Genomic DNA, 57,296 nt, shown 5'->3' on the forward strand with positions numbered 1-57,296 from the left:
CCGCCAAGTTCGCCGAGTTGCTCAATGCGGATGGGACGGCGGACCTCGCCAATTTGCGGCTCGCCAAGGCGACCGACAGCTTCACCCTTGCGGGCACCGGCGCGCCCGAAGTCTTCGAACCGCATTTCACCTATCACGGCTTCCGCTATGTCGAGGTCGCGGGATATCCGGGCACGCCGACCGCCGATGATATCGAAGGCGTGATCATCCACAGCGCGTGCCGCGAAGTGGGCCAGATGACCTTCCCCGACGCGCCGTTGCTCCAGCAAATCTGGAGCAATGCGTTGTGGAGCCAGCGGTCGAACTTCTTCGCCGTGCCGACCGATTGCCCGCAACGCGACGAGCGCATGGGCTGGATGGGCGACATCCAGGTGTTCCTCGACGCCGCCGCGTTCAACATGGAGGTCGATCCCTTCATCCGCCGCTTCCTGCTCGAGGCGCGCGCGGCGCAACGCGACGACGGCGCCTATCCGATCGTGGTGCCGCAGCCCTTGTCGTTCCCCGATGTGGTGACCGCAGGATGGAGCGAGGCGGGAATCATCCTGCCCTGGCAGCTGTGGCAGCGTTACGGCGACACCGCGGTGATCGACGAGAACTGGGACGCGATGCAGGGCTGGATGGCCTATGTCGCGCGCACCAACCCCGATCATGTCTGGCGCAACGACCGCGGTCTCGACCTGGGCGACTGGCTGTCGGTCGATGCGATCAAGCCCGATGACGAGACCACGCCGCGCATCCTGTGCGCCACCGCATACTGGGCGTGGTCGGCCGAGCTGATGGCGGAGATGGCTGCCGCGACCGGGCGTGACGCCGATGCGGTCCGCTATCGCGCGCTGCACGAAGCGATCCGCGATGCCTATGCTGCCGAGTTCGTCGGCGCGGACGGCGTGTGCGGCAATGGCAGCCAGACCAGTCAGGTCCTTTCGCTCGCCTTCGGGCTGGTGCCGCAGGATCGGCGCGCGGCGGCGGCGCGGGTGCTCGCCAATGAAATCCGCGGGCGGGGGATGAAGCTGTCGACCGGCTTCCTCGGTACGCCATACCTGCTCGACGTGCTGGCCGATGCCGGATTGTGGGAGGAGGTTTCCGGCCTGCTGTTGCAGACCGGTTACCCCAGCTGGGGCTATATGCCGGAGCAGGGCGGGACCACGGTGTGGGAACGCTGGAACGGCGACACCGGCGATCTCAGCATGAACAGCTACAACCATTATGCCTTCGGTGCGGTGGTCGGCTTCTTCTACCGGCGGCTGGCCGGGATCGCCCCCGCAGCGCCGGGCTTCCGCCGGATCGCGGTGCGGCCGGTGTGGTTGCCGCAAGTCGGGCGTGTCGAAGCTCGGTTCGAGTCCCCGGTGGGGTTGATCGCAACCGAGACCGGCGGCGCTGCCGATGGCCTTGATCGCTTCGCGCTGACCGTTCCCGCCAACACCATTGCCGAGGTCGAACTGCCCGGCACCAGCTGGCGCGGCGTGCCGAAACCACGCGAGGATGATGGCCTGACCCGCTTCGAAGCGGGACCGGGCACGCACGAATACACAAGATAGAGAGAGGATTGCCGATGCCGACGCTGGGCCTCGTCCATAATTCGCCGATGCTGGCGGGGGTGTTCAACGAGATCGCGGCGCGGGTGATGCCCGATGTCCGCATCCTGCACTTCGTCGACGAAAGCACGATCAAGAACACGATCGCGGCGGGGCATTTGCAGAAATCGACGATGCGGCAGGTGATCCGGCTGGTTGGATCGACCTTCGACGCCGGATGCGATGTCGCGATGGTCACCTGCTCGTCGATCGGACGCGCGGTGGAGATGGCGGCGGAGCTGTACGATCAGCCCGTGCTGCGCGTCGATCGCGCGATGGCCGAACAGGCGGTAGCGAGTGCCAGGCGGATCGGCGTGGTCGCGACGCTTTCCACTACGCTCGATCCCACCGCCGATCTCGTCCGCCGCGTCGCCGCCGAGCAGGGCAAGGAGATCGAGCTCGTCCCGCATCTCTGCGAGGGCGCGTTCGACGCGGTGATGGCCGGCGACGGCGCGACGCACGATCGCATCGTCGGTGAGGCGCTGACGACCGCGCTGGCGGATGTCGATGCGATCGTGCTGGCGCAGGCGTCGATGGCGCGCGTCGTCGCAAGCCTGCCCGAGGGCGCGGTCAAGGCGCCGGTGCTGTCCAGCCCCGAGCTCGGCATGCTGCGTGCAGCCGAAGTTCTGAAGGGCCTTGGCAAGTGAAGAAGCGGCATGGCGTGCTTGGCCTGCTGGCCGCGCTGTCGGTCATCACCTTTATTGACCGGATGGCGATCGCGGTCACCGGCCCGGCGATCCAGAAGGATCTGGGCATCACCCCCGCGCAATGGGGCTGGGTACTGGGCGCCTATACCTTTGCCTATGCCGTATTCGAGGTGCCATCGGGCGCGATTGGCGACCGATTTGGCTATCGCAAGGAACTGACCCGGATCACAATCTGGTGGTCGTTCTTCACCGCGATTACCGCGGCGTGCCATAATTTCTGGCAGCTGGCGGTGGCGCGTTTCATGTTCGGCCTCGGCGCGGCGGGTGCCTACCCCAACATGTCGGGCGTGCTCTATCGCTGGTTTCCCAAGCGCGAGCGGGCGCGCGGGCAGGGTGTGATCTGGGCGGCGAGCCGGCTGGGCGGGGCATTGGCGCCGCTGCTGCTGGTGCCGCTCAACACCCATCTCGGCTGGCAGATGGTGTTCGTCATCCTCGGCCTGGTCGGCTTCCTCTGGGCGATCCTGTGGTGGCGCTGGTACCACGACCGCCCTGCCGACCAGCCGGGTATCACCGCAGAGGAAATCGCGGAAATCGGTGAAGACGAAGGGCCGGGCCATTCGGGCACGCCGTGGCGCAGGCTGCTTGGCCTGCCGCAGCTCTGGCTGATCGGTATCGCCTATTTCTTCTACGCCTTTGGCAGCTGGTTCTATTTCGGCTGGTTCTCGCAATGGCTCGTCAACGGCCGCGGCTTCAGCCAGAGCGAGATGGCCTTTTACGCCGCGATCCCGTTCCTGCTCGGCATCGTCAGCAACCTGATCGGCGGCGTGCTGAGCGACCGGCTGGGCGCACGGATCGGGTACAAGCTCGCCTATCGCCTGATCACCGGCATTTGCCTCGCCGTCACCGCGCTGCTGCTGCTGGCGATGAGCCTGACGCACGACAAGATCATGGTCGTCATCCTCGCCGCCACGAGCTTTGCCGTGATGGACCTGATGCTGCCGTCTGCCTGGGCGATGTGCATGTCGATCGGCGGGCGCTTCGGCGGCACCGCGACCGGCTTCATGAACATGCTCGGCAATCTCGGCGGCTTCGTCGGCGTCGTCGCGACCGGGTACATCATCGCTGGCACCGGCAGCTATGATCTGCCGGTACAGGGCGTTGCGCTCATGGTGCTGATTGCGGCGGGCCTGTTCGCGCTGATCGACAGTTCGAGGGGCTTCGATCAGAAGGCGGCGACGGCATGATGCGGGTGTTGGCGGCGGCGTTGCTTGCTGCCGCTTTGCCGGTGCTTCCCGCCGCTGCCCAGACCGATGCGCCGGCCGGGCAGCAGCAGTTCGAGCGACTATGGCTCGGTTCGGCCTGGTATCCCGAGCAATGGCCCGAGGATCGCTGGGAAGAAGACCTCAGGTTGATGAAGGCGCATGGCGCCAATGTCGTGCGGATCGGCGAATATGCCTGGAGCCGGATGGAACCGGAGGAAGGCAAGTACGACATGGACTGGCTGGTCCGTGCGGTGCGGCTCGCGGCGAAATACGACATCAAGGTCGTGGTCGGTACGCCGAGCGATACGCCGCCGGCGTGGCTGACCAGCAAATATCCCGACGTCGTCCAGATCCGCAGTGACGGGACGCCGGTGGCGCACGGGATGCGGCGGCATTTCTCGATCTCGTCGCGCCGCTATCGCGACTTTTGCCGTGAGATCGTGACGCGCATGGCGAAAGCGCTGGGCAAGGAGCCCAACGTCATCGGCTGGCAGATCGGCAACGAACCGAGCGACGAGAGCTACGATGCCGAGGCCAAGGCGGCATGGGTGGCGTGGCTCAAGGCGCGCTACGGCACGCTCGACAAGGTCAACGACGTGTGGACCACGCAATATTGGTCGCAGACCTATAACGCGTGGGAGCAGGTCCCGTTGAGCAGCGACAAGGCTAATCCCGGCTGGATGCTCGAGGTGAAGCGCTTTATCACGTCGCAATGGGTGGCGTTTCACCGCAACCAGCGCGACGCGATCCGCGCGCAGGTTGCGCCGTCGCAGTTCGTCACGGTCAATTTCGGCGGGCTCGGCTGGGCCAACCGTTTCGATCGCTACGCTGCCAATCGCGATCTCGATTTCACCTCGTGGGACAACTACGTCGGTTCGGGGCATTTGAAGCCCGATCGCAACGGTGCGACCCACGATCTGGTGCGCGGGTGGAAGCGCAAGAACTTCTGGGTGATGGAGATTCAGCCCGGCTATGTGAACTGGGCCGGGGTCAGCAACATGCTCCATCCCGGCGAGACCCGGCGCATGGCGTGGCAGGCGATCGGCCACGGCTCGGACGGGATCCTCTACTGGCAGTGGCGCAACGCCCGCAACGGTCAGGAAACGATGCACGGATCGCTGATCGGCCAGGATGGCGAGCCCCTGCCAATCTATGCCGAGGTCGCGCAGATCGGGCGCGAGATGGCGAAGGCGGCACCGTTGATCGCCGGCACGCATCCGGTGTCTCCGGTTGCGATCCTGCAGGATTATCCCAGCCGCTGGGCCGTCGATTTCCAGCCGCACCATCGTGACTATGACCAGATCGAGGTGCTGCTCGACTATTACCGGCCATTGAAGGACGCGCGCGGCGCGGTCGATATCGTCGAGGCGGAGGTGGCGCCGCTCGCCGGCTACAGACTGGTCGTCGCGCCGAGCCTCAACGTCATCAGCGCGGTGACGGCGAAGCGGCTGGCCGACTATGTCCATGGCGGCGGGCATCTGATCCTTGGGCCCCGTTCGGGGATGAAGGACGAATTCAACCGGCTGGAGCCGCAGCGCCAGCCCGGCCCGCTCGCAGAACTGCTCGGCGGGCGTGTCGAGCAATATTATGCGCTCGACGAGGCGATTGAGGTCGGAAGCGGCAAGGCGACGATCTGGGCCGAGGACTTGTCTACATCGGGACCGGATACGCAGGTGCTATTGCGCTACGGCAAGGCGAATGGTTGGCTCGACGGCAAGCCCGCGGTGATCAGCCGAAATGTCGGCAAGGGCCGCATCACCTATGTGGGGGCACTGGTCGACGACGCGGTGATGAAGACGCTGATCGATGATGCGCTGAAGGATGCGGGGGTGGCGCGCGACTTTGCGGTGCCGACCGATGTCGAACTGATGACGCGCGAGGGGGCGGGGCGGCGGATCGTCATCCTGATCAACCATGGCCGGACGGCGCAGACCGTGGTGTTGCCCGAGCCGATGACGAACCTTCTGGGCGGGGGCACGACGTCAAGCGTGGTGCTGCCGGTGGAAGGTGTCGTGGTGCTCCAGCGCGCGGCGCGGTGAGGGCGCGCTACTCGACTTTCACCCTATCGGCGAACACCACCCGCACCGGACCGAGCAGCCCGGAATCGAGCAGCGGCTCGTTCGGCTGGTAGAGGGTCCAGGGGGTGAAGGTGACGCGTCCGCCTGCGGGCTTAGCCTTACCGTCCTTGTACCAGTCGGGCAGCGCAATGATCCGGCGCGCCATCACGTCGCTCTTCTTGCCGTTTGCTGCGACACGCTGGCCGATCGGCCAGTCGCCCGCGCCGAACTCACCCTCCTCGGGTAGCGCAGCGTCGGCGATCATGCGGTTGGCCCAGAGATTGGTCACCGCGATCTCGATCGCGTTGCTTCCCGGCTTCACCGCATCGGTGATGTCGACATGGTAGGGCTCCTTCCAGGTGACGCCGAGATCCTTGCCGTTGACCTTAACCCCCGCCAGCACCTCGACCCGACCGAGATCGAGGAAGATGCGGCGGCCCTTGCGGATCGCATCCTCGGGGATGTCGATCGTGCGGGTATAGGTCGCGGTGCCGGAGAAATGGCGCACGCCGGCATCGGCATGGCGGCTCAGGGAATGGAGGCCGGGCAGAGTGATTCGCGCCGGCGCGCCGCGGCCGGGCTGAAAGGCGACCTCCCATGACCCCGTCACGGCGATCGGCTCGGGCACTTCAGCCTTGAACTTGCCGCCGTCGCTGGTGGAGTAGATCCCGCTTTCCCATACCAGCGCCTGCAGATCGCCATAGCGGTCGCGTGACACTTCGGCAGGAGCGGACGCGAGCCGCGGCGCGGGTGGTCCGGCGGCGGCTTCGGCGGCGATTTCCTGCGGGGACAGGACGCGCGCTTCGGTGCGGGCTGGGGTGAAATTACCCTCGAAGAAGTAGGTGATTCCGATGGGTACATCGCTGCCGCCCGCGAAGACCGTACGGCCGCTCTTCTTACCGGTGCGGACGTGCTTGCCGCACAGGTACAGCTTGGGTGTGCCCTTGTCATAGACGAGCGCGACATGGGTCCAGCCTGCGACCGGGGTGTGGCTCACCAGCACCGCGGGTGCGCTGTCGGCCGCGGCGCGCTCGATCACGAAGGCGCCGTTGCGGCCGAGCGCGAGGCCCGCGATTGCGGTCTTGGCACCATGGATGTCGCGGCCCGACCGCGCCGGGATCAGATAGTGCTTGCCGGTCTCGTCGATCCGGCCCTCCACGCTTTCGTCGGGCATCAGGCGCAGGTCGATGTCAGGCTTGGCCCAGAGCGAGACGGTGAAGCTGTTCGATGGGGCCGCTGGCGCGGGCGTTGCGGTCGTATCGACGAAGCGTACTCCGTCCTTCGCCACCCAATCGATCCGCCGCGCGCCTGCCGCGAAGTCGAGCGTGACGAAGGTCGATCCGGCGGGCGACAGGTCGAACGTCACCTCGGTCCAGTCGCGTTCGGTCTTGAACAATGTCGCGCGGGTGACGTTGCCGGTCTCGGCGTCCCATAGCGACGGCGCGGCGCTGCCGACGCGGAAGGTACAGGTGACGCGTTCGGCCCGCCGCTGACGGTTGGCGACGAAATAGATGTGGGTCGCGCCGGCCTTGCGGTGCAGCCACGCAACCTGTCCGTCGGGCGTCGCGGTGCGGCAGTCCGTATCTGGCGCGACCTTGAGCGCCGCCAGTGCGTCGCCGACCGATCCACTGGTGAACACACGCCCCGCGCCGACCTTGCGGGCTGCCTTGCCGTCGCCCCACACCGCGTCGACCGCGGTGCGGAACGTGGCGTCATTGTCCGCTTTGCCCACCAGCGTCATCGGGTGCGCCGGCTTCGGCCCCAGCACCGCCATCCCCGCTTCGACCAGTGCGCGTACCTTGACGGCGAGCTGCGGGGTCATGCCGGCGAGGCCTTGGGGGATGACGAGCAGGCGATAGCTCGCGCCGTTAGTCAGCACGATCCGTCCGTTCGCGACTCTGGCGCGGGTCAGTAGTACCTCGGCATTGACCAGATCATATTGATATCCGGCGGGCACCTGCGGATCGAAATACAGGCCGATCTTCGGATGTGTATCGGGCGACACTTGCGGGCGGACATATTCGGCCTGATTGGGGCTGTCCTCGCCGACGAAATACAGCACATCGGCGACAGGGATGCCCTGCCGCAGCATGTACTGGCTGCGTGACAGATACTCGATCCACGGCTTGGCCTGGGGCACCCAAGTGTTCGAAGACTCGAGGTTGATCCCCCATGGCCCCATCGTCATGCCGGGCAGTGCCCTGGGGTCGGGCTGGTGCGCCCAGCGATGGAAGAGAAACTGATTGATCCCCTGCGCGAACATCTGGTCGCCCAGTGTCTTCAGCGCATAGGGATAGTCCTGCCAGCGGCTGGTCTGCGCCTCGCCGGTGAATGCCTCGGCGGCGATCAAGTTCTTGCCATAGACGTGCCCGGCGGAGGCGACCATTCTGACCGTGCGATTATCGGTCCATGGCGTGCGCGACCAGAATTCGGCCATCGGCACCGTTGCACGACCCGACACCTGCAGTGCGTCGAACGCCCCGGGGCCATAGCCCTCGACATGGAGCTTGAGGCCAGCAGCGGCAGCGCGCTCTTGCATCCGGCCATAATAATTATCCGCCATCAGCCCGGCGAGCGTACGACGGAAATCGAACAGGAAGCGGTTGGAGGTATCGAGATCGCCGACGATCCGCCCGGTCAGCGCGGGGAGGTAAGAGGTGATCGCATAGCCGTTGCGTTTCTGGAAATCTGCCGGAAGCGTGGGCGTCCAGTTCTGCATCCCGGCTTCGAAGCTGTCGATCCCGACCATGTCGAACGCCTTGCCCGCCAGCGGCCCCGCGGCCTTTATCACCTTGCCGAGTGTGTGCTCGAATTGATGATCGACCGCCGCGATGCTAAGCTTGTCGACCTCCAGCCCGCGCCCCGCGTCCGATGCCGCGACATTGAACTTGCCGGTCGGGGTATGACCGAAGCGCAACACGGTCCATTCACCTGCGGGCGGGGTCCAGTTGAGCGTCCCAGCGGCATCGACCTGTGCACTGATGTCGAGCACCTGCGCGGGATCGATCGCGTAGCGCGCCTTAAGGTCGAGCGGCGGCTTCGCGCCCGGTTCCGCCATGGCGAGGTCATGCCCGGCCTTGGTGCCCCAATGGTCGATCCGCGGGGTCGCGTAGAGCAAAGCCTCGGCGAGCTGTACCCTGACGGAGGGCGTGATGCGAAACATCGATGCCTCGACGCTTGGGAAGTTCAGCGTGCCAGGTGATTCGATCCCGCGCTCGGTAGCGACCTCAACCTTGCCGATGCGCGACCAGGTGAGGCCGTCGGCCGAGGCTTCGACCATCGCGGAGAAGGCCGGCGCGTCTTTGGCCGCGTAGAGCGTGATCGCCTGCGCGGCGAAGGGGGCCTTCATCGTCACCACCAACGGGGCGGCGGGCGAGATCTCGACTGCGCTGTGCAGGTCGCGGTCAGTCAGCGTCGCGGGCACGATCGACATGTCCGCCTCCATCGCCTCGACCGCGTCGCGATACGCGGTCTCGTCGCCGGGCGAAGCGGGGAAGGCGATCGCCGCAGCGTCGCGATAATAGCCGTGCTTAGTATAGGGCTGCGCCAGCTGGAGGCTGACCGGCGTTTCGCCGTCGCCGGTCACGCGGTTTTCGGTCCATACGATCTGCTGCATCGCCTGTTCGGGCGCGATCCACGGTCCGCCCGAGGATGACCAGCCCGGCGCATTGTTCAGTCCGACCTTGAGTCCGAGTTGATCGGCCTTGCCCATCATATGCGTCGTCAGATCGAGCCATTGCGGGCTCAGAGTGTCGACCGGCCCCTTGGGTACATCGTTGCTGCCGTCGAACATCATCACACCGCCAAGCCCGATGTCGCGCATCGCCTGAAGATCGGCGTCGATCCCTTCCTTGGTGACGTTGCCGTTCATCCAGAAATAGAGCGTTTGCGGGCGCACTTCTGGCGGCGGGTTGCGGAACGCTTCGGGGTCGGGCGGAGTGTGCGGCGCCCGGTCCTGCGCCAGACCTGGGGTCACGCTTATGGTCGCCAGCGCCACCAAAGCCGTTCCCAATGCCCAGCACCGATTCATTCCGCTTCTCCGTCCGCGATCTGCGCCTCCTTAGCCGCCCTTGCGCACGGTTTCGAAGAAATCCTCGCCCCCCATCTGCCCGCCCTTGAGCACCAGCTCTAGTCCGTCGATTGCGGGATCGGTCGAATGGGCGCGGACCAGCGGTGCGCCGCGCTCGATGGGCGCGGCCCAGACGAGGGCGTCGATGCCGAGCTGGGCAACGCCATGGCTCGAGGTATCGCCGCCCGCGAACAGCACACGCTTGAGACTTGCGCGCCCCACGACGTCGCGGGTTACGCGACCAAGCGCCTGACCCAATTTCTCGCCCGCAGCGGGCGCGTCGGTGTCGAGTGGCCCTTGGGCGGAGGCGATCAACGCGCGGTTGGCCTGCGTCAGCGCGGAGAGCGCGGCATCAGCGAGACGTGCCTCTTCCGCGGATGATCCTTCGAGCAACGCCGGCACATCGGCGCGCGCTGCGACGAACCCGTTGGCGGCGCTGCGCGCGATCTGGCGGGCGGTGACGGGGGAACAGCTCCCACTTACCACCAGCAGCCGATCCACCTCGGTGGCGCGGGTAGCGGCGGGCTTGCCGGTAACGATTCCCTCAGTCTGCCACGCCGGCACCAATGCGCGCGTCACGCCCGAACTGCCCACGGCGAAGCGCACGCCACGCGAACGCAGGACCGCCCCGGTCGCGGCAAGATCGGCTAAGCTGGTGCCGTCGAACAGCAGCGCGTCATTGTCGCGCGCCGCGTCGAACGCGGCTCCGGCCTCGCCGGACTGGATGCGGTCGAGTGGGACATGGCCGATCTTCGCATTCGTCTGCGCAGCGAGGTGGCGGATCAAATCCGCCTCGTGCATCGGGGTGACCGGGTGGCGCGACATGGTCGGGTGGCGGTCGATGCGATGGACCAGTGTACCTGCCGCCGCGAACAGATTGGCGAAGGCGACGTAGCGGCCGAGATGCGGCGCCGCGACGACGATTGCCCCCGGTCCGCCGAACGTCCGCACGCCGATATCGAGCGCGCGCCCGATCGATCCGACATGCGGTGCGCTGTCGAAGGTCGAGCAGGTCTTGTAGTGGATCAGCCCTGCATCGCTGAGCGCCGCGAACATCGCGGGCAGCTGCGCGTCCATCCATTCGGGAGAGCGGCTGCGCGCATCACTGGCGATGCCGATCGCGCGGGCATCGGGAAACCGCGCGCGCAACGCCGCATCGGGTGCGCGCAGGAACAGCACCGCGGATACGCCGCCCTCGGCGAGCTGCTCGAGCACGTCGGTCGATCCGGTAAAATCGTCTCCGATAAAGGCATAGAGCGGCGCGGGCATATCAGCCATTTGGAGTCAGCCGCCGAATGCGCCGAGCGCCGCCTTCAGTTCGGGTGCGTCCTGTGCGGCCTGCTCAACCGACACGCCCGCGACCGCGGCTTCCCATGCCTGCTGCAATGCCCGAACGCCCGCCGCCGGGCCGCCCGGATGCGCCATGATCCCGCCGCCCGCCGCGAACATGCAGTCGACCGAACCGAGTGCCGCATAGGTGGGCGCAGCCTGTTTCGCCGACTGGCCCGAGGAGAAGACCGGCATGATCTCGCAGCCCTTGTGCGGGGCCGGGAACATCGGCGTCAGGCATTCGCGCGCCGACGCGATCACGCTTTCGTTGCTCTCGCAGAATTTGTTGTTGATGCCGTTGACGTGCGTGTGGTCGATGCCAGCGAGCCGCCAGAGCTTCTGGAAAGCGATATAGCTCATGCCGAGAGCGGGCGAGCGGCCGAGCATCCCCCAGCCATTGCGGTGACCGTGGATCGGCAGCCTGCTATGCGCACGCAGCATCCTCATGGCGGGCAGGCCGATTGAGTTCATGCTCGCCATGATGCAGGTGCCGCCTTGCGCCACGACATGATCGTGGCGGGCGAGCATCTCGTCGATCTCACCGGTCAGGTTCGCGGCGAACATCACCTTCTTGCCGGTCTTGTCGGCATGGTCGTTGATCACGCGCATGACGGCTGTGATGCGTTCGTCGAACGGGCAATGCGGGCCATCGGCCTGCAGCTCGTCGTCCTTGATGAAATCGATCCCTGCGTCGACCAGCGTCTTCACCTGTGCGGCAGTGGCTTGCGGAGACATGCCGACGCTCGGCTTGATGATCGTGCCGATGATCGGGCGGCCATGCACGCCCGCCAGCTCCCGCGTGCCTGCTACGCCGAATTGCGGCCCCTGATAGCGGGTCAGGAATTCGGGCGGCAGGCTCACATCGATCAGCCGCAGGCCGGAGAAGGCCTTGAGCTCGGAGAGGTTGCCGTTGATCGTCGCCAGCAGGTTGGGAAGCGACAACCCCATGTTCGACACCGGCCACGACAGCACGACCCGCGCTCGCCGCCGCCTTCCGTCCCAGTTTTTCGGCGTGCCCGATCCGGGGAGCGAAGGCTTCTTGACCTCGCCCAGCTCGACCAGTTGCTCGACGCGTGCGGCATGGGCCTCGCGCAGTTCGTCGGTCTCGCCCGGCACGCGCACGAAGGTGCCGGTCGACTGCTCGCCCGCCATCGTTTCCGCCGCCTGTTGCAGCGGGAACGCGGTCTCGATCTCATAGGTGGCGGTGACGCGGGTCATCACGCGGTCTTGAAATAGGTCGTCGTGCGCTCGGTATCGACCGCATAGTAAGGCACGAACACCAGGTTCCGCTGACCGACCTTTGCGCGATAGGATTCGGCATGACCCGGCATCGGTGTGAGCGCGCCGGGAAGCGGAATCGTCTCCTGATCGATCCCCTCCCACGGGTTGAGGCCGACATACATGACCGCGCCGCGCATCACCGCCTGCAGGTTCGGGTTCTCCGGATCGATCGCCAGCGTACGCAGCGGCTGCGGGATGTTCAGTTCGACGATGTCGCCCGCCTTCCACACGCGGCTGACCGTGGCGAGTTGGCCCGGCGTTGCCGCCTGCGCCTTGCCGTTGACCAGCAGTTTCGCACCTTTGGTCCAGTGCGGGATGCGCAGCTTGAGCGCGAAGCGGCCATTGCCGGCCTTACGGACGCGCAGCTTCACTGTGTCGGCGACCGGATAGTCGGTCTCCTGCACGACCTCCACCGCGCCGCCGGGGCGGTCCCACGTCACTTCGGACGGGGTGTAGAGGTTGACCAGCAGGCTGTCGTCGTCGTGGAAATAGGCGTTGAGCACATAGTCGGCGACGCCCTGAACCAGCGTGCCCGAGCAGCATGGCCATTTCTGATGGTAGTAGCGCTTCTGCCCCTGCGCGCCGTAATCCGAATAATAGGGATAGCCGCCATCGCTGTCGGGCAGGCGTGTCGCGAGCATCGTATTGTAGAGCGAGCGCTCGAGTCCGTCGCCATATTGCGCCTCGCCGGTGAAGCGGATCAGGTAGCGCGCAAGCTTCAGGTCGGCGAAGGCGCCGCATGGCGTCTCGTAATGTGCCTTCGAGGTCTTGAGGCTCCTGGCGAGGTTGCCCTGGCCGAGCACGACGAACTGCTCCTCCGGGCCCCAGCCGCCCGAGGCGAAGCGCTGCGGCTCCATGAACTTCCACGCATTGACCAGCGCCTTCTTGTACTTCTCGTCGCCGAGATGGAGGAAGGCCTGCGCGCCAGACGCATTACCGATGGTGTGGCTGTAGGCATGCTTGGTCGGCAGCACGTCCTCGCCCGCGGCAAGCGGGTCGAACCACTCCTTGTTGAGGAGATAGTGCACTGCCATGTCGTGATACTTCCGGTCCCCGGTGATCTCCGCGACGTGGAACAGGTTCTCGGAGATGACATAGGTCTCGTCGTAGGGCGGCTCGGTCTTGCCGATGCGGTCGCGCGAGACTGGCGAGATGTACGGGCGGCACTTCTCGATGATGATCGGCAGCAGCGTCCTGGCCTGCTCGGCCCCGCTGAGGCGATAGGCATCGACGAGGCCGACGACATATTTATCCATGACATAGGCGGCCCACTGTGCCTGCGCCTTGGGGCCGGCATAGGGGTTGGTCGCGGTGACCATCGCCTTGCCCCATTCGCTGACGAGCAGGCGGACCTTCTCATGCGCGGCCTGATCCCCGGTCGCCGCGCCATAGCGCGCAAGGCCGGAGATATACTGGCCCAGTGTCAGCCCGGCGACGAAGCCGTCCTTGTCGTACCAGCCGCCCATGTCGGGTCCGGGGGCGGGAAGGCCGGCATTCTGGCGGAACACCTTGAGGATGCGGTCATTGTCGAGCGCGAGGAAATGCGCGTGGATATGGTCGAACTGGCGCTTGATGCGGCCGCCGGTGAGCCTGACCTTGCCATAGGCGAATTCGTGCATCACTTCCTTGCCCTTCAGGGTTCCCGAAGCTTCGGTAGCGGCCAGCGCGCTCGCGGGCAGGGCGCCCATTCCGGCAGCCGTCGTCGCGCAGGCGGCGCAGTGCATGAAGTGTCGCCGTGACAGGCTGCCAGTCATTGGGCCGTCAGTCATCCAATCCCTCCCTAGGCGTTCGCCCCCTTTCGAACTCTTTCGGATTCGCGGGGAATTGAAAATATAATAGTATTATTATGACTCGGGCGCAACCGATCGAAGCCGACGCATCGATGCTCCGATTGTCATTCGTCACCTTCACATCCAGCCGTCGCCCCGCCATGTGCCGGGGTGACGGGGAGACGAGGACAGCATTAGACGCTTCAGGACCGTCAGCGGGGACAGGTGGACCCCGGCACAGGGCCGGGGTGACGAACGAAGAATCGCCGGAAGAGCGCTTCGGAAAAGGCGAAGGAACGGTGTTCCTAACGATGCCTATTTGCGGCGCCGGGTCGTGCTCTTCTCGATTCGCGAGACGCCATGCCCGATGATGTCGCGCATGGCGCGGGCGGCGCGCTCGCCGTCGCGCGCTTCGATCGCATCGACGATCTGGCCATGGCCGCGTACGCTGGTCTGGTGCTCCTCGGCTTCGTTGACCGGCGAGCTCATCCGGAACGACGCCATCAGCGCGGTCTCGATCACCGCGGAGAGCGAGCGCATCAGCGCATTGTCCGACGCGTTGCCGATCGCCTTGTGGAACTGGAGGTCGGCCTCGGCAAAGTCGCGTGCGCTGTCGGTCGCGTCGCGCATGCCGGCGAGGTGATGGCGCATCTCGGCCAGATCTGCATCGGTACGGCGTTCGGCGGCGGCGCGCGCCGCGGCGGATTCGATCGCGACGCGGATCTCGGCGAGGTCGCGCAGGAAGGTCATGTCGAACCCCTGGCTGGCCTTCCACGCGAGGATATCGGCGTCGAAATAATTCCAGTGTGCGCTGTCGAGCACCGTGGTCCCGACACGTGTTTTGGAGACGATCAGCCCCTTGGCGGTCAGCGTCTTGAACACCTCTCGCAGCACCGTGCGCGAAATGCCGAAGCGCGCGAGGATCTCGGCTTCCTGCGGGAGTTTCTCGCCCGGGACGATGACGCCCGAGAGGATTTCATGACCCAGAATCTGCGCCACCTGGTCATGGCTGGAGCGGATGTTACGCGCAAACCGGCCGAAGCGGGGTTCGTCCTTTTCGTTCGCCGCCTGATCCTTCACCCGTAGCACCCGTTCCTGCCCCCCGTTTTCGGCTGCTGCATTCCCCGGCTCAGGAGCAAGGCGCGCGGCCGATTCCCCCTGTATGGGGCGAAGCGCGGCGTATTTCCATCCGCCATTTGTCAGGCGATTTCGCTCCGAAAAGAAGCGGGGCGCTCCGTCGGGTCGAGTGGACCGCGACGGAGCGCCCCTGGGCCGTGCCGGGGAGGGGTGGCAGGCGGCTGTCAGAAGCGGACCCGGACACCCGCGGAAACGCGGCGGCCGGTCTTGCGATACTCCTTGGTGCGATCCTCGCTCACCGAGTAGATGAACTCTTTGGCGTTGTTGAGGTTGATCGCGTCGGCGAAGACGGTGAAGTGCTTGCCGACATCGTAGGACAGACTCACGTCGAGCTGGCCATAGGCGTCGAAATATTCCGGTTCGCCGTTACGGCCCGACGCGACCTGCAGGAAATTGTCGCGATAGGTATAGGCGACACGCGCCTGCACCCCGTATTTCTCGTAGAAGCCGACCAGGCTGTACGAGTTCTTCGACAGCCCCTCGAGCCCGAAGCTCACATTGGCGACCGCGTTGCGATACTCTGCGTTCGAGTCGGTGTAATTGTAGCTTGCCTGGATGCCGAAGCCGTCGAACGGGGCGGGCAGCCAGTTGTCGAACGACTGGCGATAGCCGATTTCGAAGCCCTTGACCGTCGCGCCCTTGCCATTGTCCGGCACGGTGACCTGGAAGGTCACCTGATCGACGAGCTGCGGCGTGGTGGTCAGCGTCACGAAGGACTGGATGTCCTTGTAGAACGCCGCTGCCGAAATCAGCGATCCGGGCGCGAAATACCATTCGGCGCCGGCTTCGACCTGCTTGGCGCGGAACGGCTGCAGATCGGGGTTGCCGCGGCGGATCGTCTCGTTGCCGGGGTTGGTCTGGATCGTCTGGCGCGGTGACAGGTCCGACAAAGTCGGGCGCGTCAGCACCTTCGACGCGGCGAAGCGCAGGATGAAGTCTTCGGTGACGTTCAGGCGGGCATTAATCGACGGCAGCCAGTCATGGTACTTGCCGCGGAAGCTGATCGGCTGCACCGGCGAGACGACGATGGTATTCTGTCCGCCGCCGGTCGGCCGTGCGCTCAGCACCTGCCGCGATGCGCCCGACGACGTATAGTCGGTATCCTCGTAGCGCAGGCCGACATTGACCGCGAGGTCCATGCCGCCGAGCTGGCCCTGCCACGCCGCCATGGCGTAAGCGGCCTTGACCTTCTCGTTCACAACCGACGATGCGGAGGGCGAGAAGACGCCGGGGTTGAACGTCTTGCCGTCCTGCGCCGCGAACTGGTCGATCGTGCGGATCATCTCCTGCGGGCTATAGATCAGCCAGTCGCGGATGATGTTACCGCCACCGCCGGAGAAGAAATAGCGGTCGGTGGGCGCGAACAGAGACTGCGGCAGCACGCGGTTCGAGTCGCAATAGGTGCACTGCTCGCCGAACGGAGTCTCGTCGGCAGTGATCGTCTTGATACGGCTCTGCGCAAGCGCGCCGACATAGAGCGTCAGATTGCCGTTGCCCGGCTTCCACTCGATGTCGGCCTTGTACTCCTCGATCTCGTCGTCGATGTTCGAGCCGCCGCCCCAGATATAATAGTGCGCGGTGACGCCCTGCGGGTTGGTCGCGGCATTGGCGTAGTTGGGGCTGGTGAAGCCGTAATCGTAGATCGGGCTGCCGCTGCGCCGGTCGAACGACATGTCGACGCCCTTGCGGCGGATCGTCGTGAAGAGGTTGTTCTCCTTGCCGCGGCGGCGCGCGTCGGAGAGCGAGCCGTCGAGGCGGACGCGCAGCGTATCGGTGGGCTGCCAGTCGACATTGATGCCGAACTGGTCGGTGGTGACGTCGCGGTCGTCATACTGGATGATCTGATCGACGAAGCCGCCGGTGTAGCGCTGGTAGACTGCCTCGCCGCCGGTCTGCACACCGTTGACGACGCTGCCGCCCTGCACGACCTGTTCGGCGAGAATGCCGCCGGCAAAGTCATAGGCGAGGCCGGTCTGCTGCTCGCGGAAGCGTGCCTTGGAGTAGAGTGTGTCGACCGTCACGGTGAGCGTGTCGCTCGGGCGCATCTGCACCGAACCGTTGACCGCCCAGCGCTTGAGGTTGCGCTCGAAGAAGAAGGGCGAAAGGTTCGACGGCATCGAGACGCCGCTGAAATTCTGCACCCCCGCGCCGATGCGGCCACGCGAGACACCCGCGAGGTTGTAATAGGAGTCGCCCGCCGAACGCTTCACATGGCCGGCGCCGATGGTGAACTCGTCGATCCGGTTGTCCTGCTCCGAATAGACGCCTGCCAGCGCGACGCCGAAGGTGCCGGCATCGTTCTTCCAGCTCGCCACGCCCGAGAATTCGGGGTTCCAGCTGTCGGCGATTTCCGACCACATGCCGGTCGCCGACGCGGCGACCTTGAAGCCCTGCTTCTGATCGAGCGGGCGCAGCGTCTTGACGTTGATCGTCGCGCCGATCGACGATCCGTTGAAGTTTGCCTGGGGCGACTTGTAGACGTCCGCGCCCGAGATGACTTCCGACGGGATCACGTCGAACGAGAATTCGCGGCCGTTATTGTCGGTCGCGAGCGTGCGGCCGTTGACGGTGACCGCGTTGAACTTGGGACCGAAGCCGCGGACGGTAACGTAGCGGCCCTCACCGCGGTTGCGCTCGATCGTGACGCCGGTGACGCGCTGGAGCGACTCGGCGACATTCTGGTCGGGCAGCTTGCCCAGATCCTCGGCGACGATCGAATCGACCACGCTGACCGCGTTGCGCTTGATGTCGATCGCGGCGCGCTCCGAAGCGCGGATGCCCGTGACGAGAATTTCCTCTCCGGCCGGGGCAGCGTCGTCGGCCTGCGCGGCCGGCGCGTCCTGCGCAAGGACGGGCTGGGCCAGCGTCAGCGCGCTTCCGGCGACAGCAGACAGCAACAGGGCACGGCGCAACTTCATCTTCCCCTCCTCGGGCATCATTATTTGACGTCAGAATGGAACAAGCCAATCCGTATGTCAAATTATCATCATACATATTATAAATAGCGGCGTTCAGCGCACTCCGCGGATCGGCAGAACGCACAGCGCCGAGCCGAACACGAAGATCACGGCGGCCCAGAAGATCGCGCGATAATCGTTGGCAAACAGGTGCAGCAGCCCGGCCGCCATCACTGGACTGATGATTTGTGGGATGTTGACCGCGGTGGTGAGGATGCCGAGATCCTTGCCCTCGTCGCCGAGCGCGCTCTTGGGCAGCACCTGAGTCATCAGCGCCATGTCGATCGACATGAACATGCCGTATCCGACGCCGATGATCGCGGCATAGGCCCACATGCCGTGCATGTTCGGCGCGGCGAGCGGCGCGACCATCGCACACCCCATGATCAGACTGCCCATGATCACGAACGGCTTGCGCGCCTGATACCGGTCCGAAAGCCAGCCCGAGATGAGCGATGAGGCGACAAGGCAGATCAGCGTGACGATCGCCATATTGGCGATGGCGATGTTCGACGCGTCGTTGGCAAGGCCGATATAGTCGCGCAGGATATAGAGCAGATACGCCGCGACCGCCTGATAGCCCATATAGATGAAGAAGCGGCTGGCGAACGCCCAGGCGAAATCCGGGTGCTCGCGCGGAGAGATCCAGAAACCCTTGAGGAACTCGCCCCAGCGCATCTGCCGGCGCGGCATATGGTCGCTCGGCGGCTCGCGGTTGATCGCGACGAAGGCGATGCACGATGCGGCGACCGCGCCTGCGAACAGCCCATAGGCCAGCGCGCGCTCGCCCGCGAGATAGCCCGCGACGACGGTGCCCGCGGTCAGGCCCGCCGTCATGCCCGCGCCGACGATGCCGCTGACCGCGCCGCGCGTCTCGGGCGCGAAACGGTCGGCGATCAGCGTCGTCATCGCCGGCTGCATCGCGTTGTAGGCGACCGCCGCCATCACCCACAGCACCATCAGCGACCAGAAGCTGGTCATCCATGACACGCCGAACAGCGCTGCCGAACCGATCAGCGACGCGATCGCGATCCAGGGCGAGCGGCGTCCCCAGCGGCTGCGCGTGCGATCCGACAGTGCGCCCGCGATCGGCGTGGTCAGCGTCGAGAAGATCGAGGTAATGAAGAAGATCAACGCGAGGTTGTTGGCCTTCGACCCCTCATCCAGCTCTGCGACCTGGTTGGGCAGCAGCACCCCGAGCACGCCACTGTAGAGCGCCATCAGCAGGAAGAAATTGACCATCAGCGATAGCTGAAGCTTCGTCCGTTGCGGCCCGAGCACATAAGCGGGGTTGGGGTCGGCGGCGGTGGCCATGGTCTCTCCGGTGATCGCTTCTTGTGTCTGGTCTTATTCGGCCGCCTGCGGCCCGTCGGGCACCAGCCGCAGTCCCGCCTGCCGCGCGCGGCGATGCGGGCCGCCCGCACTGTTCCAGCCGGGCGCGGCGCCATTGGCAAGCGCCGCTTCGTCGATCGCGATGCCAAGGCCCGGTGCGTCGCCCAGCCGGATGCCGCCATCGGCAACCGTCTGATCGACCGTCAGGCCGTTGGGCGCCTTCCAGTCCTGCACCTCGATCCCGATCATATTGGGCATTGCGGCGGCGGCGTGCGCCACCGGATTCATATTATAGCCGACCGGTGAGACAGGAAGATTGCGCGCGTGCGCCGCGGTCGCGACGCGCAGGAAATGGGTGATGCCCCAGACGCTGCCGGTCTGGACGACGTCCACGGCCTTCGCATCGAACAGTGGGGTGAACTGGTCGAGCCCGGTCAAATTCTCGCCCGTCGCCACCGCGGCGCGGCAGGCGCGCGAGATGCGGGCATGGCCCTCGGCGTCCCAGCGGCGCACCGGCTCCTCGATCCAGGTCAGATCGAGATTGGCCTCGATCTCGGCGAGGTGACGCACCGCCTGCTTGACGTTCCACGTCTCGTTGACGTCGAGCATCATCGCCGGGCGGCTGGTATTGGCCGACAGGATGTCGCGTGCCGCCAGCAACCGGTCGATGTCACGCCGGATCTCGCGCCCGCCCTTGATTTTGGCGGAGGTGAAGCCGCGTGCTGCCCAATCGCGATAATGCGCGGCAAAGGCGTCGTCATCGAGTCCGTAGCACAGGCCCGAGGCATAGCCGGGGACGAACCGGTCGAGCGCGCCGAGCGTGCGCCACAGCGGCTCGTCCGCCATCTTGGCTTTGAGGTCCCACAGCGCCATGTCGACCGCGGCGATCGCGCCATAGGTCGCGCCGGCATGACCGGTCTTGAACACATGCGCGAGCATCGAATCGTAGAGCGCGGTGACGGCGCGCGGATCCTGCCCCTCGACCGCCGGGAACACGCGCGCGATGTCATGATGCTGGCCAAGTCCGATGCCGGTCAGCCCGCCATCGGTCTCGATCAGCAGGATCGGCACTTCGGTCACACCGCTCTGCACGACACCGTTGACGTCGCCCACCGGACGTCCCCAGTCATGGGTCGTCGTCAGGCTGCGATATCCGGTAATCTTCATAGCTGGTGGCGCCCCTGTGCCGGGCATTGCTTCCGCCCGTTGTCGAAACATAGTATGTATTATCTTTCCGAATTCGCAAGCCCCGTTGCAAGCCCTTGACGTATCGGGCGTTGCCGCTTCACCCTTTTGCGACGATGACGTAGAGTTCGGGTTTGGAGAGCGGAACGGCGTGAGCGAGACAGGGCAATGAACAGCGAAGTAACGGCCGCGCATCAGCGGGTCCGCCGCCGCCCGCGCTTGTCCACCGCGGTGGTCGAGGATCTGGTCAATGCCATCGTCATGGGCACCTATCCGGTCGGCACCGCGCTGCCGCCGGAGAATATGCTGTGCGAGATGTACGACGTCAGCCGCACCGTGGTGCGCGAGGCGACGACGGCGCTGACCGAAAAGGGGCTGGTCGTTTCGCAACAGGGCCGCGGCACGATCGTGCGTGGCAACCGCGCATGGAATATGCTCGATCCGATGATCCTTTCCGCGCTGTTCCAGGGCGAGGACGGGCTGCGCTATCTCGATAACCTGTCGGAGGTGCGGACGCTGCTCGAATCGGCGATGGCGGCGAAGGCGGCGGCCAACGCCACGTCCGAAACGGTCGCCGAGCTCGCCGCTCAGATCGACAAGCTCGAAACGCTGGTGACGATGCCTTCGGCCTATGTGGTCGAGGATCTGCGCTTCCACGACATCATCATGGATATGTCGGGTGATCGCCTGAGCAAGGCGATCATCGACGGCATCCAGTCCGAAGCGCTGCGCACGCACGGCTATTCGGGCAAGCTCAGCATCGAGCACGTCAAGCTGACCCACGCCGCGCACCGCAACGTCTATGAAGCGATCGCCGCACGCGACCCCGATCGTGCGTCGAAGGCGATGCGCGAGCATATCGCCGGATCATGGGATAAGCGGCGAGCTCAGCCGCGGGGGTGATCGTCACCCCGGCCTTGTGCCGGGGTCCACGGCACCCCGAAGGATGTGTTTGCGCCTCTTGTCAGGCGCCTGCCTACCGGTGGATCCCGACACAACACCGGGATGACGGGTTGGGCTATTTCTGCTCCGCCAGCGAATAGATCTGTTCCATCTCGACCCAGGTCCGCCCGGGTGCGAACGGCAGCGACTTCTGGAAGCTCGCCATCAGTCCGTCCCACGCCGCGACCTCCGGGTTCTCGGCATCGCGGACCCGCTTGGTCTCCGGATCGGGCGCTTTGTCGGTGTCCTGCTCCATCGTCATGAACATCCGGTCACCCACCAGCCAGATCTCCAGCGATTCGACTCCATCGGCGCGGATCGCGGCATTCACTGCCGCCGGCGGCCCGCCGGGTTCGTGCCAGCGGCGATAGGCGGCGATCAGCCCGGGATCGTCGTGCAGATCGACGGCGAAGCAGCGGCGAACGAGTGGCATCTGGAAATCTCCCGAACGTCGATTGACGCAAAGTGCTATCCTGCCTTAAACATCATACATCGTACAATATGATGATGGAGCAGGATGGTGCCGAGGCTCTATGGCGAGACTCTTAACCGGCGCGACCTTGCGGCGCGATCGGGTTCGCTGTCGCAATTCGCGGGCGTGCGCTTGTCGACGCTCGGCGACGGGGTCGAGCGCGGCGTCCGGCAACTGGAATTCCGCACCGGGAGCGGCCTGCGTTTCACCGTCCTCATCGATCGCGCAATGGACATCGCCGAGTGCGAGCATAACGGCCGCGCGGTCGGCTGGCATTCGCCCTCGGGCTTCCGCCACCCGGGGTTGCATGATTATGAGGGTGAGGGCGGGCTCGGCTGGTTCCGCTCGATGTCGGGCCTGCTGATCACCTGTGGCCTCGACCATGTCCTGTTCATGCACGACGATCCCGCCGGCCACTATCACTATGGCCCGCGCGAGAAGGTTTCCTCTTCGCTGCACGGGCGCATCGGTACGATCCCGGCGCGGCTGACCGGCTATGGCGAAAGCTGGGAGGGCGACCGCTGCGTGCTGTGGGCTGAGGGCGTGGTCCAGCAATCGACCGTGTTCGGCGAGGACCTGCACCTGATCCGGCGGATCGAGGCCGATGTCGGCGGCAACGAAATCCGGCTGCACGACCGCGTGGTCAATCACGGCTTCTACCGTACGCCGCACATGTATTGCTACCATATCAACGTCGGCCATCCGGTGGTGGCGGAGGGGTCGCGCTACGTCGCCCCGATTCGCGACGTGATCTGGGCCGCACATCAGGACACGTATCGCGAGCAGAATACCGGCTACCGGACCTTTCCTGCGCCGATCGTCAATTTCCACGAACAGGTGTGGCAGCACGACATGGCGGCCGACGCGCAGGGCAAGGTCAATGTCGCGGTGGTCAATGAGGCGATCGGCTTCGGCTTCGAGGTCGAGACGCGCAAGGACCAGTTCCCGGCGATGTACGAATGGCAGAACCTCCACGCCGGCCATTACGCCGTCGGGATCGAGCCTTCGACCAACCATGTCATGGGCAAGGATTTCGCGCGCGATCGTGGCGAGCTGACCTGGCTCGAGCATGGCGAGGCGCGGCGCTACGACAGCGTCTTCCGCATCCTGCCGGATGCCGCCGCGGTCGCCGACGCGGTGGAGCGGATCGAGGGTGTCGCGCTCCAGCCCGCTGGCGAATACCCGATGCCCTCGGGCAATTTCCCGCCGATCGGCGGTGCCAAGTGAAGGGCCGCGTCGTTCTTTACACCGGCGCTGCGGGCGGCCTTGGCCTCGACACGACGCTGCTGCTGATCGAGCGCGGCGCGACGGTGGTCGCGATCGACAACGACCTCGCCAAGGTCGAGGCGCTTAAAGTCGCTGCTGAGGGCAAAGGACTGGGCAAGCTCGTCGTCTCGACCGCCGACCTTTCCGACCTCGCGGGGTTTCGCGCCACGCTCGATCAGCTCGCGCGGCATATCGGCGGGTTCGACGTGGTCATCAACAACGCCGCCATCTACCCCTCCAAACCGTTCGAGGACTATTCGATCGAGGAGCATCAGGCGGTCCAGCGCGTCAATGTCGATGCAGGCATCGTTGCGGTTCAGGCGGCGCTGCCGGGGATGCGCGAACGCGGTTTCGGCCGCATCGTCAACGTCTCCAGCATCACCGTGTCGGGCGGCTGGGCCAACCTTTCGCCCTATGTCGCGTCGAAGATGGCGCTGGTCGGTCTGACCCGCGCCTGGGCGCGCGAGTTCGGTACGTACGGCATCACGGTCAACGCGATCGCGCCCGGCGCCTTCCCGACCGACGCTGAGAAGATTCACCCCGACCCCGAGGGCTATACCCGCATGGTGCTCGACGCGCAGGCGATCAAGCGCCGCGGCACCGCCCATGACATCGCCAACGCCATCGCCTTTTTCGCGAGCGACGAGTCCGGTTTCGTCACCGGCCAGACGCTGCACGTCAACGGCGGCTGGACCATGAGCTAAGGAACAGACGACGTGACCAATATCCTGAGCGGCATCCGCGTGCTCGACTGCTCGATCGCGATGGCCGGCCCGTTCGCGGCGCAGCGCATGGGCGACATGGGCGCCGACGTCGTGAAGGTCGAGCCGACCGGCGGCGAGTGGCAGCGCCACGCATCGGCCGGCGGCGCCAATGGCAACCAGATCAACGTCTCGTTCCTCTCCCTGAATCGCAACAAGCGCAGCCTCGCGGTCGACTTGAAGGCGCCCGAGGGCAAGGCGCTGCTGCTCGAGCTGGTCAAGGATGCAGACGTGTTCCTGCAGAACTACCGCCCCGGCGTCGCCGAGCGGCTGGGGGTGGATTACGCGACGCTCAGCGCGATCAACCCGCGGCTGATCTATGTCTCGATGTCGGGCTATGGTGAGGACGGCCCGTACCGCAACTATCCGGGGCAGGATTTGCTGCTTCAGGGCATGTCGGGCGCGATGATGTCGACCGGCGCGGAGGGCGCGCCGCCGTCCGCCGCGGGCCAGTATCTGGTCGACGCGGTCACCGCCTATTCGGCGTTCGAGGGCGCACTCGCCGCGCTCTTTCACCGCGAACGCACCGGCGAGGGCCAGCTGGTTCAGGTCAACATGCTCGATGCGATCACCACGATCCAGATGCAGGAATTGTCGGTGTTCACTGTGGGCGAGAAGCCGCAGGCGCGTTCGGCCGAGCCGCACGCCCACAGCTATATCCGCGCACCCTATGGCGTGTTCGCGACGCGGGACGGCTACATCACCGTCGCCATGGCGTCGCTCAAAAAGCTCGGCGAGCTGTTCGCGGACCCCTTCTTCGACGGCCTCGACGACGAGCGCGACAGCTGGGCGCTGCGCGACCAGATCTTCGCCAGAGTGAAGGAACATCTGCCTGCGCGCACCAGCGTGCAATGGCTTGAGGCAATGCGCGCGCGCGATATCTGGGCCGGCCCGGTCTATGGCTATGCCGATCTGGTCGAGGATCCCCAGATCAGGCACAATGGCACCTTCGTCGAGTACGACCACCCGACCGAGGGCCGGGTGAAGGCGCCGGGTTTTCCCATCCGCTTCTCCAAGACCCCTTCGACGGTCGAGCGCGGCGCGCCGTTGGTCGGCGAGCATAGCCGTGAATTGCTGCGTGAAGCCGGGCTGGACGATGCCGCGATCGAGGCTCTGATCGAAGCGGGCGTGGTGCGCCAGCACGCATGAGCATGCCCAATTATCGCGGCCTGACCTGGGATCATCCGCGCGGCTACAATGCGCTCGCGGCCGCGGCGGCGCAGGCGGACACGCTGGCGCTGCGCTGGGACACACACCCGCTCGAAGGGTTCGAATCGCATCCGATCGGCGATCTCTGCGCGCGCTATGATCTGGTGGTGCTCGATCACCCGCATGTCGGCGAGGCGGTTGCGGCGGAGTGTCTTGTGCCGGTCGAGGAGCTGTTCGACGCGGACGAGATCGCGGCGTGGCGTCGCGCAATCGCGGGACCGTCGCTCGCCAGCTATCACTATGCAGGCCAGCACTGGGCGCTGCCGCTTGATGCAGCAACTCAGGTGATGGCGTACCGTCGCGAGAGCGTGGCGCTGCCTCCGCTCGAATGGGCGCAGCTCCCCGCCTTTGCCGCAGATCATGCGGTCGCGCTCTCGCTCGCTGGCCCGCACGCGATACTGAGCTTCCAGTCGCTCTGCGGCGCGTTCGGCTTCGAGCCGGCCGCGCCGCGCGAGGGGTTCATGGATCGGGCCGTGGCACGCGAGGCCTATAGCCTGATGGCGGTGCTGACCGGCCCGGTCACCCGCCGCGCGTGCGACCTCAATCCGATTGCGATGCTGGGCGCGATCGAGCGCGGCGAGGGGATCGACCTGTGCCCGCTGATCTATGGCTATGTGAACTACGCGACGCGCGGCGTGGGCTTTGCCGATGCGCCCGCCGGTCCCGGTGGCCGGATCGGTTCGACGCTGGGCGGCACCGGGATCGGCGTGTCGAAGCGCTGTCAGATCACGCCCGAACTGCTCGATCATCTGCGCTGGCTGATGTCGGAGCCGGTGCAGCGCGGCTTCATCCCGCGGCATGACGGGCAGCCGGCACTGCGCTCGGCGTGGCAGGACGTCGCGGTCAATTCCGCGACCGGCGGCTTCTTCGCCGCGACGCTCGCGACGGTCGAGGCGGCATTGCTGCGTCCGCGCCATGACGGGGCGATTGCCTTCCAGGCCGCGGCTTCGGCGCGGCTGCGCGCGGGGTTGCTCGACGGCGACGCCGCCGACCCCGTGCTCGATGACCTCGAAACCTTCTACCGCAGCCAACATCCGGCCGGAGCCGAGACATGACCGACGACCTCCTGTTCACCGTGGCCGACCATGTCGCCACCATCACCCTCAACCGCCCGGCCAAGCTCAATGCGCTGACGCCCGAAATGGCCGCCGCGCTGATCGCTGCCGTGGGCGAGTGCAACACCAGCGACGCGGTGCGCTGCGTCGTCATCACCGGCGCGGGCGAAAAGGCCTTCTCGGCCGGCTCCGACATCACCACGCTCGACGGCTATGCGACACCGTGGGACTTCCGCAACCGCGACGATTATTGCGACGCGCTGCGTGCCTGCCGCAAGCCGGTGGTCGCAGCGATCAATGGCTATGCGCTGGGCGGCGGGCTCGAGACGGCGATGGCCGCCGACATCCGCATCGCCAGCACCAGCGCGAAGTTCGCCGCGCCGGAGATCAAGCTTGGCTGGATCGGCGGCGGCGGGATGGCGGCGGGGCTGACCTATTCGATGGGGGCGTCCAACGCCGCGCTGATGCTGTTCACCGGCGACATGATCGACGCCGACAAGGCGCTGGCCGGGGGGCTGGTGAGTGAAATCGTCGCGCCCGACGCGTTGCACGCACGCGCGCAGGAAATCGCCGCGACGATCGCGTCGCGCGCACCGATCGCGGCGGAGACCGCCAAGCTTAATCTGCGCGCCGCGCACACCATGCCGTGGGACAAGGCGATCGAATATGAGCGCGACCTGCAGGCGATCTGCTTTGCGACCGAAGACGCGAAGGAGGGCCGTGCCGCCTTCGCCGGGAAGCGGGCACCGGTGTTCCAGCGGCGCTAGGGCGCTAGCCACTACCAACGGACCTCCGCCTCACGTGCCGTCACCCCGGCCTTGTGCCGGGGTCCACTGGGAGGCAAGCGTGGAACGAGAGGCTCTCGCTTCACCGGTGAGACTGGGTGGACCCCGGCACAAGGCCGGGGTGACAGAAGGGAGTTGGAACGCATCATGGCAAGACCGAAGATCCTCCTCACCCGCCGCTGGCCCGAAGCGGTCGAAGGGCGTCTGGCCGCCAGCTACGATGTGACCCACAACGAAGCTGACCTGCCGATGGACGCTGCCGCGCTGACGCAGGCGATGCGCGAGCATGATGCGCTCTGCCCGACGGTCACCGACAAGATCACACGGGAGGTGCTCCTCGCCGAAGGCCGCCGCGCGCGCATTATCGGCAATTACGGCGCGGGGTTCGAGCATATCGATCTCGACGCCGCGCGCGAGGCGGGCCTGACTGTCACCAACACGCCCGATGTTCTCACCGACGCCACCGCCGACATCGCGATGACGCTGATCCTGATGGTCACCCGCCGTGCAGGCGAGGGCGAGCGCGAATTGCGGGCGGGTGAGTGGACCGGCTGGCGTCCCACCCATTTGCTCGGCCGCTCGCTACGCGGGAAAGTGCTCGGACTGGTCGGCTATGGCCGTATTGCGCGCGCCGTGGCCGAGCGGGCCAGGGCATTCGGGATGGAGGTCGTGGTGCACAGCCGCAGCCGCGCCGGCGATGTACCCGAAGCGGCGTATCACGCTTCGCTCGACAGCCTGCTTCGCGTCGCCGATGTGGTCTCGCTCCACGCGCCCGGCGGCGCGGCGACGCGGTACATGATCGACGCTGCGGCACTGGCGACAATGAAGCGTGACGCGGTGCTGGTGAACACCGGGCGCGGCACGCTGATCGACGAAACGGCACTCGCCGAAGCGCTGAAGGCCGGCACGATCGCCGCTGCCGGGCTTGACGTGTACGAGCGCGAACCCGCGGTCGAAGCCGCACTGACTGACCTCCCCAACGCCGTGTTGCTCCCGCACCTCGGCTCGGCCACGCTCGAGACGCGCGAGGCGATGGGCATGAAGGTTGCCGACAATCTCGACGCCTTCTTCGCCGGGCGTGAGCCGCTTGACCGCGTCGCCTGAGATCGTCGCGCAGGCGACAGCAGGCTGGTTGAACGGCCCGCGCCCGCTGATCCTCGGTATCTGTGGATCGCAGGGCAGCGGTAAATCGACCCTCGCGCAGGGCCTCGTCCAGCGGCTCGGCGTGCGCGCCGCGATCCTCTCGCTCGATGACCTCTATCTCGGCAAGGCCGCGCGTGCGGAGTTGGCACATACTGTCCACCCCTTGCTCGCCACGCGCGGGGTGCCGCTGACGCATGATGTGGCGCTGGGCTGCACGATCCTCGACGCAGTGAAGGCCGGGCAAGCGGTGCGCCTCCCGCGATTCGACAAGGCCAGCGACGATTCATTGCCCAGAGCGCAATGGGAGCCCGTCGATGGTCCGCTCGACCTGCTGATCTTTGAGGGCTGGTGCATCGGGGCTGCCGCGCAATCGCCTGCCGATCTCGCCGTGCCCGTCAACGATCTTGAACGGACCGAAGACCCGCACGGCGTCTGGCGTCACGCGGTCAACGATGCACTCGCCGGTCCCTATCAGACGCTGTTCGCGCGCATCGACCGGCTGGTGCTGCTCGCCGCGCCCGGATTCGAGGTGGTGCGAGGCTGGCGCGCCCAGCAGGAGGCGGATCTGCGCGTCTCGCTTGCCACGCAAGGCCGCGATCCGGCGCTGGCGATGAACGATGCGCAGATTGCCCGCTTCATCCAGCACTATGAACGCATCACCCGCGCAATCCTCGCCGAGATGCCGGGACGGGTTGATCTGACGCTCCGGCTGGCCCCCGATCGCTGCGTGATCGCTCAAACCTGACTTACAGCTTGCAGTCGATGCCCGGCTAATTCATCATACTATAAACAAGGACAGGAGAGGATCATTGCTCGAGGCACGGGCCGAGTTCAGTCGCAGGACGGCATTATTGGGGGCAGGCGCGGCGTTCGCGGCGAGTGCGATGCCGGTCCGCGCGACGGGATCGCTCACCGGTTTCCACAATGTTCGCGACTATGGCGCGAAGGGTGACGGCAAAGCGGTCGATTCCCCTGCCTTCAACCGCGCGATCGAGGCTGCGAGCGCCAGCGGGGGCGGCACGATCGTGGTGCCGCCGGGCCGCTATCTCTGCTTCTCGATTCGCCTCAAGAGCCACATTACGCTTGTTCTCAGCCCCGGATCGGTGATCGAGGCAGCGGACCCGAAGAAGCACAGGGGCGAGTATGACTTGCCCGAGGGCGTGTTCGAGGAGCAGCTGGTCGATTACGGCCTCGCGCACTTCCACAACAGCCTGATCTATGGCGACGGGGTCAGCGACATCGCGATCATCGGCCATGGGCTAATTCACGGCCTCGGCCTCGACCGCGAAGGGCCGGCGCCGCGCTGGCACGGGATTGCGGGCTGGAAATCGCCGGGCGAGCTTGGCCTCAGCCCCGACGCCGCACGTCGCGCGATCCCCGGGGAGATGGAATATGAGGGCCGCGGCAACAAGGCGATCGGCCTGACCCGTTGCCGCAACATACTGCTCAAGGATTTCTCGATCCTGCAGGGCGGACATTTCGCATGTTACGTGCTGGGCTGCACCAATGTCCGCATCGACGGGTTGACCGTCGATACCGACCGCGACGGCATCGACATTGATTGCTGCCGCGATGCGCGCGTCACCAACTGTGTGGTCAATGCGCCCAAGGACGACGCGATCGTGCTCAAGAGCAGCTACGCGCTTCAGCGCCCGGTATTCTGCGAGGATGTGCAGGTGATCGGCTGCAAGACCAGCGGCTATCTGCTCGGCAGCGTGCTCGACGGCACCTATCGCAAATCGCCCTATCTTGCCCCCGACAAGGTTGGCGTGCTCGGCCGCATCAAGCTCGGCACCGACAGCGCGACCGGCTTCCGCAACATCCTCATCGCCGATTGCGTGAGCGAGAATGCGCGCGGGCTTCAACTCGGCGCGATCGATGGCGGCGTGCTGGAGGACGTCACCTTCCGTGACATCAACCTCGTCAATCCGGTCAATCATCCGATCTTCCTGCGCCTGTCCGCGCGCAATCGCGCGCCGAAGGGCGCGGGGGTGGCGAAGGTCCGCCGCGTGCGCTTCACCGATATCCAGGTCTCGGGTGCGCGGATGGAATATCCGTGCGGTGTCGTCGGCATCCCCGATGGGATCATCGAGGATGTCAGCTTCCGCGGCGTCCATGCGACGGCGGCAGGTGGCGGAACCGAAGCGGATGCGAACCGCACCGTCCCGGAGCGGCGCAACTCCAGCCTCGAGCCGAGCTTCATGGGCATTCTGCCCGCGCATGGCCTCTATGCACGGCACGTCCGCAATTTGAGCGTCGTCGATTGCGGCTTCGACACCGCGACGCCTGACGCACGGCCCGCCGTCGCGCTGGAGAATGTGGACGGCGCGGTGATTGATCGCCTCACTTCGCCCAAACGGCGCGAGGCTGCGGTGCGCACCGACGCGGACAGCCGCAATATCGCGATCGGATCGATTCAGACGTTTACGGGAACAGGGGTATGATGCGTTTCATTCAACGGAGCCTGATCTGGCTCGCCGCGCTGGTGCTCGCGCCGGTCGCGCTCGCGCAGGAAACTGCGCTCACGCAGGGCTGGCGATTCGTCAAGGAAGACGCGACGGGCGCGCAGGCCCCCGACTTCGATGACATGCGCTGGTCGCGGGTCGCGGTGCCGCACACTTATAATGCAGAGGATTCGGGGATCGGCGGCGCCAAGGCGCGCGGCGAGCCCGAGGGCGTCTATTATCGCGGCCCTGCCTGGTATCGCCTCAAACTCAACCACAAGGCGCTCCCTAACACGCGCTACCTGCTCCATTTCGGTGGCGCGACGCTCAGGGCTGATGTCTGGCTCAACGGCGAGAAGCTTGGCAGCCATGAAGGTGGTTATGCGGCATTCCGTTTCGACGTCACCGGCAAGCTGCGCGCGGGCGAGAACCTTCTCGCCGTCCGCGTCGACAATGCGAAGAATCCGCACATCTCGCCCTTGAACGGCGACTTCAACATCTTTGGCGGCCTCTATCGCGAGGTGAAGCTGATCGCGACGTCCGATCTCCATCTCGACCGGCTCGACCATGCCGGGCCGGGGATCCGAGCGCGGACCGAAGCGCTGGGCAAGAACAGCGCGACGATCGGTACGACGGTTGCGGTGGTCAATGACCGTGCTGCGCCCGCGCGTTTCGACATCGTTACCCGCATCGTCGATGCGCAGGGCAAGGCAGTCGCCACTCAGCGTAGTCCGCTCACTCTGGCGCCCGGCACGCGCGGCACCGCCGACCAGCGTTTCACGCTCAAGGCGCCGAAGCTGTGGGAGGGCCGCAAATCCCCCTATCTCTATCGCGTGGAGAGCGAGGTCGTCGCAAACGGGCGCGTGGTCGACAGCCAGTCGGTGCCGCTCGGCGTGCGTACCGTCGCGGTCAGGCCCGACGGCATCTTCTTGCTCAACGGCAAGCACTACCCGCTCTACGGGGTCAATTTGCAGCACCCGTCGCGCTTCGGCCGCGGCCCGATCGTGACTCAGGCCGAGATCGACGAGGATCTGAAGATCTTCGACGAGATGGGCGTCACCGGCATCCGCCTCGCGCACATGCAGCATCCGCAGCGCGTCTATGACCGCGCCGACGAGCTCGGCATCCTGATCCTGACCGAAGTCCCGCTGATCGACGATCACGACCAGTCGGACGAATTCCGTATCAACCTCGTTCAGCAGATGCGCGAGCTGATCGCGCAGACCTACAACAATCCTTCGGTCGCGCTCTGGGGAATCGGCAACGAGATCCGCAAGTCGGACACCGCCTCGAACCGCATCCTCGCTGAGCTCAATTCGACCGCGAAGACGCTCGATCCGCTGCGTCCGACCACTTACGCGCATTGCTGCCTCGACGACAGCGATCCGGTCGCGCTGCACAGCGATACCGTGTCGTACAATCGCTATTTCGGCTGGTACTGGACCAAGTCGGAGGACATCGGTCCCTGGGCGGACGAGCTTCACGCCAAGCTGCCGACCCGCCCGATCGGCGTCAGCGAATATGGTGCCGGCGCCTCGCTGCTTCATCAGGAGGATCCGGTGGTGAAGCGCCCCGAATCCAACGGCTACTGGCATCCCGAGCAATATCAGACCGACTTCCATATCAAGCACTGGCTCGAGATGAAGAAGCGGCCGTTCCTGTGGTCGACCTTCGTCTGGGTCGGGATCGACTTCCCCTCGTTCAAGCGCAACGAGGGCGACCGCCCGGCGATCAACGACAAGGGGCTGGTGACCGAGGACCGCAAGCCCAAGGACGCCTATTTCTGGTATCAGGCCAACTGGTCGGACAAGCCGATGCTCCACCTCACCAGCCGCCGCGACATCAGCAAGCGCACGCAACGCGTGAAGGTGATGGCCTTCTCGAATCAGCCCTCGGTTGAGTTTCGCCTCAACGGCGGGGCATGGGCGAGCGTGCCGGTGACCGATCGGATGGCGGTGTGGACGATCGACCTCGCCAAAGGCGAGAACCGCGTCGAGGCACGCACCCGCACCGCGGCGGGCGAAGCACTCACCGACGCGGTGACATGGACCTACGCGACGCGGCCCTGATCGCAGCGCAGCGCGGCGGTTAACCGCCGCGCTGCGCTGCGATCCAGCGGTCGATCATCGACTCGAGCACGGATACCGGCATTGCCCCTGCGGCCAACGCGGTATCGTGGAAGGCGCGGATGTCGAACTTGTCGCCCAGCGCTTTGCGTGCCTTCTCGCGGATCGCCACCCAGCGTGTCTGGCCGACCATGTAGCTGGTCGCCTGTCCCGGCCACACGCAATAGCGCTCCACCTCGGTGATGTTGCCGCGTTCGGCCGTACCCAGCGCGTCGTTCATGTACTGGATTGCCTTCTCGCGGCTCCAGCGCATGTGGTGCAGCCCGGTATCGACCACCAGCCGCGCCGCGCGGAACATATAGGACTGGAGATAGCCCAGCCGCCCGAACGGATCGTCGGCATAGGCGCCCATCTCGTCCGCCAGCTGCTCGACATACAGCGCCCAGCCTTCGGAGTAGACCGAATAGGCGGGCAGGCGGCGAAGCCGGGGGATACCGGTCGCTTCCTGTGCCAGCGCGATCTGGTGGTGATGGCCGGGCGTCGCCTCGTGATAGGTCAGCGTGGGCAGCGCCCAGCGCGGGTTCTCGGCGGTGTCGCGCAGGTTGATGTAATAAGCGCCGGGCCGCGACCCGTCGACCGCGGGGAGCTGGTAATAGCCGTTGGTCGCGCCCGCCTCGATCTCCGGCGGAACGCGGCGGATCTCGACCAGCGCGCGCGGCAGCCGTCCGAACATCTCGGGCAGTCTTCTCTGCATCGCGATGATCTGGGTGTTGAGCTCGGCGATCAGCTTCGCCTTGCCGGCATCGGTGTTGGGATAGACGAAGCGCGGGTCCTTGCCCATCGCGTTCAGCCGCTGCGCGACGCTGCCCTGCGTCATCCCCTGCGCGCGCAGGATCGAATCGGCGCGCGCGGTCAGATCTGCCATCTTCTCCAGCCCGAGCTGATGAACCTCTTGCGGCGTCATCCCGGTCGTCGTCGCGTAGCGCAATGCGTAGGTATAATAGTCCGCGCCCTGCGGCAGTCGCCACACGCCGGCATCGTGCGTGGCGCGCGGTCGCGCGCTGCGCAGCTCGGCGATCTGGCGCTGCATCGCGGGATAGATGTCGCCGCTCACGATCTTCGCGCAGCGCGCCGCCCAATCGCCGGGGATCGACTTCGTCTTGGCGGTCAGGTTGGTGACGAGGATATTTGCCTCGGGCGCGGGCGAAGCGACCTTGGCATAGATCTCGAGCGTGCGGTCGATCACGAAATCGGGCGGGATGACACCGGCGGCATGATCGGCCTTGATCCGCCGGGTCTCGTTGTCGAGTTCCACGGCGAAGGCGGCGCAGCGCGCCAGATAGGCTTCGGCGTCCGCCGCATTGGCGATGCTGTGCTGGTTGGTCAGGAAATCGGGGATCGAGCGATAGATGCCGCTCAGCTGGGTCACCGGATGCGGTTCGGGCCAGCCATGCAGGCCATAGCTGAACGTGTCGTAGGCTTTGACGAACGTTTGCCAGGGGCCGTGGAAGGTCTCGTAATTGACCAGGTCCATGCCCGACAGCTTGGCCGGGTCGATCGTCGCGAGCTGCTTCAGCCCCTCGCGATACAGGTCATGCGAACGCCGTAGGCCTGCAGGGCTGCGGTCGGTCAGCTTCGATTTGGCGCCGGCATTGGCGCCCTTGTCCAGCCCGAGCGCGGTGCAGAATTCGGGATCGGTCTCGAGCAGCCGGTCGTACAGCCTCTCATAGATCGCGGTCAGCCTCGCACCCTCTGCGCTCTGGCTTTGTCCCGCGCGGACGGCAGGCGCGAGCGCGGGGAGCAGCGCGGTGGCGATCAGGGTACGGCGGTCGATCATGCGGCGAGGTTCCGTGCAAAGATGGGTTCGGGATGATTCCTACGGGGCCGCGCCCGCGCCGGTATTGAACCCAGTTGACCGCCGCCGCCATCCGCCGGGCGTCAGGCCTGTCAGCATCGTGACCGCCCGCGTCATATGCGCCTGATCGGCATAGCCCAGCTGGTGTGCGATTGCCGCGAAGGATGTCTCACTGACGCGCAATGTCGCCACCGCGGCGCGGGCGCGCGCGCTCGCACGATAGGCCTTGGGGGTGCAGCCATAGGCAAGGCGAAAGCCGCGACTCACCGTTTCAGGGCGAACGCCGGCTTGCTCGGCCCATTGCCCCAGTGTGATATCCGGCATTGCGCGCAGATCGGCGGCGAGCGCGTCGGGCCAGTCGAGCGTGGAAGCGGTCGTCGCGACGAATTGTTCGGCGAGCATGGCGCGCGCGGTGATCAGGTCGCGTTCGGCGATGCGGACCAGCAGATCGGCATCCGCAATCCGCCCGCGCACCGTCCGGGCCTGTGCGAACTCGACCGGGAGCGGCAGGATCAGCACCTCTGTACCGCAGGAATCGAATCGGTCGAGATGCGATTCAAAGCCATGGTGGATCAGGACGTCGCCGGCGCGGACGTTCCACCGGCCTTCGTCGCCAGCCTCCTGATATCCGCCCGACAGCACCACCGCGACGAACGGATCGTCATGGCAATGGCGCTCGCGCACCTCGTTTGCCTGGTGGCGCAACCGCCCGAGCGGCGCTTCGGCAAAACTGTGCGACGAACCCATCGTCGGTCTTCTAGGACGGCGATCCCCGTGCCGTCCATAAGGGTAAGCACGGCAGGCGACGCCCGGTACGCAACCGGTCGACGCCTGCGCAGCGTCCTTCACCTCGTCTTTGCTCGTCGCGGAGACTAGGGGCAGCGGTCAGTCCCGCGGCCCCGCTTCCTCGATCACCTTGCGCGCATCGGCCGGCCAGTCGCGGTCCGGGATCAGGAAATTCCCCCGCGCGTCATTGCCGATCTCGGGCAGCCAGCGCCCGCCGGTCGACATTGAATTATGCCAGTTGCCGAACGCCTTGTTGTCGGTCGAGATGCGCCGCCGGTACATGCCGCCTGCGGTGTTGATGTTGAGCCACTTGCCCCCGGTCTCGACGACGTTGCCGGTCACGGTGAAGTGCTTGCTGCCCTCGTCCAGATAGATGCCGATCCGGTTCGAGATGTCGAAGATATGGTTGTTGCGGATCACCGAATTGGGGTTGGCGGAGAGGTTGTAGATCGCCCCGCCGTCCTCGTACCACAGTTTCACGCCATGGATGCGATTGCCCTCGACCAGCGTGTTGCGCAGCGTGGTGGGCGTCGTGAACTTCGGGTTGTGGACATAGCCCTTCTGTTTCTCGTCGTAATTCGGGTTGCCGCCCGCATCGTTGTAGCCCCAGCCCCAGCCGACCGCGATCGCATCGTACGGCGCATCTGAGATGTCGTTGTGACGGATCGTCGCACCGTCCACATACGTCGTCAGGATGGCGGCATTATCCTTGTAATCCTGGCTGACCGTGACGACCGTGTTGTCCTCGATCACGAGGTTGCGGTTGATCAGCTTCGGGTCGCCCGGATGATGCGCGTCGGTGCGCACGCCGCCGGCCATGATCGCCCCGCCCGAGAGGATCGAGAAACGGTTGCGCGACACGCGGACGCCGTCGGTGGCAAGGCCGACGCCGGTCAGGTGCGCGGTCGGCTCGTTGCCGATGCCCAGCGCGATCTGGCCGAGCTGGGTAAAGTGGTTGCCCTCGAATGCCACCTCGCGCGCGGCCGAAACCTGAACCGCTGCCGGCATCTGGTGCCATTTGAGGCGCATCGATTCGAACTCGACACAGCCCCAGCCGCATTTGTCCCACGCGTCCTTGGGCCGGATCGGCGAGACGTCGCTGAGGTACGCGCCGCTTTGCTGATTGGCATAGCCGGTCGGCTTGCCCGGCCCCATCCATGAGCTGTGGGCAAAGGTGAGGCCGCGAAAGCTCAGCCGCTCGACCGGCGCCGCGGGCGTGCCGCTGATCGACACCAATGTCTCCAGCGTCGGCACCACGACCTTCAGATCCTTGATATCCTCATCGATGCCCGCGCGCAGGTACAGCTTGCCCGCCTGCGGATCGATCACCCACTGGTGATAGCGCGCATGCCAGTCGTTAGTCTTGCCGATGAACTCGAGCGCGTTGACGAGGAACAACCGCGAATCGTCCGGGAAGATCGGCTTGCTGACCGTGTCGTAACCCCAAGTGTTGTTGTCCCATGCCGGCTGTTGCATCGTCACGGTGGTGCCGTTGATCGACTTCACCGGCGAATAGCGGTCGGTGAAGAATCCGGTCGCCTCCAGCTCGAGCCGGTCGGGCCGGGCGAGCTTGCCGATATAGCCATATTTCGGATTGACGATCTCGAACCCGGTCGCGCCGAACTTCACGTCGGACGCGCGCAGCTCGATCCACGGGCGCTCGGCGACGGTGCCGTTGACCCAGATCTGGCGGGTGTCGAGCCCCTTCGGCGTCGCGGCGACATAGATCCGTTCCTTCTCGTCGTGCACTGCGAAGCCGCCGATTTCGATCCCCGACGAGATGACCGGCTTGGCGCCTTCCGCCGCGCGCCATTCGACCGTCTTGCCGCTCTGCCCGCCATCGGCGCGGCGGAAGACCAGCGGCCTGGTCAGCTTGTAGGTGCCGTCGGCGAGCAGGACCGTGACATCGTTCTTGCCGTTGCTCGCCCGCACCAGCGCCTGTGCGCGCTCGAGGCTGCGTACCGGCTTCGCCTGCGTCCCCGAATTGCGGTCGTCGCCTGCGGGCGCGACATGCACCGTCACCTGCGCCAAAGCCGACGTGGCGGTGAGCAACGCGGCGGTCAGTGTGAGACGGCGAACAGCTTTGGCAATCATCTGGGCACTCTCCTAACGTCCGTCACCCCGGCCTTGTGCCGGGGTCCACTGTGCCGCGCTGGACAGGCTTTACGCCTCTTGCCCTTCCCTTGGCATCCCGGTGGACCCGGCACAGGGCCGGGGTTATGGGGCAGGGCAGGACCCAGCAGGCCGATCTCGATTCAGTTCACCCAGCCGCCGTCGATCACATTGACCGTGCCGGAGGTGAAGGCGCTTTCGTCGCTGGCCAGATACACCGCCAGCGCCGCCAGCTCGCTCACGCGCCCGAACCGGCCCATCGCCTGGCGTGCGGTGAACTCGGCATAGGCCTTGTCGAAATCGCCGGTGTCGTGCAGCCGCTGGATCAGCGATGGCGTCTCGACCGTGCCGGGGCAGATCGCGTTGCAGCGGATGCCCTTGGTCACATAGTCGATCGCCACCGATTTGGTCAGGCCGATCACCGCGGCCTTGGTCGCGCCATAGGCGAAGCGGTTGGGCACCGCCTTGATGCTCGAACAAACCGACGACATGTTGATGATCGACCCGCCGCCGCGCGCGATCATGTTGGGCAGCACGGCGCGGATCATGCGATATTGCGCGGTGACGTTGAGCGACTGGGAGAATTCCCACGCATCCTCGTCGCAGTCGAGGATCGTGCCGGCATGAACGAAGCCCGCGCAATTATAGAGGACGTTCAAGTCGGGAAACTCGGCGGCGATCGCCTGCACCGCATCCTTGCTGGTGACGTCGAGCTGACGGGTCTCGGCGCCCTCAAGCCCTTCCAGCGTTTCGGCGCGGACATCGGTGGCGATGACCCGCGCACCTTCGCGTACGAACGCTTCGACGGTGGCCCGGCCGATGCCCTGGCCCGCTGCGGTCACCAGTGCGATCTTGCCTTCCAGACGGCCCATAAACTCTCCCAACGGATTGAATGCGGCGTAGACAACGCCTTTTGCATTCGTATGATGAATTATGTTTGATGCGCATGCAAGCTTCGATCGCCGCTCGACCCTCGGGTTGCTGGCTCTGATCCTAGGGTCTCCCGCCGCCGCGCAGATTGCGCTCGACGGGCATGGGGTCGAGAATATCCGAAAACACGGCGCGCGCGGCGACGGGCGGACGATCGACAGTCCGGCGATCAACCGCGCGGTGCAGGCTGCGGCGAAGCGCGGTGGTGGCGTGGTGCTGGTGCCGCCCGGCCGGTATCTCAGCTTCTCGATCCGCCTGCTCGACAATGTCACGCTGGCCTTGTCCGCGGGTGCGGTCATCGAAGCGGCTGATCCCGACATCCACGGCCGTAACTACGATCCGCCCGAAAATTATCTGGAGGAGCAGTTTCAGGATTTCGGCATCACCCATGTCCATAACAGCCTGATCTATGCCGACGGCGCGTCGAACATCGCCGTTATCGGCTCCGGCATGCTCCACGGCCTCGGCCTCGATCGCGACGGTCCGGGCGACCGCTGGTGGGCGCGTAAGAATTGGGAATCGGCAAAGGCACTGGGAATCAGCCCGAAGGAATTCATGCTGCGTGACGCGAATGAGGCTGCGCAGGTGGGCCGGGCGAACAAAACGATCGGGCTGATGAACTGCCGCAATGTCCAGCTCAAGGACTTCACCATCCTGCAGGCCGGCCATTTCGGCATCATCGCGCATGGCTGCAGCAACATGGCGCTGGACGGCATCGTCATCGATACCGACCGCGACGGGATCGACATCGATTGCTGCCGCGATGTGCGGGTGGTCAACTGCACCGTCAACGCGCCCAAGGACGATGCGATCGTGCTCAAGAGCAGCTACGCGCTCGGCCGCAAGGTCATGTGCGAGGACATCCTCATTCAGGGCTGCAAGACCAGCGGCTATTTGATGGGATCGCTGCTCGACGGCAGCTATCGCCTGTCCGATTATGGCTCGCCCGACGGTAACGGGGTGCTGGGACGGATCAAGATGGGGACCGAGACCAATGGCGGCTTCCGCAACGTCCGCGTCTCCGACTGTATCTGCACCAACAGCCGCGGCATCCTCGTCGGGATCGTCGACGGCGGATTGATGGAAGATGTGGTGGTGAGCGGCATCACGCTGCGTGATCCGGTCAACCATCCGCTGTTCGTGCATCATGGTGCGCGGATGCGCGCGCCGAAGGGCACGCCGGTCGGTGCGATCCGCCGCGTCCGGTTCGAGGATGTGCAGGTCTCGGGCGCCGATCCGCGCTATCCCTGCGGAGTCGAGGGCTTCGCCGACGGCCCGGTCGAGGATGTGAGCTTCGTCGGGGTCGACGTAACCTCGCCTGGCGGCGGTACCGCTGCCGACGCGGCGCGCGAACCCGAATATCGCCGCGAGACCAGCCTCGAGGTGAGCTATCTCAAGACCCTGCCTGCGCACGGCCTGTGGGCGCGCCACGCGAAGCGGCTGACGGTGCGCGACTGCCGTTTCGCGGTCGAGCAGTCCGACGCGCGGCCCACGGTCGCGCTGCGCAACGTCGCCGGCGCGCAGATCGACGGACTGGTCTCCAGCAAGCCGCGCGATGCCGCGGTGTCGGCGAAGGACAGCAGCGGGATCGCGCTCGGCGCGGTACAGCTGCTCGCATGATCGAGCTGGGCCAGCTCGCCTTCGGGGCGGCGTCGATCGGCAATCTCTACCGCGCGGTGCCCGGGGATCAGGCTCGCGCGGTGGTCGCGCGGGCATGGGATGCCGGGGTGCGCTATTTCGACACCGCGCCGCATTACGGTTTCGGGCTCAGCGAGAAACGGCTGGGCGCTGCGCTCGCCGAACTGGATCCGGCACAGACTGCGATCGTCTCGACCAAGGTCGGCCGCCGGCTCGACCCGCGTCCCGACGCCGATCTCTCGGCGGTGCGTCAGGCCTTCGTGTCGCCCGAGCCCTATGAGAGCGTATTCGACTATAGCTACGATGCGGTGATGCGCTCCTATGAAGGCAGCCTCAAGCGTCTCCGCCGCGATCGCATCGACATCCTCTACGCGCACGATATCGGCAGTTTTGCCCATGGTGCGGATCATCCGCGGCTGTTCGCGGGGTTCATCGGCGGCGGCTACCGCGCGATGCTGGAACTGCGCGATTCGGGCGCGGTCGGCGCGATCGGGCTGGGGGTCAATGAGGTCGCGGTGTGCATCGAGATGCTGAGCGTCGGCGACATCGATCTGATCATGCTCGCAGGCCGTTACACCTTGCTCGAACAGGACCCGCTCGACGATCTGCTCCCGCTCTGCGCGCAGCGCGGCGTACAGCTGGTCATTGCCGGGCCCTATAACAGCGGCATCCTTGCCAAGGGCGTCCGTCATGGCGGCGCGATCCCCAATTTCAACTATGAGCCGGCCCCGCCCGTGATCGTCGAACGGGTGGGAGCGATCGAGGATATCTGCGCCCGCCACGGTGTGCCGCTCGCCGCGGCCGCGCTGCAATTCCCGCTCGCGCATCCGCAGGTCGCGTCGGTCGTGCCCGGCATGGGATCGGTGCGTCAGGTCGACGACGCGCTGGCGCTCATGGCGCAGCCGATCCCCGCGGCGCTGTGGGACGAACTCAGGGACGCCGGCCTGATCCGCCGGGACGCACCCGTCCCGGCGTAACCGGCTTCAGCCCTTCCGGGTGGTCTCGAACAGGAACCAGGCGCGCTCCTCTGCCTGATCGGTCCATTCGTCGAGGATACCGCTGGTGGCGTTGTCCTTCGCTTCGTCGACGATGTCCTTGGCCTCGCGCAGCAGTGCGATCAGCTTGAGATTATCCTCGCGCAGCTCGGCCAGCATTGCCTCGGGGGCGACGAAGTCCTTGTCGTTATCCTCGATGGACTGGTGGCGCGAAATGTCGCCGACCGAGCGCAATGTGGCGTTGCCGGTCTTGCGCACGCGCTCGGCGATCACGTCGGTGGTGGCGAGGATCTGCGCAGCCTGATCGTCGAGCATCAGGTGATAGTCGCGGAAATGCGGGCCGGAGACGTGCCAGTGGAAATTCTTGGTCTTGAAGTACAGCGCGAAGCTGTCCGCCAGGATGCCGTTCAGCGCCTGCGCCACGGTCTTGGTGTCGTTGCGGTTGAGGTCGGTCGGGGTCTTCAGCGCGGCGTTGGGGTCGGCCATGATTCGCTCCTGATCGGTTGAGTCGGCAATGAAACGATCCCTTGCCATATAGGGTCCGTCGCTGCGCTGCGGAAAGTGCGATCAGTGCAATCGAGCGGCTAGATCAGCCGCAGCGCTCCGGCGGCAAGGATCGCGCCTGCGACAAGGCAAACCAGCCCGAACCCGATCCTGTACGGACCGATCGGCAGCTTGCGCCACGCCTTCTCGCCCATCAGCGCCGCCGCGGTGTTCACGACCGCCACAGCCACCGTGGCGCCAACGACCACCACCACCGGCGCCGGCTCCTGCGCCGCGAATGCGAAGGTGAAGAATTGCGTCGTATCGCCCGCCGCAAGGATGAACACGCCCAATAGCGGCGTCGCGAACGCGCCGAGCTTCCATCCCTCCAGCCGGTCGGGGGGCTTGAGCCGCCACAGAGCACCCATCGCGGCGAAGACCAGCGCCAGCGCAAGCAGGAGCTGCCGGGCGTTGGGGGTAAGCATCGGTGCGATCAGCATACCCCCCGTGGCAGCCACGGCATTGCCCGCTGCATGGGCAATGATCGCCATGATTGCGACCGTGAAGGGCTTGCCGAACCGGTCGGCGAGGATCGCGACCAGCCACGGCGACCGGTCTCCCGCCTGAGCCAGCAGCACGGCGATAAAGGCGGGGACCAGCGAATCCATCAGACCCGGTGCATCAAATCACGCACCAAGGCGAATCGCACACGCGGCGGCGAAGGCGGCGCCCGTGCGCGGATCGTCGCGCCCGCAGTTCACGGCGTCACGCAGCAGCGCAAGGCCATCGGCGATCATCGGTCCGCGCTGGCCCGCGGCGAGCGCCGATTCGAGTGCATGGACGACGGGAAGCGCAGGGGTGATCCCGTTGGCGAGCGCGATTCGGCGGATCGCGTCGAGATCCGCGGCAAGTTCGGAGGTGGCGGCCCGCGCCGCGCGCGCGCCGATCGAATCGATTCGCTGGCCAAGCTCGTCGGCCAGTACCCAGTTGCGTGCATCGGTCATCGCGGATCTCCCCCTGCGATCGTCACGGACAGAGGGTGCATCAAGCATGGTTAACGGGTCGCTAATCAGCTTGAATCCCGACCTCGCGCTTGACATTGCGCGCCCGTCAGGCCATGCGCCCACCCCTGACAGCGGCCTGCCAGCGCGCGGCCGCTTTATTATTTTGAAACAGACTGCAGGATTTGGGCGATGGCCAAGCCGACAACCGTAAAGATCAAGCTCGTCAGCACGGCTGACACTGGCTTCTTCTATGTCACCAAGAAGAACCCGCGTACCCAGACCGAGAAGCTGAGCTTCCGGAAGTACGATCCCGTCGTGCGCAAGCATGTCGAGTTCAAGGAAGCGAAGATCAAGTGATGCAAGCAGCGGCGTAAGCCGCTGCGCGTCATCCCGGACTCGATCCGGGATTCAGGGCCGCAGGCGATTCGCCATGCGGCCTTTCGCGTTTCAGGCGCTGTCGTTCACAGCAGCGCCTGCACCTCTTCGACGAAGCGCATCACCGAGATCGGCTTGGTGACATAGGCGTTGGCGCCTGCCGCGCGAATCCGCGCCTCGTCCTCCTGACCGGCGTAAGCGGTCACCGCCATCACCGGGATGTTCTTGAGCACCGGGTCTCCCCGCATCCGTCCGATGATGTCGATGCCGGAGATGTGCGGCAGCTGGATATCCATCACTACCAGATCCGGATTGAACGCGCGCGCGGTCGCCACCGCTTCGCGCCCGTCACGCACCGGCGATGTTTCGAAGCCGTGCGCGCGCAGCAGATCGCAGAAAAGTTTGAGGTTGAGTTCGTTGTCCTCGACAACCAGCACCCTTTTTGCCACGCGCACCTTATCCATGAAGAGGTTGGGCAAGCTCTAGGCGATGCGCGCTGGCGAGACAAATGAGGACGCAACCGCACTCGCGCTGGCCGCGCTTGGCTGGACGGTGTCCGACGTCAACCGCGCGCACCGGTTGCTCGACATGACGGGCCTTGCCCCCGCTGATCTGCGCGCAAGGGTGGGCGAACCTTCGGTGCTGGCGGCGGTGCTGGGATTCCTTGAGGCTTACGAACCCGATCTGATTGCCTGCGCCGAAGCGATCGATTCGCAACCGGCGGCGCTGGTTGCGGCGCGCGCGAAGCTGGAGATGACATGAAGCCGCTACTGATCTGCGACTGCGACGAGGTGCTGCTGCACATGGTGCGGCATTTCAGCGTGTGGCTCGACGAGGCGCACGACGTCGATTTCGACGTAGCCAACCATGACTGGGCCAACGCGATGAAGCGGCGTGATGGCGCCGAACTGACGCCCGAGGCGATGTGGGGCTATCTCGACGGCTTCTTTCCGGGTGAGATGGCGCGGCAGACGCTGGTGCCGCACGCGCGTGAGGCGCTCGCCGCGCTGAGCGAGGTTGCGGACATCGTCATCCTCACCAATCTCAAGGATCATTGTCGCGAACCGCGTATCGCGCAGCTCGACATGCATGGCATCGTCCATCGCGTGGAATGCAATCAGGGCGGCAAGGGCCGTCCCGTGGCGCAACTGGTCGAGGAACATGGCGCAAGCGTCACAGTGTTCGTTGACGATCTGGCCCAGCACCATGAATCGGTTGCCCGCGCTGCGCCGTATGTTTTTCGACTGCACATGGTGTCCGAACCGGCGATGGCGTCGTTCGTGCCCGCTGCCCCGCACGCCCATGCTCGGATCGATGACTGGTGCGAAGCTCAGCGCTGGATTTCTGCCCGCTTTTCCGCCGGCCAGCCGGCAACCGAACTCGCAACCCTGGGAGACTCTAAATGACCGACGTAAACGCCAAGCTTGCCGAACTCGGCCTGACCCTGCCCGAGGCCGCCGCCCCGGTCGCGGCCTATGTGCCCGCCGTACTGGCGAGCGGCCTGCTTCATATCTCTGGCCAGCTTCCCTTCAAGGACGGCGCGGTGATGACCGGCCGCCTCGGCGAGGATCGCGATGTTGCCTATGGGCAGGAAGCAGCCGAGCGCTGCGCGCTGATGCTCGTCGCGCAGATTGGTAAGGCGCTGGGCGGGTTCGACCGCGTCGAGCGGATCGTCAAGCTCGGCGTGTTCGTCAATTCGGCGCCGAGCTTCACCGAGCAGCCTCAGGTCGGCAACGGCGCGTCGGAACTGATGGAGAAGCTGTTCGGCGAAGCCGGGCGTCACGCCCGCGCCGCGGTGGGCGTCGCGGCATTGCCCCGTGGCGCTGCTGTCGAGGTTGACGCGATCGTTGCGGTTCGCTGATTCGTCACAAGCGTGACCATGTTGTTGCGCCGCCGCCACAGCGGCGGCGCAATTGCTACGGTTGGACGAAAGGCGATTGTGCAGCGCAGCGTGATGCGGCACATATGCGACAGCAAACGGAAATAGCCGCGCCGGGGCGAACGCCCTGAGCCAACAGCGGCGTCCCGGTTGCTGCAGGTTGGGACCACTCGCATTTAGACGAAAGGGATCCCATGAATTTCACCAGAGCCATTTCCGGCGCATTGCTGCTGGCGGTCACCGCGACTCCTGCCTTCGCGCAGGATGAGACCGACGCGCCCGCCGCGTTCACCATCACCGGTAGCGCCACCGTGGTCAGCGACTATCGCTTCCGCGGCTTCTCGCAGTCAAACGAGGAAGCCGCGATCCAGGGTGGCTTCACCGTTACCCATGAGAGTGGCCTCTATCTCGGCACCTGGGGATCGAGCATCGGCTTCAACAACGGCACCGAGATCGACGTGATCGCGGGCTTTGCCAAAGAAGTCTCGTCGGGCCTGACCGCCGATGTCGGCGCGACGCTGTATCTCTATCCCGGCTCATCCAACACCACCGTGATCGAGCCCTATTTCGCGATGACAGGTACGATCGGTCCGGCGACGATCAAGGGCATGGCCGCATGGGCGCCGGGCGGACAGGATTCGCTGGGCGGTAACAGTGCGGTCTATCTGTCGGGCGATGTCGGCGTCGGAATCCCCACGACCCCGTTCAAGCTCAAGGGCCATCTCGGCTACTCCAAGAGCGACAGCTTCCTCGGCGGTCTGGACGGCGACGTATTCGACTATTCGGTGGGCGTGGAAGCAACGTGGAAAATGCTGACCTTCGGGATCTCCTACGTCAACACCGACGCGCCGCGGCTCGGCGGCTACAAGGAAACGGTCGGCGCTGACGGCGCGGTCCTCTTCTCGCTAGGCGCCGCCTTCTAGGCGCTCGCCGATTCGGGCAAAAAGAAAGGGCCGCGGAACTGTTCCGCGGCCCTTTTCTGTTTGACCCGACCGGCGTCGCCGCCGGCGAGGATCAGTTCTGCGGTGTCGGGCTGGGCGCCGGAGCAGGCGTTGCCGGAGTCGGGGCGGCGCCCGTCGCGGTGCGCGCGTCGCGGCCGTCGCCCTGCGGCGCGGCGACGATGTCGCGGGTGGTGCTGCCCTTGTCGATCACGTTGGTGCCCGGGCTGCCCACCGAGGAGCGGACCCCGACATCGGCGGCGTTGTTGCCGCCCGCCGCCTGGATCGCCGTCTGTTCGGCTGCACTGCGCTGTGCCGTGCCGAACAGCGCTTCAAGCGCCTGCTGCGAAGGGCCACCCGAATCCTGCGGGCGCGGCGCGCCGGGCTGAGGCGGACGCATCGCGAAATCGGGCGGGATCACCAGCGGCGCCTGACGCGCCACGGCGAACTCGTCGGGCCGCTTGCGGTTGAGCATGCCGCCGCTGCCGCAGCTAACGAGCAGCATCGCCGATCCGCCGACGGCGGCGATGAGGACAGACTTACGCATTGGCATTCTCCACAGGGGCAGCGTCGGCACTGGCTTCGGCCTTTGGTTTTTCACGTACGAACAGCGCCCGGATGAGCAGGATCACGACGCCGATGGTAATCGCAGCATCGGCGACATTGAAGACCAAAAAAGGGCGCCATTCGCCGAAGTGCAGATCGGCATAGTCGACGACATAGCCGAAACGCACGCGATCGACGATGTTGCCCAGCGCGCCGCCCAGTACGAACGCCAGCGCCAGCATGTCGCCGCGGTTCTTTTCGCGCGCCATCCAGAAGCCGACGCCAACCGCGATCACGCCGGTCAGCACCACCAGCGCCCAGCGCATCCAGTCGGTCTCTGCGGCCAGCAGCCCCAGCGACACGCCATTATTGGCGACGAAGCGCAGATCGAAAAAGGGCAGAATCTCGGTTACCGCGCCGGGATAGGCGATGCCGAGTTTCTCGACGACGAAGGCCTTCATCGCCTGGTCGGCGACGAAAATCAGCGCGGCGAGCGCGAAGCCAAAGGTATGGTTGCGATTCATGAGGTCACCTGTTCGCAGCGGTGGCACAGCGCGCCCTCGGCTTCAACCTCCGGCAGCAGCCGCCAGCAGCGCCCGCACTTCTGGTGATCGGTCCGCGCGACCGTCACCTCGCCGTCCTGAAGCTTTACCTCCGCGACAATGAACACCTCGGCCAGTTCGGCGGCGGGGCGGAGCATCTCGGGCACCGTCACCTGCGCCTCAAGGCTCGACCGGATCGTCTTCTCGCGCCGGTACGGCTCGATCGCCTCGGTCACCTTCTCGCGCAGCGCACGGATATCGGCCCATTCGGTCGAGACTGCGTCGTCGCCGGGCAGCGCCGGTAGTTCGGGCCATTCGAGGAAATGGACCGACCCGTCCTCACTCGGATAGCGCGCCTGCCATACTTCCTCGGCGGTGAAGGCCAGGATCGGTGCCGCATAGCGGACCAGCGCGTGGAACAGCAGGTCGAGCACGGTGCGGTACGCGCGGCGCTTGGGATCGCTCTCCGCGTCGCAGTACAGGCAGTCCTTGCGGATATCGAAGAAGAAGGCCGACAGGTCCTCGTTCATGAAGTCCGACAAAGCGCGGGCGTAGCGGTTGAACTCATACGCTTCTGCTGCTGAGCGCAGCTCGACATCGAGCGCGCCGAGCTTGTGGAGCACATACAGCTCCAGCTCGGGCATCGCCTTGACGTCCACCTTCTCGGCATCGCTGAACCCGTCGAGCGCGCCGAGCAGGTAGCGGAAGGTGTTGCGGATCTTCCGATACGCATCGCCGGTACCGCCCAGCACTTCCTTGCCGATGCGGACATCGTCGAAATAGTCGGTCTGCGCGACCCACAGGCGCAGGATGTCCGCGCCGCTCTCGTTGATGACCTTCAATGGATCGACGACGTTGCCGAGGCTCTTGGACATTTTGCGGCCCTGCCCGTCGAGCGCGAAGCCATGCGTCAGCACCGCGTCATAGGGCGCGCGACCGCGCGTGCCGCAGCTTTCGAGCAGCGACGACTGGAACCAGCCGCGATGCTGGTCGGAGCCTTCGAGATAGAGGTTGGCGCGGGTACCCTCACCATAACGCGCCTCGATCACGAAGCTATGGGTCGAGCCGGAGTCGAACCACACGTCGAGGATGTCGTTGACCACCTCATAGTCGGACAGGTCGTAGTCGGCCCCGAGCAGCGCCTGATGGTCCGCGCCGAACCATGCATCGGCGCCGCCCTGACGGAAGGCGTCGAGGATGCGGGCGTTGACCGCTTCGTCGCGGAGGTAATCGCCGGTCTGGCGGTGGACATAGAGCGGGATCGGCACGCCCCAGGCGCGCTGACGGCTGATCACCCAGTCCGGGCGTCCCTCGACCATCGATCGGATGCGGTTGGTCGAGCGCTCGGGCACCCAGCGCGTCCGCTCGATCGCGTCGAGCGCGAGGCCGCGCAGGGTGGGGGCGTTGCCGGGATTGACGATCGGCGCGAAACCCGCGGCCTGCGCCATGCCGGGCAGCTCGTCCGCAGCCGCGCCCGCGGTACGGCCATCGGCGCCACGCTTGCCGTCCATCGGGATGAACCATTGCGGGGTGGCGCGGAAGATGATCTTGGCCTTGGAGCGCCACGAGTGCGGATAGCTGTGCGCGAAATCGTCGGTCGCGGCGAGCAATGCGCCCGCCTCACGCAGATCGGTGCAGATCGGCCCGTCGCTGGCGACAAACTTCTTGTTGATCACCGACCCCTGACCGCCGAGCCACGCCCAGTCGGCGCGGTACATGCCCGCGCCATCGACCGCGAACACCGGGTCGATGCCATGCGCCTTGCACAGCTCGAAATCGTCCTCGCCGTGATCGGGTGCCATATGGACCAGGCCGGTACCCGCATCGGTGGTGACGAAGTCGCCGGGCAGGAAGGGGCGGGGCTTGGCGAAGAAGCCGCCGAGGTGGTGCATCGGGTGGCGGGCGACAGCGCCGGCGAGGCTTCGACCTTGATAGCCGCCTTTAAGCAGCATCTTCCAAGTTGCATCCGGGCCAAACGCAGCCGCGAGTCTGGCCTTCACTGATGGCAACAGCTCACGCGCTATCAAGAGCTTAAGGTCGGCGTGTCCCGGACGCTCGACGACGGCAGTATCGTACCAAATATCCGGTCCGTAGGCTAAAGCCTGGTTCACCGGGATCGTCCACGGCGTGGTCGTCCAGATCACTGCATATGTGCCAACAAGCTCTGGAATAGGGCTGTCGACGATCTCGAACGCGACGTCGATCTGGGTGGAGACGACGTCCTCATATTCGACCTCGGCCTCGGCCAGCGCGGTCTTCTCGACCGGGGACCACATCACCGGCTTGGCACCGCGATAGAGCTGGCCGCTGGTCGCGAACTTGAGCAGCTCGCCCGCGATCGTCGCCTCGGCGTCGAACTTCATGGTGAGATAGGGATCGTCCCAGTCGCCGGTGACGCCCAGCCGCTTGAACTGCTCGCGCTGGATATCGACCCACTTCGCGGCATAGGCGCGGCATTCGGCGCGGAACTCGGCCGGGGGAACCTCGTCCTTGTTGAGCTTCTTGGCGCGGTACGCTTCCTCGATCTTCCACTCGATCGGCAGGCCATGGCAGTCCCAGCCGGGCACATAGGGCGCGTCCTTGCCCAGCAGGCTCTGGCTGCGGACCACGATGTCCTTGAGGATCTTGTTCATAGCGTGACCCATATGCAGGTCGCCATTGGCGTAGGGCGGGCCATCGTGAAGGATGAAGCGCTCGCGCCCCTTCCGCTGCTCGCGCAGCCGGTCGTACACGCCGATACGTGCCCAGCGCTCGAGGATCGCGGGCTCCTTGGCGGCAAGGCCTGCCTTCATCGGGAAATCGGTCTTCGGAAGGAAGACGGTGTCGCGCCAGTCGCGCTGCGAGTCAGTGTTTTCGGTCATGCGTCTCGGCCGATTAGAGGAAAGCGTGGGAAGGTGAAAGCGTGATGCCCCTCCCGCGGCCGGGAGGGGCTAGCTAATTCGCAGCGCGGCCCGCGCCGCTTCGCAATCCGCGGCGATCTGGGCCTTGAGCGCATCGAGCGAATCGAACTTCGCCTCGTCGCGAATGAACTCGATCAGCTTGACCTCGATGGTCTGGCCGTAGAGGTCGCCCGAGAAATCGAAGAAATAGGGCTCGAGCAGCTCGACCGGCGGATCAAAGCTCGGGCGGATGCCAAGATTAGCGGCACCGTCCAGCACGCGGCCATCCGGCAGGTGCCCGCGCACCGCATAGATGCCGTAGCGCGGGCGCAGATAATTGCCGAGCTGGAGGTTCGCGGTGGGAAAGCCGAGCTGGCGCCCAAGCCTTGCGCCCGATTCTACGACACCCTCGATTGCGAACGGGCGGGTAAGCAGCGCGGCGGCCTCGCGCGGTTTCCCCGCCTGAAGCGCCTCGCGGATCAGGCTGGAGGAGATGGTTTCGCCCGACTCCGCGACCGGGGCGATGGTATCGACGCTGAATCCCAGTTCCTCGCCCAGCGCGCGCAGCACCGGAACATCGCCGTCCCGGCCCTTGCCGAAGGTGAAGTCGGCGCCGGTGACGACCCCGCCTGCGCCGATCAGTCCGACCAGCCGCTGTTCGGCAAAGGCGCGGGCGGGCAGGCCGGCGAGCGCGGCATCGAAGCCGAAGACGAGCATCGCGTCGGCGCCTGCTTCCGCGAACAGCCGCTGGCGCTGGTCGAGCGTCGTCAAGCGGAAGGGCACGGTGTCCGGCCGGAAGAAGCGCATCGGATGGGGGTCGAAGGTGGCGACGATCGCCGGCCTGCCCTCGGCGCGGGCGCGTTCGATCGCGCGGCCCACCACCGCCTGGTGTCCCCGGTGAAACCCGTCGAAATTGCCCAGCGCGACGATCCCGCCGCGAAGATGCGCCGGAACCGAAGCCGCTCCGTCCAGCCGCTCCATGCGCGCGCCTATAGAGACGGCTTTCTCCGGTGCCAACTCACTCGCCTGTTCACCGGGCAGGGGCGATCCCCGTGCGCAGCAGCCGCAGTACGTTGCCGCCCATCACCTTGTGGATGTCTTCCGGCGTGAAGCCGCGGTCGACCAGTGCCTGAGTCACGAACACCAGCTGGGCGGTATCGAAACCGGTGGTCACCGCGCCGTCAAAGTCGGAGCCGAGCCCAACATGGTCGATTCCCACCAGATCGCGGACATGCGCGATCGCCGCGGCGACCTTTTCCGGTTCGGTGCCGCAGATCGCGGCGTCCCAGTACCCGATGCCGATCACGCCGCCGGTCTTCGCCACGCCGCGGATCTCCGCGTCGGACAGGTTGCGGTTGACCTTGCACACCGCCTGCACGCCGCCATGGCTCGAGACGACGGGGCGTTTCGCCATGGCGAGGATCTCGGCGACCGTCCTGTGGCTGGCATGCGCGATGTCGACGACCATGCCGAGTTCTTCCATGCGGCGGACGGTCGCGCGGCCGAGCGGGGTCAGGCCGCCCTTGGCGATCCCGTGCATCGATCCGCCAAGCTCGTTGTCGAAGAAATGGGTGAGGCCCGCCATGCGGAAACCCGCGGCATGCAGTCGGTCGATATTGCTGAGCTTACCCTGCATGTTCTGCAGCCCCTCGATCGAGAGCAGACCGCCGACGGTCTTGGCGCCCCGCGCGCGTTCGGCGAGCAGGGCGTCGAGGTCCGCTGTGGTCCGGATCACGCGCAGCTTGCCGCCGGACGCCGCGGCGGCGCGCTCGAGCTTCTGCGCGTGGAACAGCGAGCGCTCGAGCAGCGAGCTCCAGGTCCGCGGCGGCTGGAGCTGGGCGAAGGTCAGCAGCGTGATATTGTCGCTGTCGGCGCTATTGAAGTCGTAATTCTGGTTCTTGGGCGTCTTGCTGACCGACGAGAAGACCTGCAGCGCGACATTGCCCTCGATCAGCCGCGGCAGGTCGACCTGCCCGCGGTCCGACCGCTCGTTGAGGCTTCGTTTCCACAGCAAGGTATCTTCATGCAGGTCGGCGATCTGCAGACCGGCGTGGAGCTTGCGCGTTTCGGGCGTGACGATGGGGAGCTTGGTCGCGACGACCTTGTTCATGCCCTTCTCGACGATACCCGGCGCAAGCACGAAGAAGACGGGGGCAGCGATCGCCAAAAGAACGAGCGCCGAGAAAATCCATTTCCGCATCGCATTCCTTCCCGCCGCTATGCCGGATTCGTTTCGCTGACGGGATGGTGCGGCAGCACGGGCTCCGGAACAAGCCCTGGTTGACGTTTAGGTCAGGCGCTCCAGCGTGACGAAGCTGTGGGCGGGGCGGTCGCCGTCCGCGGGGTGCGCCTCGCGCGCGATCTCGCGCCATTCGGGGCCGAAGGGCGGGACCGTGGCGTCGCCATCGGGCGACAGATGGACTTCGGTGAGCTCGATCCGCTCGGCTCGGTCCAGAAACAGCGCGAAGATTTCCGCGCCGCCGATCACCGCGATGTCGCCCGCGTCCGCAAGGTTCAGTGCTTCCTCGACCGAGGAGGCAACCTCGGCGCCTTCACGCCGCCAGGACGGATCGCGTGTCAGCACGATATGGCGGCGGCCGGGCAGGGGGCTGGGGAAGCTCTCGAACGTCTTGCGGCCCATGATCATGGGCTTGCCCATGGTCTGCGCCTTGAAGCGTTTGAGGTCGGCGGGCAGGCGCCAGGGCAGCTGTCCGTCTACCCCGATCACGCCGTTATCGGCCCGCGCGAGATGGAAGCTGATCAGACCGCGACCTCGGCCTTGATGTGCGGCTGCGCGACATAGTCGTGGAGGACGAAATCCTCATACTCATACGCGTCGATCGAGGCTGGCTTGCGCAGGATTTCCAGCCGCGGCAGCGGTCCGGGCGCGCGGGAGAGCTGCAGTTCGGCCTGTTCGAGGTGGTTGGAATAGAGGTGGCAGTCGCCGCCGGTCCAGATGAACTCGCCCGGCTCGAGATCGCATTGCTGCGCGAGCATGTGCGTGAGCAGCGCGTAGCTCGCGATATTGAACGGTACACCGAGGAAGATGTCGGCCGAACGCTGGTAGAGCTGGAGCGACAGCTTGCCGTTGGCGACATGGCACTGGAACAAGCAGTGGCACGGGGCCAGCGCCATCGCGCCGAGTTCGCCCGGGTTCCAGGCGGAGACGATCATCCGGCGCGAGGCGGGGTTGGCCTTGAGCGTCTCGATCAGTTCCTTGATCTGGTCGATATGGCTGCCGTCGGGGGCCTGCCAGTCGCGCCATTGCTTGCCATAGACGGGGCCGAGGTCGCCATTGTCGTCGGCCCATTCGTCCCAGATGCTGACCTTGCGGTCGTTGAGCCATTTGACGTTGGTGTCGCCGCGCAGGAACCACAGCAATTCGACGATGATCGAGCGCAAATGCAGCTTCTTGGTGGTGAGCGCTGGGAAGCCTTGCGACAGGTCGAAGCGCATCTGGTGCCCGAACACGCTGCGCGTGCCGACGCCGGTACGGTCCATCTGCACCGCGCCATGGGCGAGCGCCCGTTCCATGAGATCGAGATATTGCCGCATCGCCGGTTAGCCTAGCCGAGCGCCGATGCCGCGCCAAGCGCGCCCGTCCGCGAAGCTGTGGATCGTCCTTCATCCGATATGGCGCAAAGCCGCTCCATCCCGGACGCACTTCGGCTCGACGGGTTCGGCGCTTTTCGGAACGATAGCGTCATGACGTTGCAAGCGTCTCTCCCATCCCCCGGCACGCCGTTCGCGGCGGCAGGACAGCTCGTCGCGGACAGCGTCGCCGGGGAACAGGTCGAGGTCGCTGCCTTCGCCTATTGTGACCGAGCGGGGCGAGTCCTGGGGCTTCGTCATGCCCGCGGCGCGGCCGTCGACGCGGTTGATCTCCCCGTACGACGCGTAGCGATCGACGCGCTCAGCCTCGATGCGGTAGTGGTAGTGATGGCGCACAACCATCCGCGCGGCGAAGCCTGGCCGAGCCGTGCCGATCGTGAAGCGACCCGGCGGCTGGCGGATGCGCTGCGCACCTTCGGTGTGCGATTGCACGAACATCTCGTGGTGGGCGCGGGCGGGGCATGGAGTTTCCGCGCCGCGGGGCTTCTCTAGCTGCTACTCGTCGGTGGTCGATTTGGGCGCGGGCGTGCTGCCCTTCTTAGGCGAAGGCTTGAAGCGGCAGGCGCGGATCGCTTCGGGTTCCGGGCGCGGGCCTTCGGCCTTGAATGTCGCGAAATAACCGCCAGCCGAAGGCATGTCGCGCATCGTTACCAGCTTGTAGCCGACCGCGGCGAATTCGCATTTGAGCAGTTCGGGCGGGGTGCCGTGATTCTGCGTCTCGCGATCGGCATCGACCACGACGACCAGCCCGTCGGGCCGCAGCGAGGGGCGCATGCGCCAGAGAAACTCATACGGGTCCTCGACCTCATGATACATGTGTACCATCAGGATGCGGTCGAAGCTGTTCTCGGGAAGCTTGGGATCTTCGGGCTCGCCCAGCCGAACGCTGACATTGTCGAGCCGTTCGCGCGATACGCGCTGGGCGAGCGCGTCGCGCACCCCGGGGATGATGTCCTGCGCCAGCACGCGACCGCGCTTACCGACGCGCGCCGACAGGCGGATGGTGTAATAGCCCTCACCCGCGCCGATATCGGCGACGGTGGTGCCGGGCTTGATCTGCGCGAGGTCCATCACCGCATCGGCTTCATTGAGCCGGTCGCGTGCCTCCTCGGTCGACCAGCGTGCTGAGACGATCGTCGCGACCGGGCGGTCGGCGGCGGGGAAGTGAAGTTCCTGCTCAGCTTCGGGTTTGGGCGCCGGGCGCGGCTCGGTGGCGTCGCACCCCGCGATCGCAAGGGCACCCAGCATCAGCAGCGAGGCGCCCTTTGGCCTCAATCCACGTCCTCCACCTCGACCGTTTCGCCGGTCACGCGCTGTGATAGCGCAGCTGCCATGAACGGGTCGAGTGCTCCGTCGAGCACATCTGCGGGCGCAGTGGAAGTGGTGCCTGTGCGCAGGTCCTTCACCAGCTGATAGGGCTGGAGGACATAGGAACGGATCTGGTGGCCCCAGCCGATCTCGGTCTTGGCCGAATAGGTGCCCATCGCCGCCGCCTCGCGCTTCGCCAGTTCGGCTTCGTACATGCGTGCCTTAAGCATCCCCATCGCGGTCGCGCGGTTCTTGTGCTGCGACCGGTCCTGCTGGCTGGCGACGATGATGCCGCTGGGTACGTGGGTGATTCGCACCGCCGAATCGGTGGTGTTGACGTGCTGTCCGCCTGCGCCCGATGCGCGATAGGTATCGATCTTGAGATCGCTCTCGTTGATCTCGATCTCGATTGAATCGTCGATCACCGGATAGACCCACACCGACGAGAAGCTGGTGTGGCGCCGCGCCGACGAATCATAGGGGCTGATGCGGACCAGACGATGCACGCCGCTCTCGGTCTTGGCATAGCCATAGGCGTTCTCGCCCTTGATCAGCAAAGTCGCCGACTTGATCCCGGCCTGTTCGCCGGCGTGATAGTCAACCAGCTCGACCTTGAAGCGGTGTCGCTCGGCCCAGCGCGTATACATGCGCTGGAGCATCTCGGCCCAGTCCTGGCTTTCGGTGCCACCGGCCCCCGAATGGACTTCGAGATAGGTGTCGTTGGCATCGGCCTCACCCGAAAGCAGCGCCTTGACCTTGTCCTCTTCGGCGCGCGCCGCGAGTGCGGCGAGTCCCTCCACGCCCTCGACTGCCATCGCCTCGTCGCCTTCGGCTTCGGCCATTTCGATCAGCTCGGCGGTGTCGGCCAGCTCCTGCTCGATCGCGCGCGTCGCGGTGATCGATTCGTCGAGCCGGCGGCGTTCGCGCATCACTTCCTGCGCCGCCTTGGGATTCTCCCACAGCGTCGGATCCTCGACGCGCGCATTGAGCTCGTCGAGCCGGCGCAGCGCCTTGTCCCAGTCGATGAACCGGCGGAGCAGCGCGAGCGCGCCATTGATCTTGTCGGCGTAAGCCTGCGCTTCGGCGCGCATCGTGGTGAACCTTTCAAACGAATTCGTCACTCCAGCGAGCGCTGGAGTCCTTCGCCCCGGACCCTGCGCTTGCCGCCGAAACCTCCGCTTGTGCCGGAGTGACGGGCAAGATCGCCGGGCGAGGCCGCGATATAAGAACGCCCGCTAGTAGATTCCGCCCTCGCGTTGCAAGAAGTCGCTGTCGCGTGGCCCGTCGCGCTGCACGGCTTTCTTGGTCGCTTCGGCCTTGGGCGCTTCGGCGGCCTCGCTATGACGAGCGCGACGACGCGGCTCGCTCTCAGGCTTGAACGCTTCCCAGATCACCGCTGCCTTGGGGTCGTTGCCCGGCCAGGCACCATAGACACGGCGGCCGCTGGCGCGGTCGATGCGCACCATGCGGATGCCCGCGGGCGCGGTGAAGGGCAGCACGTCGAGACCCTCATACGCCTTTTGCGCGAACTGTTTGAAGATCGGCGCGGCGAGCGTGCCGCCCTGTGCATAGCCGCCAAGGTTCGTTGGCGTGTCGTAGCCGATGTAGAGGCCGGCGATCATCTGTGGGGTGCCGCCGATGAACCACACGTCGCGCGGGCCAGACGAAGTGCCGGTCTTGCCCATGATCGGACGATTGAGGTCGCGCAGTGTCGTCGCGGTGCCGCGCTGGATCACACCCTCGGCGATATGGACCATCTGGTACGCGCTCATCGCATCGATCACCTGACGCGAACGAGTCACCGGGCGCGGCATTGGCTTGTTGTCCCAGTCGGGCATGTTGCAGCGGTCGCATGCGCGCCAGTTCTGCGGCCAGATCACCTTGCCATGGCGGTCCTGCGCGAAGTCGACCAGCGACGGGGTCAGCGCGCGGCCGTGATTGACTAGGATCGAATAGGCGTTGACCATCCGCATCACCGTCGTCTCACCTGCGCCGAGCGAATAGGCGAGATAGGGCGGATATTTCTGCGAGCTGACGCCCATCCGCTGCATCAGGTCGACGACCTTCTCCATACCGGTCTGGTTCGCCGCCTGAACGGTCATCAGGTTGCGCGACTGCTCGACGCCCCAGCGCATCGTCTTGGGACCCGCACCGCGCATATTGCCGAAGTTGCGGAAGCATTTCTGGCCGAGCGAGGCGCCCTGATAGACGCAGAAGGGACCGTCGGTGATGATCGAGGCAGGGGTCATCCCGTTCTCAAGCGCGGATGCGTAGACGATCGGCTTGATCGTGGATCCCGGCTGGCGCTGCGCCTGCGTGGCGCGGTTGAACGCCTGAACCGTCGCATCGAACCCGCCCTGCATCGCGAGAACGCGGCCGGTATTGGGGTCCTGCACGATCATCCCGCCCGAAACCTTGGGAATCGAACGAAGCGCGAAGACGCCGCCTTCGGGCGCGACCGCAATCACGTCACCGGGCTTGAGGGCGTTGAACGCCGTCCCGCCCTGGCCGCGGACCGGCATCTGCGCACCGGACGCGGGCAGCGTGCCGGTCTGGCCGTCGCCAAAGCCGATTTCCGCCGTGCCGCCGCTCTTGGAGATCACGATCGCGGCGCGCCAGTCCTCATAGTCGAGACTGATATTCTCGTTGAGCAGGCGTGCGCGCCAATTGTC

Annotated in this window: 49 protein-coding genes (2 of these 49 only partly in view); 22 read left to right on the forward strand and 27 right to left on the reverse strand. The window is 65.8% G+C overall.

Annotated features, from left to right (window positions below; translation table 11 throughout):
* The 4 genes in view from AC07NK_RS04440 to AC07NK_RS04455 are tightly spaced (at most 14 nt apart) and all read left to right on the forward strand, a layout consistent with a single transcriptional unit that may run on beyond the window.
* Positions 1–1,538, forward strand: partial view of an alpha-L-rhamnosidase gene (locus tag AC07NK_RS04440; protein WP_495169347.1) — the 3' portion only. The gene continues 1,528 nt to the left of window position 1, outside the view; 1,538 of the gene's 3,066 nt are visible here — the last part of the coding sequence; its start codon lies beyond the left edge, outside the window; its stop codon occupies positions 1,536–1,538.
* Positions 1,539–1,552: 14 nt separating this feature from the next.
* Positions 1,553–2,221, forward strand: a complete 669-nt coding sequence (locus AC07NK_RS04445) for an aspartate/glutamate racemase family protein (RefSeq protein WP_495169348.1) — start codon at positions 1,553–1,555, stop codon at positions 2,219–2,221.
* Entirely contained in the window at positions 2,218–3,465 is a 1,248-nt protein-coding gene (locus AC07NK_RS04450) for an MFS transporter (protein WP_495169349.1), read from the forward strand. The genes AC07NK_RS04445 and AC07NK_RS04450 overlap by 4 nt, the downstream gene beginning before the upstream one ends.
* The gene (locus tag AC07NK_RS04455; protein ID WP_495169350.1) at positions 3,462–5,522 is read left to right on the forward strand and encodes a beta-galactosidase; all 2,061 of its coding nucleotides are present in this window, start codon (positions 3,462–3,464) and stop codon (positions 5,520–5,522) included. The genes AC07NK_RS04450 and AC07NK_RS04455 overlap by 4 nt, the downstream gene beginning before the upstream one ends.
* Before the next feature lie 7 nt (positions 5,523–5,529).
* Here AC07NK_RS04455 and AC07NK_RS04460 read toward each other — a convergent pair whose 3' ends face one another.
* The 8 genes from AC07NK_RS04460 to AC07NK_RS04495 all read right to left on the reverse strand — a co-directional run bounded on the left by AC07NK_RS04460 (position 5,530) and on the right by AC07NK_RS04495 (position 20,581).
* Entirely contained in the window at positions 5,530–9,570 is a 4,041-nt protein-coding gene (locus AC07NK_RS04460; protein ID WP_495169351.1) for a glycosyl hydrolase, read from the reverse strand.
* Positions 9,571–9,600: 30 nt separating this feature from the next.
* The gene (locus AC07NK_RS04465; RefSeq protein WP_495169352.1) at positions 9,601–10,887 is read right to left on the reverse strand and encodes a four-carbon acid sugar kinase family protein; all 1,287 of its coding nucleotides are present in this window, start codon (positions 10,885–10,887) and stop codon (positions 9,601–9,603) included.
* Between the two features lie 6 nt (positions 10,888–10,893).
* A complete protein-coding gene (locus AC07NK_RS04470) occupies positions 10,894–12,156 on the reverse strand; it encodes a ribulose-bisphosphate carboxylase large subunit family protein (protein WP_495169353.1) in 1,263 nt (420 codons plus the stop codon).
* Positions 12,156–13,988, reverse strand: a complete 1,833-nt coding sequence (locus AC07NK_RS04475) for a beta-L-arabinofuranosidase domain-containing protein (protein WP_495169354.1) — start codon at positions 13,986–13,988, stop codon at positions 12,156–12,158. The genes AC07NK_RS04470 and AC07NK_RS04475 overlap by 1 nt, the downstream gene beginning before the upstream one ends.
* Before the next feature lie 315 nt (positions 13,989–14,303).
* The gene (locus AC07NK_RS04480) at positions 14,304–15,068 is read right to left on the reverse strand and encodes a FadR/GntR family transcriptional regulator (RefSeq protein WP_495169355.1); all 765 of its coding nucleotides are present in this window, start codon (positions 15,066–15,068) and stop codon (positions 14,304–14,306) included.
* 221 nt (positions 15,069–15,289) lie between these two features.
* A complete protein-coding gene (locus AC07NK_RS04485) occupies positions 15,290–18,043 on the reverse strand; it encodes a TonB-dependent receptor (protein WP_495169356.1) in 2,754 nt (917 codons plus the stop codon).
* A 93-nt stretch (positions 18,044–18,136) separates the two neighbouring features.
* Positions 18,137–19,396, reverse strand: coding sequence for an MFS transporter (locus AC07NK_RS04490; protein WP_495169357.1), 1,260 nt, complete (start codon positions 19,394–19,396; stop codon positions 18,137–18,139).
* Positions 19,397–19,429: 33 nt separating this feature from the next.
* Entirely contained in the window at positions 19,430–20,581 is a 1,152-nt protein-coding gene (locus AC07NK_RS04495) for a mandelate racemase/muconate lactonizing enzyme family protein (protein ID WP_495169358.1), read from the reverse strand.
* 186 nt (positions 20,582–20,767) lie between these two features.
* Between AC07NK_RS04495 and AC07NK_RS04500 the strand changes: the two genes are divergently transcribed.
* On the forward strand, positions 20,768–21,502 hold the full coding sequence (locus AC07NK_RS04500) for a FadR/GntR family transcriptional regulator (RefSeq protein ID WP_495169359.1): 735 nt from the start codon (positions 20,768–20,770) through the stop codon (positions 21,500–21,502).
* Positions 21,503–21,617: 115 nt separating this feature from the next.
* Here the strand turns inward: AC07NK_RS04500 and AC07NK_RS04505 are convergent, their stop codons facing one another.
* Positions 21,618–21,974, reverse strand: coding sequence for an L-rhamnose mutarotase (locus AC07NK_RS04505; RefSeq protein ID WP_495169360.1), 357 nt, complete (start codon positions 21,972–21,974; stop codon positions 21,618–21,620).
* 84 nt (positions 21,975–22,058) lie between these two features.
* Between AC07NK_RS04505 and AC07NK_RS04510 the strand changes: the two genes are divergently transcribed.
* From AC07NK_RS04510 to AC07NK_RS04550, 9 genes are all read left to right on the forward strand, one after another.
* Positions 22,059–23,240 (forward strand): aldose 1-epimerase family protein, encoded by a 1,182-nt coding sequence (locus tag AC07NK_RS04510; RefSeq protein ID WP_495169361.1) that lies wholly within the window; start codon positions 22,059–22,061, stop codon positions 23,238–23,240.
* Complete coding sequence (locus tag AC07NK_RS04515; RefSeq protein ID WP_495169362.1) at positions 23,237–23,983, forward strand: SDR family NAD(P)-dependent oxidoreductase; 747 nt, start codon at positions 23,237–23,239, stop codon at positions 23,981–23,983. The genes AC07NK_RS04510 and AC07NK_RS04515 overlap by 4 nt, the downstream gene beginning before the upstream one ends.
* Positions 23,984–23,995: 12 nt before the next feature.
* Positions 23,996–25,189: a CaiB/BaiF CoA transferase family protein gene (locus AC07NK_RS04520; protein WP_495169363.1), complete on the forward strand. Its 1,194-nt coding sequence runs from the start codon at positions 23,996–23,998 to the stop codon at positions 25,187–25,189.
* Positions 25,186–26,304: a carbohydrate ABC transporter substrate-binding protein gene (locus AC07NK_RS04525; RefSeq protein WP_495169364.1), complete on the forward strand. Its 1,119-nt coding sequence runs from the start codon at positions 25,186–25,188 to the stop codon at positions 26,302–26,304. The genes AC07NK_RS04520 and AC07NK_RS04525 overlap by 4 nt, the downstream gene beginning before the upstream one ends.
* Positions 26,301–27,071, forward strand: coding sequence for an enoyl-CoA hydratase/isomerase family protein (locus AC07NK_RS04530; protein WP_495169365.1), 771 nt, complete (start codon positions 26,301–26,303; stop codon positions 27,069–27,071). Before AC07NK_RS04525 ends, AC07NK_RS04530 begins: the two co-directional genes overlap by 4 nt.
* A 165-nt stretch (positions 27,072–27,236) precedes the next feature.
* Positions 27,237–28,193: a 2-hydroxyacid dehydrogenase gene (locus tag AC07NK_RS04535; RefSeq protein ID WP_495169366.1), complete on the forward strand. Its 957-nt coding sequence runs from the start codon at positions 27,237–27,239 to the stop codon at positions 28,191–28,193.
* The gene (locus tag AC07NK_RS04540) at positions 28,177–28,977 is read left to right on the forward strand and encodes a kinase (RefSeq protein ID WP_495169634.1); all 801 of its coding nucleotides are present in this window, start codon (positions 28,177–28,179) and stop codon (positions 28,975–28,977) included. The genes AC07NK_RS04535 and AC07NK_RS04540 overlap by 17 nt, the downstream gene beginning before the upstream one ends.
* Before the next feature lie 64 nt (positions 28,978–29,041).
* Positions 29,042–30,676: a rhamnogalacturonidase gene (locus AC07NK_RS04545; protein ID WP_495169367.1), complete on the forward strand. Its 1,635-nt coding sequence runs from the start codon at positions 29,042–29,044 to the stop codon at positions 30,674–30,676.
* Positions 30,673–32,745 carry a glycoside hydrolase family 2 protein gene (locus AC07NK_RS04550; protein WP_495169368.1) on the forward strand — a complete coding sequence of 691 codons (2,073 nt, stop codon included), beginning with the start codon at positions 30,673–30,675 and terminating at the stop codon, positions 32,743–32,745. Before AC07NK_RS04545 ends, AC07NK_RS04550 begins: the two co-directional genes overlap by 4 nt.
* A gap of 19 nt (positions 32,746–32,764) precedes the next feature.
* On the opposite strand, the gene AC07NK_RS04555 is transcribed toward AC07NK_RS04550, so the two are convergent.
* The 4 genes from AC07NK_RS04555 to AC07NK_RS04570 all read right to left on the reverse strand — a co-directional run bounded on the left by AC07NK_RS04555 (position 32,765) and on the right by AC07NK_RS04570 (position 38,367).
* Positions 32,765–34,579 (reverse strand): DUF885 domain-containing protein, encoded by a 1,815-nt coding sequence (locus AC07NK_RS04555; RefSeq protein ID WP_495169369.1) that lies wholly within the window; start codon positions 34,577–34,579, stop codon positions 32,765–32,767.
* A gap of 39 nt (positions 34,580–34,618) precedes the next feature.
* Positions 34,619–35,344 (reverse strand): helix-turn-helix domain-containing protein, encoded by a 726-nt coding sequence (locus AC07NK_RS04560; protein ID WP_495169370.1) that lies wholly within the window; start codon positions 35,342–35,344, stop codon positions 34,619–34,621.
* Between the two features lie 138 nt (positions 35,345–35,482).
* Positions 35,483–37,477, reverse strand: coding sequence for a right-handed parallel beta-helix repeat-containing protein (locus AC07NK_RS04565; protein ID WP_495169371.1), 1,995 nt, complete (start codon positions 37,475–37,477; stop codon positions 35,483–35,485).
* Positions 37,478–37,638: 161 nt separating this feature from the next.
* Complete coding sequence (locus AC07NK_RS04570; protein ID WP_495169372.1) at positions 37,639–38,367, reverse strand: SDR family oxidoreductase; 729 nt, start codon at positions 38,365–38,367, stop codon at positions 37,639–37,641.
* A gap of 61 nt (positions 38,368–38,428) precedes the next feature.
* Between AC07NK_RS04570 and AC07NK_RS04575 the strand changes: the two genes are divergently transcribed.
* Positions 38,429–40,045 carry a rhamnogalacturonidase gene (locus AC07NK_RS04575; RefSeq protein ID WP_495169373.1) on the forward strand — a complete coding sequence of 539 codons (1,617 nt, stop codon included), beginning with the start codon at positions 38,429–38,431 and terminating at the stop codon, positions 40,043–40,045.
* Positions 40,042–41,040 (forward strand): aldo/keto reductase, encoded by a 999-nt coding sequence (locus AC07NK_RS04580; protein ID WP_495169374.1) that lies wholly within the window; start codon positions 40,042–40,044, stop codon positions 41,038–41,040. The genes AC07NK_RS04575 and AC07NK_RS04580 overlap by 4 nt, the downstream gene beginning before the upstream one ends.
* 6 nt (positions 41,041–41,046) lie before the next feature.
* Here the strand turns inward: AC07NK_RS04580 and AC07NK_RS04585 are convergent, their stop codons facing one another.
* From AC07NK_RS04585 to AC07NK_RS04595, 3 genes are all read right to left on the reverse strand, one after another.
* A complete protein-coding gene (locus tag AC07NK_RS04585) occupies positions 41,047–41,544 on the reverse strand; it encodes a Dps family protein (protein WP_495169375.1) in 498 nt (165 codons plus the stop codon).
* Between the two features lie 98 nt (positions 41,545–41,642).
* Positions 41,643–42,209, reverse strand: a complete 567-nt coding sequence (locus AC07NK_RS04590) for a TMEM165/GDT1 family protein (protein WP_495169376.1) — start codon at positions 42,207–42,209, stop codon at positions 41,643–41,645.
* Positions 42,210–42,227: 18 nt separating this feature from the next.
* Positions 42,228–42,545: a hypothetical protein gene (locus AC07NK_RS04595; RefSeq protein ID WP_495169377.1), complete on the reverse strand. Its 318-nt coding sequence runs from the start codon at positions 42,543–42,545 to the stop codon at positions 42,228–42,230.
* A gap of 189 nt (positions 42,546–42,734) precedes the next feature.
* Here AC07NK_RS04595 and rpmG point away from each other — a divergent pair, with 189 nt between their 5' ends.
* Positions 42,735–42,902: a 50S ribosomal protein L33 gene (gene rpmG / locus AC07NK_RS04600; protein ID WP_066571778.1), complete on the forward strand. Its 168-nt coding sequence runs from the start codon at positions 42,735–42,737 to the stop codon at positions 42,900–42,902.
* A 104-nt stretch (positions 42,903–43,006) separates the two neighbouring features.
* On the opposite strand, the gene AC07NK_RS04605 is transcribed toward rpmG, so the two are convergent.
* Complete coding sequence (locus AC07NK_RS04605) at positions 43,007–43,369, reverse strand: response regulator (RefSeq protein WP_495169635.1); 363 nt, start codon at positions 43,367–43,369, stop codon at positions 43,007–43,009.
* A 40-nt stretch (positions 43,370–43,409) separates the two neighbouring features.
* On the opposite strand from AC07NK_RS04605, the gene AC07NK_RS04610 reads away from it, so the two are divergent.
* From AC07NK_RS04610 to AC07NK_RS04625, 4 genes are all read left to right on the forward strand, one after another.
* Positions 43,410–43,682 carry a DUF3572 family protein gene (locus AC07NK_RS04610; RefSeq protein ID WP_495169378.1) on the forward strand — a complete coding sequence of 91 codons (273 nt, stop codon included), beginning with the start codon at positions 43,410–43,412 and terminating at the stop codon, positions 43,680–43,682.
* Complete coding sequence (locus AC07NK_RS04615) at positions 43,679–44,326, forward strand: HAD family hydrolase (protein ID WP_495169379.1); 648 nt, start codon at positions 43,679–43,681, stop codon at positions 44,324–44,326. Before AC07NK_RS04610 ends, AC07NK_RS04615 begins: the two co-directional genes overlap by 4 nt.
* Positions 44,323–44,781 carry a RidA family protein gene (locus AC07NK_RS04620; RefSeq protein ID WP_495169380.1) on the forward strand — a complete coding sequence of 153 codons (459 nt, stop codon included), beginning with the start codon at positions 44,323–44,325 and terminating at the stop codon, positions 44,779–44,781. Before AC07NK_RS04615 ends, AC07NK_RS04620 begins: the two co-directional genes overlap by 4 nt.
* Positions 44,782–44,993: 212 nt before the next feature.
* Positions 44,994–45,722, forward strand: a complete 729-nt coding sequence (locus AC07NK_RS04625; RefSeq protein ID WP_495169381.1) for a TorF family putative porin — start codon at positions 44,994–44,996, stop codon at positions 45,720–45,722.
* Between the two features lie 91 nt (positions 45,723–45,813).
* On the opposite strand, the gene AC07NK_RS04630 is transcribed toward AC07NK_RS04625, so the two are convergent.
* The 7 genes from AC07NK_RS04630 to AC07NK_RS04660 all read right to left on the reverse strand — a co-directional run bounded on the left by AC07NK_RS04630 (position 45,814) and on the right by AC07NK_RS04660 (position 53,259).
* A complete protein-coding gene (locus AC07NK_RS04630; RefSeq protein WP_495169382.1) occupies positions 45,814–46,284 on the reverse strand; it encodes a DUF3035 domain-containing protein in 471 nt (156 codons plus the stop codon).
* Complete coding sequence (gene lspA / locus AC07NK_RS04635; RefSeq protein ID WP_495169383.1) at positions 46,277–46,807, reverse strand: signal peptidase II; 531 nt, start codon at positions 46,805–46,807, stop codon at positions 46,277–46,279. The genes AC07NK_RS04630 and lspA overlap by 8 nt, the downstream gene beginning before the upstream one ends.
* Positions 46,804–49,686 carry an isoleucine--tRNA ligase gene (gene ileS, locus AC07NK_RS04640; RefSeq protein ID WP_495169384.1) on the reverse strand — a complete coding sequence of 961 codons (2,883 nt, stop codon included), beginning with the start codon at positions 49,684–49,686 and terminating at the stop codon, positions 46,804–46,806. The genes lspA and ileS overlap by 4 nt, the downstream gene beginning before the upstream one ends.
* 69 nt (positions 49,687–49,755) lie before the next feature.
* Entirely contained in the window at positions 49,756–50,685 is a 930-nt protein-coding gene (locus AC07NK_RS04645; RefSeq protein WP_495169385.1) for a bifunctional riboflavin kinase/FAD synthetase, read from the reverse strand.
* Between the two features lie 49 nt (positions 50,686–50,734).
* Positions 50,735–51,904 (reverse strand): dipeptidase, encoded by a 1,170-nt coding sequence (locus tag AC07NK_RS04650; protein ID WP_495169386.1) that lies wholly within the window; start codon positions 51,902–51,904, stop codon positions 50,735–50,737.
* Positions 51,905–51,991: 87 nt separating this feature from the next.
* Positions 51,992–52,468: a dihydrofolate reductase gene (locus AC07NK_RS04655; protein WP_495169636.1), complete on the reverse strand. Its 477-nt coding sequence runs from the start codon at positions 52,466–52,468 to the stop codon at positions 51,992–51,994.
* The gene (locus AC07NK_RS04660) at positions 52,465–53,259 is read right to left on the reverse strand and encodes a thymidylate synthase (protein ID WP_495169387.1); all 795 of its coding nucleotides are present in this window, start codon (positions 53,257–53,259) and stop codon (positions 52,465–52,467) included. Before AC07NK_RS04660 ends, AC07NK_RS04655 begins: the two co-directional genes overlap by 4 nt.
* Before the next feature lie 150 nt (positions 53,260–53,409).
* Here AC07NK_RS04660 and AC07NK_RS04665 point away from each other — a divergent pair, with 150 nt between their 5' ends.
* Positions 53,410–53,808: a JAB domain-containing protein gene (locus AC07NK_RS04665; protein ID WP_495169388.1), complete on the forward strand. Its 399-nt coding sequence runs from the start codon at positions 53,410–53,412 to the stop codon at positions 53,806–53,808.
* A 3-nt stretch (positions 53,809–53,811) separates the two neighbouring features.
* Here the strand turns inward: AC07NK_RS04665 and AC07NK_RS04670 are convergent, their stop codons facing one another.
* The 3 genes from AC07NK_RS04670 to AC07NK_RS04680 all read right to left on the reverse strand — a co-directional run.
* Complete coding sequence (locus AC07NK_RS04670; RefSeq protein WP_495169637.1) at positions 53,812–54,564, reverse strand: class I SAM-dependent methyltransferase; 753 nt, start codon at positions 54,562–54,564, stop codon at positions 53,812–53,814.
* Positions 54,565–54,587: 23 nt separating this feature from the next.
* On the reverse strand, positions 54,588–55,715 hold the full coding sequence (prfB, locus tag AC07NK_RS04675; protein WP_495169389.1) for a peptide chain release factor 2: 1,128 nt from the start codon (positions 55,713–55,715) through the stop codon (positions 54,588–54,590).
* A gap of 144 nt (positions 55,716–55,859) precedes the next feature.
* Positions 55,860–57,296: the 3' portion of a penicillin-binding protein 1A gene (locus tag AC07NK_RS04680; RefSeq protein ID WP_495169390.1), read on the reverse strand. The gene runs 1,074 nt beyond the window's last position; 1,437 of the gene's 2,511 nt are visible here — the last part of the coding sequence; its start codon lies off the right edge, out of view — the gene reads right to left on this strand; the stop codon is at positions 55,860–55,862.

Source organism: Sphingomonas sp. GW821-FHT09B04 (assembly GCF_059418285.1).

What these genes read in the sequence shown, in the direction of transcription:
- AC07NK_RS04445 (WP_495169348.1), top strand. Translation starts at nt 1,553, where the DNA reads ATGCCGACGCTGGGCCTCGTCCATAATTCGCCGATGCTGGCGGGGGTG.
- AC07NK_RS04455 (WP_495169350.1), top strand. Translation starts at nt 3,462, where the DNA reads ATGATGCGGGTGTTGGCGGCGGCGTTGCTTGCTGCCGCTTTGCCGGTG.
- AC07NK_RS04460 (WP_495169351.1), bottom strand. Translation starts at nt 9,570, where the DNA reads ATGAATCGGTGCTGGGCATTGGGAACGGCTTTGGTGGCGCTGGCGACC.
- AC07NK_RS04465 (WP_495169352.1), bottom strand. Translation starts at nt 10,887, where the DNA reads ATGGCTGATATGCCCGCGCCGCTCTATGCCTTTATCGGAGACGATTTT.
- AC07NK_RS04470 (WP_495169353.1), bottom strand. Translation starts at nt 12,156, where the DNA reads ATGACCCGCGTCACCGCCACCTATGAGATCGAGACCGCGTTCCCGCTG.
- AC07NK_RS04475 (WP_495169354.1), bottom strand. Translation starts at nt 13,988, where the DNA reads ATGACTGACGGCCCAATGACTGGCAGCCTGTCACGGCGACACTTCATG.
- AC07NK_RS04485 (WP_495169356.1), bottom strand. Translation starts at nt 18,043, where the DNA reads ATGAAGTTGCGCCGTGCCCTGTTGCTGTCTGCTGTCGCCGGAAGCGCG.
- AC07NK_RS04490 (WP_495169357.1), bottom strand. Translation starts at nt 19,396, where the DNA reads ATGGCCACCGCCGCCGACCCCAACCCCGCTTATGTGCTCGGGCCGCAA.
- AC07NK_RS04495 (WP_495169358.1), bottom strand. Translation starts at nt 20,581, where the DNA reads ATGAAGATTACCGGATATCGCAGCCTGACGACGACCCATGACTGGGGA.
- AC07NK_RS04500 (WP_495169359.1), top strand. Translation starts at nt 20,768, where the DNA reads ATGAACAGCGAAGTAACGGCCGCGCATCAGCGGGTCCGCCGCCGCCCG.
- AC07NK_RS04505 (WP_495169360.1), bottom strand. Translation starts at nt 21,974, where the DNA reads ATGCCACTCGTTCGCCGCTGCTTCGCCGTCGATCTGCACGACGATCCC.
- AC07NK_RS04510 (WP_495169361.1), top strand. Translation starts at nt 22,059, where the DNA reads ATGGTGCCGAGGCTCTATGGCGAGACTCTTAACCGGCGCGACCTTGCG.
- AC07NK_RS04525 (WP_495169364.1), top strand. Translation starts at nt 25,186, where the DNA reads ATGAGCATGCCCAATTATCGCGGCCTGACCTGGGATCATCCGCGCGGC.
- AC07NK_RS04530 (WP_495169365.1), top strand. Translation starts at nt 26,301, where the DNA reads ATGACCGACGACCTCCTGTTCACCGTGGCCGACCATGTCGCCACCATC.
- AC07NK_RS04535 (WP_495169366.1), top strand. Translation starts at nt 27,237, where the DNA reads ATGGCAAGACCGAAGATCCTCCTCACCCGCCGCTGGCCCGAAGCGGTC.
- AC07NK_RS04550 (WP_495169368.1), top strand. Translation starts at nt 30,673, where the DNA reads ATGATGCGTTTCATTCAACGGAGCCTGATCTGGCTCGCCGCGCTGGTG.
- AC07NK_RS04555 (WP_495169369.1), bottom strand. Translation starts at nt 34,579, where the DNA reads ATGATCGACCGCCGTACCCTGATCGCCACCGCGCTGCTCCCCGCGCTC.
- AC07NK_RS04560 (WP_495169370.1), bottom strand. Translation starts at nt 35,344, where the DNA reads ATGGGTTCGTCGCACAGTTTTGCCGAAGCGCCGCTCGGGCGGTTGCGC.
- AC07NK_RS04565 (WP_495169371.1), bottom strand. Translation starts at nt 37,477, where the DNA reads ATGATTGCCAAAGCTGTTCGCCGTCTCACACTGACCGCCGCGTTGCTC.
- AC07NK_RS04570 (WP_495169372.1), bottom strand. Translation starts at nt 38,367, where the DNA reads ATGGGCCGTCTGGAAGGCAAGATCGCACTGGTGACCGCAGCGGGCCAG.
- AC07NK_RS04575 (WP_495169373.1), top strand. Translation starts at nt 38,429, where the DNA reads ATGTTTGATGCGCATGCAAGCTTCGATCGCCGCTCGACCCTCGGGTTG.
- AC07NK_RS04580 (WP_495169374.1), top strand. Translation starts at nt 40,042, where the DNA reads ATGATCGAGCTGGGCCAGCTCGCCTTCGGGGCGGCGTCGATCGGCAAT.
- AC07NK_RS04585 (WP_495169375.1), bottom strand. Translation starts at nt 41,544, where the DNA reads ATGGCCGACCCCAACGCCGCGCTGAAGACCCCGACCGACCTCAACCGC.
- AC07NK_RS04590 (WP_495169376.1), bottom strand. Translation starts at nt 42,209, where the DNA reads ATGGATTCGCTGGTCCCCGCCTTTATCGCCGTGCTGCTGGCTCAGGCG.
- AC07NK_RS04595 (WP_495169377.1), bottom strand. Translation starts at nt 42,545, where the DNA reads ATGACCGATGCACGCAACTGGGTACTGGCCGACGAGCTTGGCCAGCGA.
- rpmG (WP_066571778.1), top strand. Translation starts at nt 42,735, where the DNA reads ATGGCCAAGCCGACAACCGTAAAGATCAAGCTCGTCAGCACGGCTGAC.
- AC07NK_RS04610 (WP_495169378.1), top strand. Translation starts at nt 43,410, where the DNA reads ATGCGCGCTGGCGAGACAAATGAGGACGCAACCGCACTCGCGCTGGCC.
- AC07NK_RS04615 (WP_495169379.1), top strand. Translation starts at nt 43,679, where the DNA reads ATGAAGCCGCTACTGATCTGCGACTGCGACGAGGTGCTGCTGCACATG.
- AC07NK_RS04620 (WP_495169380.1), top strand. Translation starts at nt 44,323, where the DNA reads ATGACCGACGTAAACGCCAAGCTTGCCGAACTCGGCCTGACCCTGCCC.
- AC07NK_RS04625 (WP_495169381.1), top strand. Translation starts at nt 44,994, where the DNA reads ATGAATTTCACCAGAGCCATTTCCGGCGCATTGCTGCTGGCGGTCACC.
- AC07NK_RS04630 (WP_495169382.1), bottom strand. Translation starts at nt 46,284, where the DNA reads ATGCGTAAGTCTGTCCTCATCGCCGCCGTCGGCGGATCGGCGATGCTG.
- lspA (WP_495169383.1), bottom strand. Translation starts at nt 46,807, where the DNA reads ATGAATCGCAACCATACCTTTGGCTTCGCGCTCGCCGCGCTGATTTTC.
- ileS (WP_495169384.1), bottom strand. Translation starts at nt 49,686, where the DNA reads ATGACCGAAAACACTGACTCGCAGCGCGACTGGCGCGACACCGTCTTC.
- AC07NK_RS04645 (WP_495169385.1), bottom strand. Translation starts at nt 50,685, where the DNA reads ATGGAGCGGCTGGACGGAGCGGCTTCGGTTCCGGCGCATCTTCGCGGC.
- AC07NK_RS04650 (WP_495169386.1), bottom strand. Translation starts at nt 51,904, where the DNA reads ATGCGGAAATGGATTTTCTCGGCGCTCGTTCTTTTGGCGATCGCTGCC.
- AC07NK_RS04660 (WP_495169387.1), bottom strand. Translation starts at nt 53,259, where the DNA reads ATGCGGCAATATCTCGATCTCATGGAACGGGCGCTCGCCCATGGCGCG.
- AC07NK_RS04665 (WP_495169388.1), top strand. Translation starts at nt 53,410, where the DNA reads ATGACGTTGCAAGCGTCTCTCCCATCCCCCGGCACGCCGTTCGCGGCG.
- AC07NK_RS04670 (WP_495169637.1), bottom strand. Translation starts at nt 54,564, where the DNA reads ATGCTGGGTGCCCTTGCGATCGCGGGGTGCGACGCCACCGAGCCGCGC.
- prfB (WP_495169389.1), bottom strand. Translation starts at nt 55,715, where the DNA reads ATGCGCGCCGAAGCGCAGGCTTACGCCGACAAGATCAATGGCGCGCTC.